The sequence below is a fragment of the Photobacterium proteolyticum genome (assembly GCF_001939735.1).
Lineage (GTDB): Bacteria > Pseudomonadota > Gammaproteobacteria > Enterobacterales > Vibrionaceae > Photobacterium > Photobacterium proteolyticum.
This window is the reverse complement of record NZ_MJIL01000047.1, coordinates 1-57,671: the sequence shown is the minus strand read 5'-3', so window position 1 is coordinate 57,671 and position 57,671 is coordinate 1. Positions and strand designations below refer to the sequence as shown.

The 57,671-nt window shown below is 51.7% G+C and carries 47 protein-coding genes and 1 tRNA gene (1 of these 48 running past the window's edge); 23 read left to right on the top strand and 25 right to left on the bottom strand.

Annotation, left to right across the window (positions count from 1 at the left end; genetic code table 11):
* The 3 genes from ftsA to lpxC form a co-directional block, all read left to right on the top strand.
* On the top strand, positions 1 to 783 hold the 3' portion of the coding sequence (ftsA, locus tag BIT28_RS04035) for a cell division protein FtsA (RefSeq protein ID WP_075762355.1). Its footprint begins 474 nt before the window's first position; only the last 783 of its 1,257 coding nucleotides appear in the window; the start codon falls outside the window, past its left edge; its stop codon occupies positions 781 to 783.
* Between the two features lie 34 nt (positions 784 to 817).
* Positions 818 to 2,014 carry a cell division protein FtsZ gene (gene ftsZ, locus BIT28_RS04030; protein ID WP_075762354.1) on the top strand — a complete coding sequence of 399 codons (1,197 nt, stop codon included), beginning with the start codon at positions 818 to 820 and terminating at the stop codon, positions 2,012 to 2,014.
* 114 nt (positions 2,015 to 2,128) lie between these two features.
* Complete coding sequence (gene lpxC, locus BIT28_RS04025) at positions 2,129 to 3,046, top strand: UDP-3-O-acyl-N-acetylglucosamine deacetylase (protein WP_075762353.1); 918 nt, start codon at positions 2,129 to 2,131, stop codon at positions 3,044 to 3,046.
* Positions 3,047 to 3,145: 99 nt separating this feature from the next.
* Here lpxC and BIT28_RS04020 read toward each other — a convergent pair whose 3' ends face one another.
* Positions 3,146 to 3,607 carry a DUF721 domain-containing protein gene (locus BIT28_RS04020; protein ID WP_075762352.1) on the bottom strand — a complete coding sequence of 154 codons (462 nt, stop codon included), beginning with the start codon at positions 3,605 to 3,607 and terminating at the stop codon, positions 3,146 to 3,148.
* A gap of 407 nt (positions 3,608 to 4,014) precedes the next feature.
* Between BIT28_RS04020 and secA the strand changes: the two genes are divergently transcribed.
* Positions 4,015 to 6,741 (top strand): preprotein translocase subunit SecA, encoded by a 2,727-nt coding sequence (gene secA, locus BIT28_RS04015; RefSeq protein WP_075762351.1) that lies wholly within the window; start codon positions 4,015 to 4,017, stop codon positions 6,739 to 6,741.
* Positions 6,742 to 6,896: 155 nt separating this feature from the next.
* Positions 6,897 to 7,295, top strand: coding sequence for an 8-oxo-dGTP diphosphatase MutT (gene mutT / locus BIT28_RS04010; RefSeq protein WP_075762440.1), 399 nt, complete (start codon positions 6,897 to 6,899; stop codon positions 7,293 to 7,295).
* Positions 7,296 to 7,393: 98 nt separating this feature from the next.
* Here mutT and yacG read toward each other — a convergent pair whose 3' ends face one another.
* From yacG to nadC, 8 genes are all read right to left on the bottom strand, one after another.
* Positions 7,394 to 7,582: a DNA gyrase inhibitor YacG gene (gene yacG / locus BIT28_RS04005; RefSeq protein WP_075762350.1), complete on the bottom strand. Its 189-nt coding sequence runs from the start codon at positions 7,580 to 7,582 to the stop codon at positions 7,394 to 7,396.
* A gap of 40 nt (positions 7,583 to 7,622) precedes the next feature.
* Positions 7,623 to 8,360, bottom strand: coding sequence for a cell division protein ZapD (gene zapD, locus BIT28_RS04000; RefSeq protein ID WP_075762349.1), 738 nt, complete (start codon positions 8,358 to 8,360; stop codon positions 7,623 to 7,625).
* A 24-nt stretch (positions 8,361 to 8,384) separates the two neighbouring features.
* The gene (gene coaE / locus BIT28_RS03995) at positions 8,385 to 8,990 is read right to left on the bottom strand and encodes a dephospho-CoA kinase (RefSeq protein ID WP_075762348.1); all 606 of its coding nucleotides are present in this window, start codon (positions 8,988 to 8,990) and stop codon (positions 8,385 to 8,387) included.
* Positions 8,991 to 8,992: 2 nt separating this feature from the next.
* Positions 8,993 to 9,862, bottom strand: a complete 870-nt coding sequence (locus BIT28_RS03990; RefSeq protein ID WP_075762439.1) for a prepilin peptidase — start codon at positions 9,860 to 9,862, stop codon at positions 8,993 to 8,995.
* Between the two features lie 78 nt (positions 9,863 to 9,940).
* Complete coding sequence (locus BIT28_RS03985; RefSeq protein WP_075762347.1) at positions 9,941 to 11,161, bottom strand: type II secretion system F family protein; 1,221 nt, start codon at positions 11,159 to 11,161, stop codon at positions 9,941 to 9,943.
* A gap of 20 nt (positions 11,162 to 11,181) precedes the next feature.
* Positions 11,182 to 12,885, bottom strand: coding sequence for a type IV-A pilus assembly ATPase PilB (gene pilB, locus BIT28_RS03980; RefSeq protein WP_075762346.1), 1,704 nt, complete (start codon positions 12,883 to 12,885; stop codon positions 11,182 to 11,184).
* Complete coding sequence (locus BIT28_RS03975) at positions 12,885 to 13,400, bottom strand: pilin (protein ID WP_075762345.1); 516 nt, start codon at positions 13,398 to 13,400, stop codon at positions 12,885 to 12,887. The genes pilB and BIT28_RS03975 overlap by 1 nt, the downstream gene beginning before the upstream one ends.
* A 373-nt stretch (positions 13,401 to 13,773) precedes the next feature.
* Positions 13,774 to 14,661 carry a carboxylating nicotinate-nucleotide diphosphorylase gene (nadC, locus tag BIT28_RS03970; protein ID WP_075762438.1) on the bottom strand — a complete coding sequence of 296 codons (888 nt, stop codon included), beginning with the start codon at positions 14,659 to 14,661 and terminating at the stop codon, positions 13,774 to 13,776.
* 265 nt (positions 14,662 to 14,926) lie between these two features.
* Between nadC and ampD the strand changes: the two genes are divergently transcribed.
* The 5 genes from ampD (at position 14,927) to lpdA (ending at position 22,860) form a co-directional block, all read left to right on the top strand.
* Positions 14,927 to 15,481 (top strand): 1,6-anhydro-N-acetylmuramyl-L-alanine amidase AmpD, encoded by a 555-nt coding sequence (ampD, locus tag BIT28_RS03965; RefSeq protein WP_075762344.1) that lies wholly within the window; start codon positions 14,927 to 14,929, stop codon positions 15,479 to 15,481.
* 291 nt (positions 15,482 to 15,772) lie between these two features.
* Positions 15,773 to 16,546, top strand: coding sequence for a pyruvate dehydrogenase complex transcriptional repressor PdhR (gene pdhR, locus BIT28_RS03960; protein WP_075762343.1), 774 nt, complete (start codon positions 15,773 to 15,775; stop codon positions 16,544 to 16,546).
* A gap of 139 nt (positions 16,547 to 16,685) precedes the next feature.
* Positions 16,686 to 19,349, top strand: a complete 2,664-nt coding sequence (gene aceE, locus BIT28_RS03955; protein ID WP_075762342.1) for a pyruvate dehydrogenase (acetyl-transferring), homodimeric type — start codon at positions 16,686 to 16,688, stop codon at positions 19,347 to 19,349.
* A gap of 14 nt (positions 19,350 to 19,363) precedes the next feature.
* A complete protein-coding gene (aceF, locus tag BIT28_RS03950; RefSeq protein WP_075762341.1) occupies positions 19,364 to 21,232 on the top strand; it encodes a pyruvate dehydrogenase complex dihydrolipoyllysine-residue acetyltransferase in 1,869 nt (622 codons plus the stop codon).
* Between the two features lie 197 nt (positions 21,233 to 21,429).
* Positions 21,430 to 22,860: a dihydrolipoyl dehydrogenase gene (gene lpdA / locus BIT28_RS03945; protein ID WP_075762437.1), complete on the top strand. Its 1,431-nt coding sequence runs from the start codon at positions 21,430 to 21,432 to the stop codon at positions 22,858 to 22,860.
* A 93-nt stretch (positions 22,861 to 22,953) separates the two neighbouring features.
* Here lpdA and aphA read toward each other — a convergent pair whose 3' ends face one another.
* Both aphA and BIT28_RS03935 read right to left on the bottom strand, forming a co-directional pair.
* Positions 22,954 to 23,667 carry an acid phosphatase AphA gene (gene aphA, locus BIT28_RS03940; RefSeq protein ID WP_075762340.1) on the bottom strand — a complete coding sequence of 238 codons (714 nt, stop codon included), beginning with the start codon at positions 23,665 to 23,667 and terminating at the stop codon, positions 22,954 to 22,956.
* Between the two features lie 204 nt (positions 23,668 to 23,871).
* On the bottom strand, positions 23,872 to 25,788 hold the full coding sequence (locus tag BIT28_RS03935; RefSeq protein WP_075762339.1) for a methyl-accepting chemotaxis protein: 1,917 nt from the start codon (positions 25,786 to 25,788) through the stop codon (positions 23,872 to 23,874).
* A gap of 61 nt (positions 25,789 to 25,849) precedes the next feature.
* On the opposite strand from BIT28_RS03935, the gene BIT28_RS03930 reads away from it, so the two are divergent.
* A complete protein-coding gene (locus BIT28_RS03930) occupies positions 25,850 to 28,156 on the top strand; it encodes a patatin-like phospholipase family protein (RefSeq protein ID WP_075762338.1) in 2,307 nt (768 codons plus the stop codon).
* Between the two features lie 231 nt (positions 28,157 to 28,387).
* A complete protein-coding gene (acnB, locus tag BIT28_RS03925) occupies positions 28,388 to 30,985 on the top strand; it encodes a bifunctional aconitate hydratase 2/2-methylisocitrate dehydratase (RefSeq protein WP_075762337.1) in 2,598 nt (865 codons plus the stop codon).
* Positions 30,986 to 31,157: 172 nt separating this feature from the next.
* Here the strand turns inward: acnB and BIT28_RS03920 are convergent, their stop codons facing one another.
* Positions 31,158 to 32,297 carry a glycerate kinase gene (locus tag BIT28_RS03920; RefSeq protein WP_075762336.1) on the bottom strand — a complete coding sequence of 380 codons (1,140 nt, stop codon included), beginning with the start codon at positions 32,295 to 32,297 and terminating at the stop codon, positions 31,158 to 31,160.
* A gap of 186 nt (positions 32,298 to 32,483) precedes the next feature.
* Positions 32,484 to 33,641 (bottom strand): sugar diacid recognition domain-containing protein, encoded by a 1,158-nt coding sequence (locus tag BIT28_RS03915; RefSeq protein ID WP_075762335.1) that lies wholly within the window; start codon positions 33,639 to 33,641, stop codon positions 32,484 to 32,486.
* A 153-nt stretch (positions 33,642 to 33,794) separates the two neighbouring features.
* Here BIT28_RS03915 and BIT28_RS03910 point away from each other — a divergent pair, with 153 nt between their 5' ends.
* The 6 genes from BIT28_RS03910 (at position 33,795) to BIT28_RS03885 (ending at position 40,051) form a co-directional block, all read left to right on the top strand.
* The gene (locus tag BIT28_RS03910; protein ID WP_075762334.1) at positions 33,795 to 34,163 is read left to right on the top strand and encodes a YacL family protein; all 369 of its coding nucleotides are present in this window, start codon (positions 33,795 to 33,797) and stop codon (positions 34,161 to 34,163) included.
* 192 nt (positions 34,164 to 34,355) lie between these two features.
* Positions 34,356 to 34,694, top strand: a complete 339-nt coding sequence (locus BIT28_RS03905; RefSeq protein ID WP_075762333.1) for a P-II family nitrogen regulator — start codon at positions 34,356 to 34,358, stop codon at positions 34,692 to 34,694.
* Positions 34,695 to 34,721: 27 nt separating this feature from the next.
* Positions 34,722 to 35,951 carry an ammonium transporter gene (locus BIT28_RS03900; protein ID WP_075762436.1) on the top strand — a complete coding sequence of 410 codons (1,230 nt, stop codon included), beginning with the start codon at positions 34,722 to 34,724 and terminating at the stop codon, positions 35,949 to 35,951.
* 238 nt (positions 35,952 to 36,189) lie between these two features.
* Positions 36,190 to 37,203 carry a Fe(3+) ABC transporter substrate-binding protein gene (locus tag BIT28_RS03895; protein ID WP_075762332.1) on the top strand — a complete coding sequence of 338 codons (1,014 nt, stop codon included), beginning with the start codon at positions 36,190 to 36,192 and terminating at the stop codon, positions 37,201 to 37,203.
* A gap of 179 nt (positions 37,204 to 37,382) precedes the next feature.
* On the top strand, positions 37,383 to 39,011 hold the full coding sequence (locus BIT28_RS03890; RefSeq protein ID WP_075762331.1) for an ABC transporter permease: 1,629 nt from the start codon (positions 37,383 to 37,385) through the stop codon (positions 39,009 to 39,011).
* Complete coding sequence (locus BIT28_RS03885; protein WP_075762330.1) at positions 39,011 to 40,051, top strand: ABC transporter ATP-binding protein; 1,041 nt, start codon at positions 39,011 to 39,013, stop codon at positions 40,049 to 40,051. Before BIT28_RS03890 ends, BIT28_RS03885 begins: the two co-directional genes overlap by 1 nt.
* A 94-nt stretch (positions 40,052 to 40,145) precedes the next feature.
* Here BIT28_RS03885 and BIT28_RS03880 read toward each other — a convergent pair whose 3' ends face one another.
* On the bottom strand, positions 40,146 to 40,751 hold the full coding sequence (locus tag BIT28_RS03880) for a TetR/AcrR family transcriptional regulator (protein ID WP_075762329.1): 606 nt from the start codon (positions 40,749 to 40,751) through the stop codon (positions 40,146 to 40,148).
* 225 nt (positions 40,752 to 40,976) lie between these two features.
* Here BIT28_RS03880 and hpt point away from each other — a divergent pair, with 225 nt between their 5' ends.
* A complete protein-coding gene (gene hpt / locus BIT28_RS03875) occupies positions 40,977 to 41,510 on the top strand; it encodes a hypoxanthine phosphoribosyltransferase (RefSeq protein WP_083651726.1) in 534 nt (177 codons plus the stop codon).
* A gap of 87 nt (positions 41,511 to 41,597) precedes the next feature.
* On the opposite strand, the gene can is transcribed toward hpt, so the two are convergent.
* Complete coding sequence (gene can, locus BIT28_RS03870) at positions 41,598 to 42,251, bottom strand: carbonate dehydratase (protein ID WP_075762328.1); 654 nt, start codon at positions 42,249 to 42,251, stop codon at positions 41,598 to 41,600.
* Between the two features lie 170 nt (positions 42,252 to 42,421).
* On the opposite strand from can, the gene BIT28_RS03865 reads away from it, so the two are divergent.
* Both BIT28_RS03865 and BIT28_RS03860 read left to right on the top strand, forming a co-directional pair.
* Positions 42,422 to 43,345 (top strand): ABC transporter ATP-binding protein, encoded by a 924-nt coding sequence (locus BIT28_RS03865; protein WP_075762327.1) that lies wholly within the window; start codon positions 42,422 to 42,424, stop codon positions 43,343 to 43,345.
* A complete protein-coding gene (locus tag BIT28_RS03860; RefSeq protein WP_075762326.1) occupies positions 43,342 to 44,112 on the top strand; it encodes an ABC transporter permease in 771 nt (256 codons plus the stop codon). The genes BIT28_RS03865 and BIT28_RS03860 overlap by 4 nt, the downstream gene beginning before the upstream one ends.
* A gap of 131 nt (positions 44,113 to 44,243) precedes the next feature.
* Here BIT28_RS03860 and panC read toward each other — a convergent pair whose 3' ends face one another.
* The 8 genes from panC to thpR all read right to left on the bottom strand — a co-directional run bounded on the left by panC (position 44,244) and on the right by thpR (position 50,726).
* The gene (gene panC / locus BIT28_RS03855) at positions 44,244 to 45,116 is read right to left on the bottom strand and encodes a pantoate--beta-alanine ligase (RefSeq protein ID WP_075762325.1); all 873 of its coding nucleotides are present in this window, start codon (positions 45,114 to 45,116) and stop codon (positions 44,244 to 44,246) included.
* 9 nt (positions 45,117 to 45,125) lie between these two features.
* Positions 45,126 to 45,920 carry a 3-methyl-2-oxobutanoate hydroxymethyltransferase gene (panB, locus tag BIT28_RS03850; RefSeq protein WP_075762324.1) on the bottom strand — a complete coding sequence of 265 codons (795 nt, stop codon included), beginning with the start codon at positions 45,918 to 45,920 and terminating at the stop codon, positions 45,126 to 45,128.
* A gap of 25 nt (positions 45,921 to 45,945) precedes the next feature.
* The gene (folK, locus tag BIT28_RS03845; RefSeq protein WP_075762323.1) at positions 45,946 to 46,431 is read right to left on the bottom strand and encodes a 2-amino-4-hydroxy-6-hydroxymethyldihydropteridine diphosphokinase; all 486 of its coding nucleotides are present in this window, start codon (positions 46,429 to 46,431) and stop codon (positions 45,946 to 45,948) included.
* The gene (gene pcnB / locus BIT28_RS03840) at positions 46,428 to 47,846 is read right to left on the bottom strand and encodes a polynucleotide adenylyltransferase PcnB (RefSeq protein ID WP_075762322.1); all 1,419 of its coding nucleotides are present in this window, start codon (positions 47,844 to 47,846) and stop codon (positions 46,428 to 46,430) included. The genes folK and pcnB overlap by 4 nt, the downstream gene beginning before the upstream one ends.
* A gap of 55 nt (positions 47,847 to 47,901) precedes the next feature.
* Positions 47,902 to 48,786, bottom strand: coding sequence for a tRNA glutamyl-Q(34) synthetase GluQRS (gene gluQRS / locus BIT28_RS03835; RefSeq protein ID WP_075762321.1), 885 nt, complete (start codon positions 48,784 to 48,786; stop codon positions 47,902 to 47,904).
* Positions 48,787 to 48,858: 72 nt separating this feature from the next.
* Entirely contained in the window at positions 48,859 to 49,308 is a 450-nt protein-coding gene (dksA, locus tag BIT28_RS03830; RefSeq protein ID WP_075762320.1) for an RNA polymerase-binding protein DksA, read from the bottom strand.
* Positions 49,309 to 49,437: 129 nt separating this feature from the next.
* Entirely contained in the window at positions 49,438 to 50,148 is a 711-nt protein-coding gene (gene sfsA / locus BIT28_RS03825; RefSeq protein ID WP_075762319.1) for a DNA/RNA nuclease SfsA, read from the bottom strand.
* The gene (thpR, locus tag BIT28_RS03820) at positions 50,145 to 50,726 is read right to left on the bottom strand and encodes an RNA 2',3'-cyclic phosphodiesterase (protein ID WP_075762318.1); all 582 of its coding nucleotides are present in this window, start codon (positions 50,724 to 50,726) and stop codon (positions 50,145 to 50,147) included. Before thpR ends, sfsA begins: the two co-directional genes overlap by 4 nt.
* A 141-nt stretch (positions 50,727 to 50,867) precedes the next feature.
* On the opposite strand from thpR, the gene hrpB reads away from it, so the two are divergent.
* Together hrpB and mrcB are read left to right on the top strand one after the other, a co-directional pair.
* Positions 50,868 to 53,336, top strand: coding sequence for an ATP-dependent helicase HrpB (hrpB, locus tag BIT28_RS03815; RefSeq protein ID WP_075762317.1), 2,469 nt, complete (start codon positions 50,868 to 50,870; stop codon positions 53,334 to 53,336).
* Between the two features lie 98 nt (positions 53,337 to 53,434).
* Positions 53,435 to 55,900 carry a penicillin-binding protein 1B gene (gene mrcB, locus BIT28_RS03810; RefSeq protein WP_083651725.1) on the top strand — a complete coding sequence of 822 codons (2,466 nt, stop codon included), beginning with the start codon at positions 53,435 to 53,437 and terminating at the stop codon, positions 55,898 to 55,900.
* A 48-nt stretch (positions 55,901 to 55,948) separates the two neighbouring features.
* On the opposite strand, the gene BIT28_RS03805 is transcribed toward mrcB, so the two are convergent.
* A complete protein-coding gene (locus BIT28_RS03805; RefSeq protein ID WP_075762316.1) occupies positions 55,949 to 57,205 on the bottom strand; it encodes a cyclic di-GMP phosphodiesterase in 1,257 nt (418 codons plus the stop codon).
* 385 nt (positions 57,206 to 57,590) lie between these two features.
* A tRNA-Asn gene (locus BIT28_RS03800) sits at positions 57,591 to 57,666 on the bottom strand.
* Between the last annotated feature and the right edge of the window lie 5 nt (positions 57,667 to 57,671).

Genomic DNA, 57,671 nt, shown 5'->3' with positions numbered 1-57,671 from the left:
CATTTGATCACCTGCCACAACGATATGGCTCGCAATATTGTAAAAGCGGTCGAGCGCTGTGGACTAAAGGTTGATCAATTGATCTTTTCTGGTTTGGCTGCCAGCCATGCGGTACTGACAGCCGATGAGCGCGAACTGGGTGTTTGTGTGGTCGATATCGGCGGCGGTACCATGGATCTAGCGGTCTGGACAGGCGGAGCATTGCGGCATGCCGAAGTGATCCCTTATGCCGGCAATGTCGTGACCAGTGATATCGCCTATGCATTCGGTACCCCTCCGGGGGATGCCGAAGAAATCAAAGTGAAATTTGGCTGTGCGTTGAGCGAGCTGGTGAGCAAAGATGCGAAGGTCGATGTACCGAGTGTCGGTGGTCGACCGTCACGCAGCCTGCAGAGCCAGACACTGGCAGAAGTGATAGAACCCCGTTACAGCGAGCTGTTGGGGCTGGTTAATCAGAAACTGCTGGAAATACAAGAACAACTGCGTAATGCAGGGGTGAAGCACCATTTAGCGGCAGGTATCGTTCTAACAGGCGGTGCCGCACAGATGGAAGGCCTGATTGAATGTGCCGAGCGAGTTTTTCGCAATCAGGTACGGATCGGGCAACCGCTTGAGCTAAGTGGGCTGACTGATTATGTTCAGGCTCCGCATTATGCAACTGCAGTAGGTCTACTGCATTACGGAAAGGACAGTCAGACATTTGATGATGGTGAACTGGAGCCGAAGCGTTCGGTATCCGGAATTTTCTCCAAAATCAGTGGCTGGCTAAGAAAAGAATTTTAAAACCTGATGCGAACAGGATAAACGGAGAGAACAAATGTTTGAACCGATGATGGAAATGTCTGATGAAGCGGTAATTAAGGTCATTGGCGTTGGCGGCGGCGGCGGTAATGCTGTCGATCACATGGTACGTGAGTCGATTGAAGGTGTTGAGTTCATCAGTGTCAATACTGATGCTCAGGCGCTTCGAAAAAGCAGTGTAAGTACAGTGATCCAGATCGGTGGTGATATCACCAAAGGTTTGGGGGCGGGTGCGAACCCTCAGGTGGGTCGTGACTCGGCACTGGAAGATCGTGAGGCGATCAAGGCCGAGCTGCAAGGCTCTGACATGATCTTCATCGCGGCAGGAATGGGCGGCGGTACCGGTACCGGTGCGGCTCCGATCATTGCTGAGGTGGCGAAAGAGCTGGGCATTCTTACTGTTGCTGTGGTGACCAAGCCATTTAGCTTTGAAGGTAAGAAGCGTATGGCATTTGCTGAGCAGGGTATCGAAGAGCTGTCAAAGCACGTCGACTCGCTGATCACCATTCCAAACGAAAAACTGCTGAAAGTGCTGGGCCGCGGTATTACCTTGCTGGATGCTTTTGCCAAGGCAAATGACGTACTCAAGAATGCGGTACAGGGCATTGCAGAGCTAATTACCCGTCCGGGTATGATTAACGTCGACTTTGCTGACGTACGTACCGTGATGTCTGAAATGGGCCATGCCATGATGGGCAGCGGTGTTGCAACTGGCGATGACCGTGCTGAAGAAGCCGCTGAAATGGCTATCTCCAGCCCGCTGCTGGAAGACATCGACCTGGCTGGTGCTCGTGGTGTGTTGGTTAACATCACAGCCGGTCTGGATATGCGTCTTGACGAGTTTGAAACTGTGGGTAACACAGTGAAAGCCTTCGCATCAGACAACGCTACGGTTGTTATCGGTACGTCTCTGGATCCTGAGATGACGGATGAGCTGCGCGTAACGGTTGTTGCAACGGGGATTGGCAAAGAGAGCAAGCCGGATATCACTCTGGTGACATCGTCTAAGCCGGTCCAGGCAGTTGCGCAGGAAAAGCCGACTGCTGCAGCACCGGCAGTCGAGGAGACTAAGCCAGCACCGCTGAGCCAGCAGGCTCCTGCGGCCGAAGCGAACGTGCAACAAGGCTCGTCTTCAGCAGCGGCAAAGTCAAAGCCTCAGGCTGACCATGACTACCTTGATATTCCAGCATTTTTACGCAAGCAGGCTGACTAGCCGGCGTAAATTGTTTGGGTTACCGCTCAATAAGTGGTAAGATGTTTGCCCATTTATCGTGCAATTGCACGGTAATGGGCCGATGTATTGGCTAATTTAAGTTGAGAAGAGCAGATGATCAGACAACGTACACTGAAAAGCATAGTGCAAACGACCGGGGTGGGACTTCACTCTGGACGTAAAGTCACGCTTATTCTGCGTCCTGCCGCCGCAAATACCGGTGTGATCTATCGTCGTACAGATTTGAACCCGCCTGTGGATTTTCCCGCAGATGCCGACTCTGTGCGCGATACCATGCTGTGTACCGCCCTTGTAAACGAGGAAGGTGTGCGCATCTCAACGGTTGAACACCTAAACGCAGCTTTGGCAGGTATGGGAATCGATAATGTGATTATCGAGGTTGATGCACCTGAAATCCCAATTATGGATGGCAGTGCAAGCCCATTTATCTACCTGTTGCAGTCTGCCGGTATTGAGACCCTGGGCGCTCCTAAGCGTTTCTTGCGTATCAAAAAAACTGTTCGCGTCGAAGATGGCGACAAATGGGCTGAGCTCCGTCCGTACAACGGGTTCCGTCTGGACTTCGCTATCGATTTTAATCACCCGGCGATTGAATCTGAGCAGCAGCGTTTAGTATTGGACTTCTCGAGCCAGTCATTTGTCAAGGACATCAGCCGTGCCCGTACTTTCGGCTTCATGCGTGATATCGAGTACCTTCAGTCGCAGAACCTGTGTCTGGGTGGCAGCTTTGATAACGCCATTGTTCTGGATGATTACCGCATCCTGAATGACGAAGGCCTGCGCTTTGATAACGAGTTGGTGACGCACAAGGTGCTGGATGCGATTGGCGACCTGTACATGTGTGGCCATAACATTATCGGTGAGATGTGTGCCTATAAATCGGGCCACGCCCTGAACAACAAGGTGCTGCGTGCAGTCCTGGCGGATCAGGAGGCCTACGAATGGTCTACCTTCGAGGATGAGCGTGAAGTGCCGGTTACCTTTGCCCAGCCGGGTATGGTGCTCGCCTAAGCACAAATGCAGAATTAAAAAACGCCGGACATTACATTGTCCGGCGTTTTTGTATCAACTGAATCATCGCTGGCGCTGTTGCGCTGTCCGTTGACATCATCACTCCCGGCGTTTATTCGCGGCTAATGCGGCCAGTCTCTCGAGCTTTTTCTTTACCTTGTCCGGCGCGTTCTTGGCCGTAGTCAGTAAATATTGGGCTGCCAGCGGTGATATTGGCTTCTGAACGATATCCGGCGCCTTGTCTTCCTGCTTTCTTTCGACCGCGGCCAGTGCCGGGTTCACCTTTACCTCGATACTTGCCAGTTGCGGCAGCAACTGCTCGCGTAATTTTCGGATCAAATTGTTCCGCTCGTAGTTGAGCCGCATCGACCAGGATGCAGAGGCCGTTTCAATGATTAACGTACCCTGGCGATAGTTGCTGACCCGGCAGTGATCCGAGCAATCCAGATGCTGTTTGACGGCTTTGTCGAGTTTGCTCAGCGCGATAGCACGTTGCTGAATGTTGCCAATCTGGCTGTCATCAAGCAGGCTGGCGGTGGTTCGGGGGCGGTGATCACGCATGAAACACGTCCTAATTAGGGCTAAGTTCTAATTTTTCGAATATGAGTCGTAAGTCGTCTGCTTTTATCATAGGCGACCTCGTTAATATGTCATATTATACCAAGTCTATAGAATGCAGGTTAATGATTGGCTGTTTTCTATAGCAATGGCAGATATGCCTGGCCGCAAGGGGTGCGGCTGTTGTTAAAACACTGTCCCCAAGCAAAACATTGGTATTGTTTTCATCTAGCCCTTGAAATTAAACCAGAGGGTCACAATATCATTTATAACCATTGTTTTTCGTGTCGGCTTCTGTTGTCACATTCTTGTGGCGGATTCAGGCGGGACAGGAATCCCGGTTATGAAACCCAGATTAAGCGATTCAGCCAGTACTGAAGCTGAAATAACAAAGAGAAAACGGCAACGCCATGTTATCAAAACTACTGACCAAAGTTATCGGTAGCCGTAACGACCGCACTCTGCGTCGTTTGCGTAAAATTGTTGATCAGATCAACAAGCTAGAACCTCAATTAGAAAGCCTGCAAGACGAAGAGCTGAAAGCGAAAACTGCTGAGTTCCGTGAGCGTCTGGAACAAGGTGAAAACCTTGACCAGTTGCTACCAGAAGCTTTTGCAACCGTGCGTGAAGCGTCGAAGCGTGTATTTGGTATGCGTCACTTCGATGTCCAGCTGATTGGCGGCATGGTGCTTAACGATTGCCAAATCGCCGAGATGCGTACTGGTGAAGGTAAAACCCTGACGGCGACACTACCGGCTTACCTGAATGCCCTGACGGGTAAAGGCGTTCACATCGTTACGGTGAATGACTACCTGGCTGCACGTGATGCGGAAACTAACCGCCCTCTATTTGAATTCCTGGGCATGACTGTCGGCGTCAACGTGCCGAACATGCCGCCGCAAGCGAAGAAAGAAGCGTATGCGGCAGATATCCTGTACGGAACCAATAACGAGTTTGGTTTTGACTACCTGCGCGATAACATGGCTTTCCGTCCGGAAGACCGCGTTCAGCGTGAGCGTTTCTTCGCGGTAGTCGATGAAGTCGACTCCATCCTTATCGATGAAGCTCGTACCCCGTTGATCATCTCTGGTCCGGCAGAAGACAGCTCTGAGCTGTACATCCAGATCAACAAGCTGATCCCTGAACTGGTGAAACAGGATCAGGAAGACAGCGAAGAATACCGTGGTGAAGGCCACTACACTGTCGACGAGAAGGCCAAACAGGCCCACCTGACCGAAAATGGTCAGGAGTTTGTCGAAGAGCTGCTCAAGCAGAAAGAAATGATGGCCGAGGACGATACCCTGTACTCGCCAGCCAATATCAGCCTGCTGCACCATGTTCATGCCGCACTGCGTGCCCATGTTCTGTTCGAGCGTGATGTTGACTACATTGTTAAAGATGATGAAGTGATCATCGTTGATGAGCACACTGGCCGTACTATGCCGGGACGCCGTTGGTCTGAAGGCCTGCACCAGGCAGTAGAAGCCAAGGAAAATGTGAAGATCCAGAACGAGAACCAGACGCTGGCCTCGATCACCTTCCAGAACTATTTCCGTTTGTACTCCAAGCTGTCGGGCATGACAGGTACTGCCGATACCGAAGCGTTCGAATTCCAGTCAATCTACGGTCTGGAAACTGTTGTGCTGCCAACCAACAAGCCGATGATCCGTGATGACATGGGTGATCTGGTTTACATGACCGAGCTGGAAAAATTTGCTGCGATTAGCGAAGACATCAAAGAGCGTGTCGGTAAAGGTCAGCCAGTGTTGGTCGGTACCGTATCGATTGAGAAATCTGAGCTTCTGTCTAACGCTCTGAAAAAGCAAGGCATCAAGCACCAGGTACTGAATGCCAAGTTCCACGAGAAGGAAGCTGACATTGTTGCCGAGGCTGGTCAGTCTGGTGCGGTAACCATAGCAACTAACATGGCAGGTCGTGGTACCGATATCGTACTGGGTGGCTCGTGGCAGAGTGACGTGGCCAAGCTTGATAACCCGACCGATGAGCAGGTTGCAGCGATTAAAGCCAAGTGGAAAGAAAGCCATGACGCTGTGCTGGCTGCCGGTGGTTTGCATATTATCGGTACTGAGCGCCATGAATCTCGTCGTATTGATAACCAGCTGCGTGGTCGTTCTGGTCGTCAGGGGGATCCGGGTTCATCTCGCTTCTACCTGTCGATGGAAGATGGCCTGATGCGTATCTTTGCCTCTGATCGTGTTTCCAACATGATGAAGAAGCTGGGTATGGAAGAAGGCGAAGCGATTGAGCACCCATGGGTGACCAAGGCGATTGAGAATGCCCAGCGCAAGGTAGAAGGTCGTAACTTCGATATCCGTAAGCAGCTGCTTGAATTCGATGATGTTGCCAATGATCAGCGTAAGGTAGTTTACGAGCTGCGTGACGAGCTGATGAATGCCGAAGACATCAGCGAGATGATCGAGCAGAACCGTGAAGATGTGATCCAGGCTGTTATCGATGGTCATATTCCGCCGCAATCTCTGGAAGAAATGTGGGATGTACCTGGGCTGGAAGAGCGTCTGAAAACAGACTTCGATATGGAGCTGCCAATTCAGGAGTGGCTGGATACCGAAGAAAAGCTTTACGAAGAAGCACTGCGTGAGCGTATCGTCGAGAAGGCTGTAGAGATTTACCGTGAGAAAGAAGAGGTTGTCGGTGCAGCGGTACTGCGTAACTTCGAGAAGACGGTCATGCTGCAAAACCTTGATACGCTTTGGAAAGAGCACTTGGCTGCGATGGATCACCTGCGTCAGGGTATTCACCTGCGCGGCTATGCCCAGAAGAACCCTAAGCAGGAATACAAGCGCGAGTCGTTTGAGCTGTTCGAGGGAATGCTGGAGAGCCTTAAGTCTGATGTCATTATGATTCTCAGCAAGGTGCGTGTTCAGCAGCAGGAAGAAGTTGAGCGTCTGGAAGCAGAGCGTCGCCGTCAGGCGGAAGAGCTAGCTCGCCGTCAACAGTTCCAGCATCAGAACGCAGAAAGCCAGATTGCCGATGAAAGCACTGAAAGTGGCGAAAGCGCACCTTTCCAGCGTGAAGATCGCAAAGTGGGTCGAAATGAGCCTTGTCCATGTGGCTCCGGCAAGAAATACAAGCAGTGCCACGGCAAGATCAGCTAATTGATTAGCCGTAAAACAGTTTGATACAGTGAAAAGGCCGCGCAAGCGGCCTTTTGTTTAGTGGAAAAAGAAGCGGGATGGGCAGGGGCGTACCTTGGAAACATGTGGTTTTCATGTGCACCGCTGGCGACTCGATATGGATAGCAGGTATCAGTTTGGAAAAGAAACAGGTGTGGATCTCGGCAGGGATCATTCTTAATGCTCAGCAAGATGAGGTTTTTATCACCCGACGTGCAGCCAAAGCCCATAAGGGAGGATTTTGGGAGTTCGCCGGTGGCAAGGTCGAGCGGGGAGAGACAGCCGAGCAGGCAGTGATCCGTGAGCTGGACGAGGAAGTCGGTATTCAGGCAACAGAGCTGGAGCACTTTATAGCGCTTGAACATGACTATCCGGAAAAGTCACTGAAGTTCGACTTCTTCCTGATCAAGGCATTTGAGGGCGAAGCCTACGGCAAGGAAGGGCAGCCTGGCGAGTGGGTCAAGTTGACGTGTTTGCGCGATTATGCGTTTCCCGAAGCCAACGAGGTGGTGCTGGATAAGCTGATGGGGATATAAACCCGGTTGGTTCTGGGTTATAGGTTATGGCCCCTGGGACCTAGGATGAGCTGGCTTGGCTCTTCCTCGCACCCAGGGCCGAATATTCTCGTACCCTGTTAATAGCCCATATCTTCTGACCAACCGTCAGAATCGGACATATCCGGCGCGCCCGGTATGGCTTTTTCCTCTTCCGCCCATTCACCCAGGTCAATTAGCTGACAGCGTTTGGAGCAAAACGGGCGAAATGGGCTTTCCTCGCTCCACTTCACTTTCGATTGGCAGGTCGGGCATTTAACAATAGTCATGTTGCTTGAAAGCGCCGTATTAGATTGTGTCACATAAACCTCAGCAGATTGCTAGTTTAAAGTCGATGGCCTCGGCAATGCCTGCGCCTTCTTCAAAAGGCGAGAAGCGAATGGCAAAGCGGCTGCGATGGCCCGATATCATAGGGTATACCCCATAGCTAGGGCAAATCTCCAACCGTAACAAGTTGGCATCGTCGGCATCATGCTGGAAAAATCCGCCGCGAGCGATTTGTGGCTGATACTGGCCCGAGTCTCGGGTCAGGCGGAGCCATAAGTTGAGCGCTTCGGTTAGCTCGGCAAGCTGCTTGAGCCAGTTGGCCATATCATTTTGCTTGTGTGCCAATGGTAAGTGTAGCCAGTGATGCAGGGCCGGGAGGTCAAAGCAGCAACTGCCGCCAGGAATAGAAAATCGTTGCTTGATACCGCTCAGAAAGCGATCTTCGCGGATCTCCTGGCCGAGCCGGCTGGCAGTGATTAGCTGGTGATGAGCCAGATCAATGTTATCGAGAATCGCGAGCAGGGCGGATTGATCGACCCCGTCGATATTGAGCCAGCTTTTGAGCTTGGTGCGTTGTTTGTCGAGATCTTTCGCCAGCTCGGACTTGAGCTGGATCTGATCGAGAATTTCCAGCAGATCAAACAGGGCCCGGAAGAAGATCTGATGCTGCCACTGATCATTAAGCTGGCTGGCATGTGTCATTTGCCGGATCAAATACTCAAGACGCAGATAAATGCGTACTTTTTCGTTTAGCGGATGTTCAAAGCGGTTTGTTAGCATACTTGTTTATCCGAGGTTAACCCGTTACTGATAGTGAAGGCTCATCGCTAAATATTGCTGATGTAGTTCAGAAACGGCATCGTCGAGCTCGTTACTGTCGCCATTGTTGTTGATCACATCGTCGGCGGCGTCCAGTCGCTCCTGGCGTGAAGCCTGGGCTGCCAGGATCTTTTGGACATGGCTGGCGTCCACTTTATCGCGTTGCCGGGTGCGTGCTATCTGCACCTCTTCATCCACATCCACGACCAGTAAGCGGTGGGTCATGGCCTGCAGGTTGTTTTCTACCATTAACGGGATCACCAGCAGGCAGTATGGCGATGTTGCTTGCGCAATATCCGCCTTCATCTGTTCCCTGATCATAGGGTGAAGAAGGGCATTTAACCAATCTTTCAAGCTGTTATCGTCAAAAATGGCCTGTCGTAGCTTACTGCGGTCCAGGGTGCCATCTGTCAGCAGAATGTCAGTTCCCAGCTTCTCGACAATGGCCTCAAGCCCGGGAGTACCGGGCTCTACGACTTCTCTGGCGACGATATCGGCATCAATAATATCAATGTTATAGCGGCCAAATCGCTCGGCAACGGTTGTTTTGCCGCTGCCGATGCCGCCGGTGAGTCCGATAACCATTGTCATGACTACAATCCCAGGTATGAAGTTAGGTACCAGTTCAGCATGGGTTCACCCCATAAGATGGCGATCCAGCCTGCCAGTGCCAGGTAGGGGCCAAAGGAAAACGGGGTCTGAGAGTCTGAACTTTGTATACGCATCAAGATGATGCCACAGATCGCCCCGACCAAGGAAGACAAGAGTACAACAAAAGGCAGCAATTGCCAGCCGAGCCAGGCGCCTAGCGCAGCCAGTAACTTGAAGTCGCCATATCCCATGCCTTCCTTGCCAGTGAGCAGCTTAAAGCACCAGTAAAGGCTCCAGAGTGACAGGTAGCCAGCCATTGCACCGATAACTGATTCGGTGAGCGATACAGGTCCCCAGCCCAGCAGGGCAACCAGAATACCGGCCCACAGCAGCGGCAGGGTGATCTGATCAGGGAGCAGCATTTTGTCGATGTCGATAAAGGTCAGGGCGATAAGAGCGAAGCTAAAGAAGATCACGGCGATTGCCCACTCGGATGCGGGCAGAACAATGGCTACGGTTGCCGTGACAATGGCGGTGAAAAGCTCGACGGCCGGATAGCGGGCACTGATTTTTGCCTGGCATGAACTGCAGCGCCCTTTGAGAAGCAGCCAGCTGATAACCGGAATGTTTTCCCACATGCTGATTTGGTGCTGGCAGTGCGGGCAGCGGGAGCGGGGCACGCTCAGGTTAAAAGCTGCAGGGTTTTCTACCGGACCGAACTCCGGAAAACATTCGGCGCAGTCGGCTTTCCACTGCCTTTCCATCATAACGGGCAGACGGTAGATCACGACGTTGAGAAAGCTACCGACCAGCAGGCCGAAAATGGCAGCAAAAACAGGAAATAGCCATGGGTAGTAAGTCAGCAGTTCCATGAAAGACATCTCATACAAATATGTCTGGGTATTGTAGGGGATCATAACAGCAGATCCTAGGTTAAGCGCGGCTGGCTTTTACCCCATCACGCTCATTAATTTAAAGATAGGCATATACATTGCGACCAACAGGCCGCCAATCATGCCGCCAAGGAAAAGAATAATCAGCGGCTCGAGGATTTTGCCGAGGTTATCGACTGTATTGTCGACATCATCTTCATACAAAGCGGCTATTTTATTGAGCATATCATCTAACGAGCCGGACTCTTCGCCTATCATTGTCATCTGTAGCATCAATTCCGGAAAGACATCGCTCTGGCGCAGGGCAATATGGAGCGGCATACCTGCAGCAGTGCTGCTGTGAGCCTCTTCGATAGCCTGTTCGATGAATTTGTTGCCGGCCGTTTTACCGGCGGACTGGAGGCCGCTTAGCAAGGGGATCCCGGCACTGAAAGTAGTGGCCAGGGTACGGGAGAACCTTGCCACCGTCGCCTTGAGCAGAACATTGCCGACGATTGGCAGCTTTAAATTGAGACGGTGAATCGCCAGCTTGAATCGGCGAGAGCGCTGATAGCGAAAAATGAAAAAAAGCAGGAATGCTAACAGGCCAATGGCCAGGTAAATGCCGTAGCCGAGCATGAAATCAGAGGCTTTGATCACCTGCTGGGTAAACCAGGGTAACTCGGCGCCGAAGTTGCTGAAGATGCTGGCAAACTGCGGGATGACAAACACCAGCATCATGATCGTGACACCGATTGACGTAAGGGTAACCATTGAAGGGTAGATCATCGCCTTGATGACTTTTTTCCGTGTTGACTCGTTTTTTTCCCGGTAGGTCGCGATGCGATCGAACACTTCAGGCAAATGGCCGGTTTGCTCGCCGGTGAGCACCAGATCGCAGTAGAAGTTATCAAACAGGGGGGAGCTGGTTTTCAACGCCCGTGACAGCGATGCCCCTGCTTCTATCTGGGTGGTTACCTGGGCCAGAATCGCTCTGCCTTCAGCCTTGTTGTGGCTGTTTGCCATCATTTTTAGCGCCTGGACAACCGGTACGCCCGAGGCAATCATTGTCGCCAGTTGGCGGGTGATGGCTGTAACATCGGCTGGCTTTAGCTGGTTTTTGAGTTTGCTTAGTGTCGATGGCTTGTGGCGTTTTATTTTTTTTACCTGGATCATCTGTTCGCCGAGCATAGTGCGAACGTCACGCTCCTGAAAACCCAAGGTAATACCCGAGACTTTTTTCCCGGCCTGATTAACGCCCCGCCAATGGAAATAGCGAATTTTACTAACTTGTGCCATCGGTCTTCCTTGTGTGAACGTTAGCTAAAATGCAGCACCCGCTGCAGCTCTTCCAGGCTGGTGATACCTGCGCGGAGTGTGTCTATGCCTGACTGTTGCAGTGTCTGCATTCCCTGGCGGCAGGCTAACTCTTCCAGCTCGAGGGTCGAGGCGCCTGCTACCAGAGCCTGGGCGATCTCACGGCTAAACGGCATGACTTCATAGATCCCGACCCGGCCGAGGTAGCCTTGGTTACAGTCGTCGCATCCTTGCTTGTTGGCCTGGTAGACAGTGGCTGCTGGCGGTATTTTCAGCTGTTCACATACTACACTGTCGAGTTGTTGCTGTTGTTTACAGCTATTGCACAGACGGCGGGCGAGGCGCTGGGCAATGATCAGGCTGAGTGATGAGGCCAGGTTGAAGTCCTGTATCCCCATGTTGGTCAGACGGGTGATGGTTTCGGCTGCCGAATTGGTGTGCAGGGTAGACAGCACCAAGTGGCCGGTTTGCGCCGCCTTGACCGCAATGGATCCGGTTTCCAGATCCCGTATCTCGCCGACCATGACCACATCGGGATCCTGGCGCAGAAAGGATCTCAGCGCCTCGGCAAAGCCCAGTCCGATCTGGCTGTTGATCTGGACCTGGTTGATCCCCGGCAGGTTGATTTCAACCGGATCCTCGGCGGTAGAGATATTTCGTTCGTCGGTGTTGAGGATCTTTAGTCCGGTATAGAGTGATACCGTTTTGCCGCTTCCTGTGGGACCAGTCATTAAAATCATCCCCTGCGGCTTTTTCAGGGCGTGCAGATAAGCTTGTTTCTGTGGTTCGTTGTAGCCGAGGATGTGAATATCCAAATTGGCGCTGGAACTGTCGAGGATCCGCAGTACCACTTTCTCCCCCCACAGTGTCGGCAGGGTCGAGACCCGAAGATCGATCGCCAGCGTCGGCGTCAGCTTAAGTTTGATCCGGCCGTCCTGTGGCTGGCGGCGCTCGGCAATATTGAGTTTCGACATCACCTTGAGGCGCGTGGACAGGCGTCGCGACAGGTGCGCCGGTGGCATGGCATGCTGGTGAAGGATGCCGTCACAGCGAAAACGGATCCGGTACGATTCCTCGTAGGGCTCGAAGTGAATATCCGAGGCTTTCTTGCGTACGGCATCCATCAATACCTGGTTGATATAGCGGGTAACCGGGGCGCTGTCCTGGCTGAGATCGGTTGCTTCATCAAGCAACTCGCCGTCACCTAAGTCAACCAGTTCGCCCAGATCGGCATCTGTCACGCTGCGCTGGTGCTGGAGCGAATGGTGATTTTCGCCGATCTCGCTGCCGTAAATCCGCCGGATCGCACTTTCCAGCTGCTTGGCTTCAAGCAGCAAAGGCTCGATATTTTTGCCGGTGGCAAAGCGAAATTCATCCAGGGCGTCGATCTGGGTCGGATCGCTGAGGCCGATAAAAAGGGTATTGTCGTTTACCTGCAGAGGGAGCACCCGGTGCTGGAGCACCAGTTCGCGCTGGTTGAGCGCTTTGCAGCAGGCGTGGTAGTCGTACTGGTGAACGTCAATCAGGGCGATGGCAAAGATGTGCTCGAGGTGGCGGGCCAGTTCCGTGCCGCTGAACAGACCGAGCTCGACCATGGCAGAAGGCACACTGGCGCCTTCTGCCCGGACAACATCGACCACTTGCTGCTCCTGCTCCGGGCCTATCAGGCTAGCCTGGTGCAGGATGGAGGCGAGGTTGGTTTGCATTAACTAGCAGGGCAAAAGTCTGTTGAAGAACCCAAGGTAGTTTCACAAGTTATTTTCCATGTTACTCCGCTAGTCGTAATTTTTGGTGTCAGTAGAACTGCAGCATCTGTAGGTAAAGACCCTTTAGCATCCTTCACTTTTGCCTTGACTGAGCCTGACTTATACTTGGCGATTTTTTTAGTATCATCATTTGGATCGGCAACTAGCTCTGCAATTACATCTGAAGTTACTGTAAATGAGTCTCCGTCACCTTTCGAAAAAGTTTGCATTCCCGGTACACTATTCTTCGTTGCTCCACAGTCGATGGTAGTATTACCACCTGATACTGACCAATTTCCATTGAGTAGACAGACGCCAACAGCTGTTTTAAATGCACTACTTGCATTTAGCATTTCACTTGCGTGTGCTCGGGCTGTGTAGTTTTGATACGCCGGAACAGCAAATGCGCTCAGAATCCCGATAATCGCCACCACTATCATGAGTTCAATTAATGTAAAACCTTTTTGTCCTTTCATTTATTTATCCTTTTTATTCAGCCTGTGAATATTGTTTCAAAGTCATTCCAGCATACTCACTTAGGCAAAGTGATGAATAATATGGCGATGATTACTCGGCCTACATTTAATTTAAATTCATTGAATTACATTGGTTGCATATGTGTAAGTGGTTGCCGACGCAAATTTTACTAATGAAATTATCAGGTTATGGGCTGTTGATGTATTGGTTATTTGGGGAAGGAGTAATACGAGAGTGGGTGGTAATAGTATAGCGGGATAGATTGAGGCGTTTGGATGTCAGAAAAAAGCAGCCGCTTGGATGTTAGGCTGCTTTTTTGATAATAGCTTGTTTAGTAGTACGCATTATTGAAAGCGCGTTACTTAAACCGCATTACTTAAAGCGCATTGACAAGTCCATGGCTTTTAGGTGCTTGGTCAGCGCGCCTACTGAAATGTAGTCGACACCGGTCAGGGCAAATTCGCGGATCGTCTCGAGCGTGACATTGCCGGAGTTCTCCAGCGCCGCGCGGCCAGCGTTGATTTTTACGGCTTCACGCATCATGTCGGTGGTGAAGTTATCGAGCATGATTATATCGGCACCGGCATCAATGGCCTGTTGCAGTTCATCCAGGCTCTCGGTCTCGATTTCTACTGGCTTGCCTGGATTCAGTTGTTTGGCTGCTGTAATAGCCTGCTTAATACCGCCACAGGCAATGATGTGGTTTTCCTTGATGAGGTAGGCATCGAACACGCCGATACGGTGGTTGAAGCCGCCGCCGCAGGTCACGGCATATTTCAGCGCGCTGCGAAGGCCAGGAATCGTTTTGCGGGTATCGAGCAGGCGACACTGGGTGCCTTCCAGTTGCTTGGCATATTCTGCAACGGTTGTCGCACAGCCTGACAGGGTCTGGATGAAGTTCATCGCATTACGCTCGCCGGTCAGCAGGATGCGGGACGGGCCGCTCAGGGTACACAGGGTCTGGTCGGGTTCGACGGCATCGCCATCCTGGACATGCCATTCGATGCTAACTTCACCGCCCAGCTGCTTGAAGACTTCCTCGGCCCACATCTGGCCGCAGAAGATGCCGTGCTCGCGGGTGATGATAGTGGCGACGCCCTGGCTATCAGCCGGGATCAGGCTGGCAGTGATATCGAGCGTCGGATCAATCGTTCCGCCCAGATCTTCGCGTAAGGTGTCGGTGACGGCACGGGTAATTTCTTGTGGGAGTTGCTGCTTTAAGTAGTTTAAGCGCGATTCGCTGTCGTGCTTCTTTTCCATCTGAGTCATGACATGTCCGTAGCAAGGTTGAGCTGCTGTTGAGCGGGAAGTGGGTAGGCGTTTCCCGAGATCTTATGGCGACGATCATACATGGAGACTCAAAAAGATGCGAGATCCCAGATGGCGGATCTTAGTTCCCAAGAAAGCGGCTCCCCGTAGTCTGAAAAGCGGGAGAAGGAGAGGCGCTTGACATTGCCCCGTAGCTGGTGAAACCTGCCAGCAGTATCCAGTACCGCTGGGCAACAAGATCAGGAAGTATCAAGAAATGTTAACAATCGACAATACCCACTGGCTCGAAGGTGTTAAGCATGTCCCGTCCCCCTTCTATGATCAGCGAGAAGACAGCCAGGATATCTCGCTGCTGGTGATCCACAATATCAGCCTGCCGCCGGGGCAGTTTGGCGGCCCGTATATCGAGCAGCTTTTTACCGGCCAGCTTAACCCGGAGGAACATCCCTATTTCGAGTTAATTTCAGGCTTTCGTGTCTCTGCTCACTGTTTAATTAGAAGGAATGGCGATATTATCCAGTTCGTTCCGTTTGATTGTCGTGCCTGGCATGCCGGCGTGTCGCAGTTTGCTGGCCGTGACAAGTGCAATGACTACTCAATCGGGATCGAGCTGGAAGGAACGGATACCCTCCCTTATACCCAGGCCCAGTACAACACATTGACTGAGCTGACCCGGGTTATTATTCAACATTACCCTGACATCAATGCTTCACGGATCACCGGGCACGAGTTTATTGCACCCGGGCGTAAAACGGATCCCGGTATCGCCTTCGATTGGCGGGCGTTTAAAACAGCGCTGCTGGAAAAATAGTGACCGTCGGGTGAAAAATTGTCATTTTCAAATTGGTCAGACCATTAAACGATTTTTCGCCCATATTTCCTTTCATGACTGTTGATGAATGATGTTCTCTATGTTTTAACAAGTTTTCATAAGTTGAAATTTTTGTTAAATCCCCCTCCATTCTATGATTTCCATCAAGTTGCTGGTGGACATCTTCAATTATTTATGTAAACTTTCCTTCCATAATTTAATTGGTAATACCAATTTACCCGTCAGCGGGTTTCCCGAAACGCTATAAGTACAAGAAGCATAACGAAAAAAATGACTTATAAACGAATTCGCCAACCAAAGCTCTCCGATGCCATCGAGCAGGAACTAGAGCACCTGATCCTGGAAGGCACCCTGTCTCCGGGTCAGCAGCTGCCGCCTGAGCGCGAGCTGGCCAAGCAATTCGACGTTTCACGCCCGTCAGTAAGGGAAGCTATCCAGCGCCTTGAAGCCAAAAACCTCCTGACTCGCCGTCAGGGCGGGGGCACGTTTGTGACGGAAAAACTATGGCAGAGTTTTTCCGAGCCGCTGCTGGATTTGCTGAGCGCCCACCCGGAAACCCAGCTAGATTTACTTGAGTCTCGTCACGCCCTAGAAGGCCTGGCTGCTTACTATGCAGCCCTGCGAGGCAACGAAGAAGATTTCACTCGTATTCGTGACTGCCATAAGCGGATACAAGATGCCCAGCAGCAAGGCGATATGAAGGCCGAAGCCAGTGCAGTCATGCAGTATCTGATCGCGGTGACCGAATCCGCACACAACGTGGTACTCCTGCACATTATCCGCAGCCTTGCACCATTGCTGGAGCAAAACGTATTACAAAACTTTGAACTCCTGAACCGTCGCCAAGATGTGGTGGGGAAGGTGAGAAAGCATCGAGCCAATATTGTCCAGGCGATTGTTTCTGGCGAGCCGGAAAAGGCCCGCGAAGCATCGCATGCACATTTGGCTTATATCGAGGAAACCTTGTTGGATTTATCGCGTGAAGATAGCAGACGTGAACGCTCTCTTCGTCGGATTCAACAACGCAAGGACGGGCTGGATTAGTACCGCTCATTATACGTCGAGCCAGGTAGTAAACAGTCGCGACAATATACCAGTCGTCATAATTATCTGTTCATTCAGCGGATATAAAACACACGATTGGTATTAAGTTTTGTAGATTATCAACGAAAGGATAGATCGCATGTCTGAAGTCATGAAAAATGACGTGGACGCACTGGAAACTCAAGAGTGGCTAGCAGCCCTTGAATCAGTCGTTCGTGAAGAAGGTGTAGAGCGCGCACAGTACCTACTAGAGCAAGTACTGGATAAAGCACGTCTTGATGGCGTAGATATGCCAACAGGTATCACTACCAACTACATCAACACCATCCCATCAGATCAAGAACCAGCTTACCCTGGCGACACAACGCTTGAGCGCCGTATCCGCGCGATCATCCGTTGGAATGCTGCAATGATCGTACTACGCGGCTCGAAGAAAGATCTTGAGCTGGGTGGCCACATGGCATCTTTCCAGTCTGCTGCGGCGTTCTATGAGACTTGTTTCAACCACTTCTTCCGTGCTCCGAACGAGAAGGACGGTGGTGACCTAGTCTACTACCAGGGCCACATCTCCCCGGGTATCTACTCTCGCGCGTTTGTTGAAGGCCGTCTGACAGAAGAGCAGCTAGATAACTTCCGTCAAGAAGTAGACGGTAAAGGTATCCCTTCATACCCGCACCCTAAACTGATGCCTGAGTTCTGGCAGTTCCCGACTGTATCTATGGGTCTGGGTCCAATCTCTGCTATCTATCAAGCTCGTTTCCTTAAGTACCTGGAAGGCCGCGGCATGAAAGATACTTCTGAGCAGCGCGTTTATGCCTTCCTGGGTGACGGTGAGATGGATGAGCCAGAATCACGTGGTGCGATTTCATTCGCTGCGCGTGAGAAGCTGGACAACCTATGTTTCCTAATCAACTGTAACCTGCAGCGTCTTGACGGCCCGGTAATGGGTAACGGCAAGATCATCCAAGAGCTGGAAGGCCTGTTCAAAGGTGCTGGCTGGAACGTAGTTAAAGTTATCTGGGGTAACAACTGGGATTCTCTACTGGCGAAAGACACCTCGGGTAAGCTGCTACAGCTTATGAACGAGACTATCGACGGTGACTACCAGACATTCAAGTCGAAAGACGGCGCTTACGTACGTGAGCACTTCTTCGGTAAGTACCCAGAAACAGCAGCACTGGTTGCTGATATGACTGACGATGAAATCTTCGCGCTTAAGCGTGGTGGTCACGAGTCATCTAAGCTGTACGCGGCATACAAGAACGCGGCAGAAACCAAAGACCGTCCAACCGTTATCCTTGCTAAGACTGTTAAAGGTTACGGCATGGGTGAAGCGGCTGAAGGTAAGAACATTGCGCACCAGGTTAAGAAGATGGACATGTCTTCTGTTATGCACCTGCGTAACCGCCTTGGCCTGCAAGACCTTGTTTCTGATGAAGACGTTAAGAACCTGCCTTACCTGAAACTGGAAGAAGGTTCGAAAGAGCACGAGTACCTGCACGCTCGTCGTAACGCACTTCACGGCTACACGCCACAGCGTCTGCCTAACTTCACTGAAGAACTAGTGATCCCAGAAGTAGAAGAGTTCAAGCCGTTGCTAGAAGAGCAAAAGCGTGACATTTCTACGACTATGGCATTCGTTCGTGCGCTAAACGTTCTGCTTAAGAACAAGAACATCGGTAAGAACATCGTTCCTATCATTGCTGACGAAGCGCGTACTTTCGGTATGGAAGGCCTGTTCCGTCAAATCGGTATCTACAACCCGCACGGCCAGCAGTACACACCGCAGGATCGTGACATCGTTTCTTACTACAAAGAAGCAACTTCGGGCCAGGTACTACAGGAAGGTATCAACGAGCTGGGTGCTATGTCTTCATGGGTTGCTGCGGCAACGTCATACAGCACCAACGATCTGCCAATGATCCCGTTCTACATCTACTACTCAATGTTCGGCTTCCAGCGTGTGGGCGACATGGCGTGGATGGCAGGTGACCAGCAGGCGCGTGGTTTCCTACTGGGTGCGACAGCAGGTCGTACTACCCTGAACGGTGAAGGTCTGCAGCACGAAGACGGTCACAGCCACATCATGGCTAACACTGTTCCTAACTGTATCTCTTACGACCCAACGTTCGCTTACGAGGTTGCTGTGATCATGCAAGACGGTATCCGTCGCATGTACGGCGAACAAGAGAACGTGTTCTACTACCTAACGGTTATGAACGAAAACTACGCGATGCCAGCAATGCCAGAAGGCGCTGAAGAAGGCATCCGTAAGGGTATCTACAAGCTAGAATCTTACGCAGGTGATAAGTCTAAAGTTCAGCTAATGAGCTCTGGTACGATCATGAACGAAGTTCGTAAAGCCGCTCAGATCCTAAGCGACGACTACGGTATCGCTTCTGACATCTACTCTGTAACGTCTTTCAATGAACTAACTCGCGAAGGTCAGGACGTTGAGCGTTTCAACATGCTTCACCCAGAAGCAGAGCAGAAAGTACCTTACATTGCACAGGTAATGGGTACTGAGCCTGCAATCGCTGCAACTGACTACATGAAGAACTACGCCGAGCAAGTTCGTGCGTTCATGCCTTCTGAGTCTTTCAAAGTACTTGGTACTGATGGTTTCGGCCGCTCTGACAGCCGCGCGAACCTACGTCGTCACTTCGAAGTTAACGCAGGCTATGTCGTAGTTGCTGCACTGACCGAGCTGGCTAAGCGTGGTGATGTTGAGAAGTCTGTAGTTGCTGAAGCAATTGCGAAGTTCGACATCGACGCTGACAAGATCAACCCGCTATACGCGTAAGAGGTAAATTAAACATGGCAATCGAAATTAATGTACCTGACATCGGTGCGGATGAGGTTGAAGTCACTGAGATTCTTGTTAGCGTTGGCGACAAGGTTGAAGAAGAGCAGTCTCTGATCACTGTAGAAGGCGACAAGGCTTCTATGGAAGTACCAGCTTCTCAGGCGGGTATCGTTAAAGAAATCAAAGTGGCTGAAGGCGACAAGGTTTCTACCGGTTCTCTAATCATGATTTTCGAAGCCGAAGGTGCTGCAGCTGCAGCTGCAGCACCTGCTCCTGTGGCTGAAGCAGCGTCTGCTGCTCCAGCGCCGGCAGCAGCGGCTGAGCTTAAAGAAGTTCACGTACCGGATATCGGCGGTGACGAAGTAGAAGTAACTGAAATCATGGTTGCAGTCGGCGACAGCATCGAAGAAGAGCAGTCTCTTCTTACTGTTGAAGGCGACAAGGCATCAATGGAAGTACCTGCACCATTTGCCGGTACCCTAAAAGAGATCAAAGTAGCGGCAGGCGATAAAGTATCGACTGGCTCTCTTATCATGATCTTCGAAACGGCAGGCTCTGCACCTGCGGCAGCTCCAGCAGCAGAAGCGGCGGCCCCGGCTGCAGCACCAGCAGCGGCAGCTGACAAAGAAGTTAACGTACCTGACATCGGTGGCGATGAAGTAGAAGTGACTGAAATCATGGTAGCTGTAGGCGACATGATTGAAGAAGAGCAGTCTCTGATTACTGTGGAAGGTGACAAGGCTTCTATGGAAGTACCTGCCCCGTTTGCTGGCAAGGTTAAAGAAATCAAGATTGCAGCAGGTGACAAAGTGTCGACTGGCTCGCTAATCATGGTCTTCGAGGTTGCAGGCGCAGCACCTGCAGCGGCACCTGCTCCTGCAGCAGCGCCAGCGGCGGCAGCTCCAGCTTCTACCGGGACGCCGGCCGCAGGCGACTTCCAGGAAAACAACGACTACGCTCACGCGTCTCCAGTTGTTCGCCGTCTTGCTCGCGAGTTCGGTGTTAACCTGTCTAAGGTTAAAGGTACTGGCCGTAAGAACCGTATTCTGAAAGAAGACGTACAGAATTTCGTTAAAGAAGCACTTAAGCGTCTTGAGTCGGGTGCTGCGGCATCTGGCAAAGGTGACGGCTCTGCTCTGGGTCTACTACCATGGCCGAAAGTTGACTTCAGCAAGTTCGGTGAGACGGAAACTAAGCCTCTATCTCGCATCAAGAAGATCTCTGGCGCTAACCTGCACCGTAACTGGGTAATGATCCCTCACGTTACACAGTGGGATAACGCAGACATCACTGCCCTGGAAGCATTCCGTAAAGAGCAGAACGCGATTGAAGCGAAGAAAGACAGCGGCATGAAGATCACTCCGCTAGTATTCATCATGAAAGCAGCGGCGAAAGCGCTTGAAGCATTCCCAGCGTTCAACTCTTCTCTATCTGAAGACGGTGAGAGCCTGATCCTGAAGAAGTACGTGAACATCGGTATTGCTGTAGATACGCCAAACGGTCTTGTTGTTCCTGTCTTCAAGGACGTAAACAAGAAAGGTATCTACGAGCTTTCTGAAGAGCTGATGGCGGTGTCTAAGAAAGCACGTGCTGGTAAGCTGACTGCGGCAGACATGCAGGGTGGTTGTTTCACCATCTCTAGTCTTGGTGGCATTGGTGGTACTGCGTTCACACCTATCGTGAATGCGCCAGAAGTCGGTATCCTGGGTGTATCTAAGTCTGAAATGAAGCCAGTGTGGAACGGTAAAGAGTTCGAACCACGCCTACAGCTTCCACTGTCACTGTCATACGATCACCGTGTGATTGACGGTGCCGAAGGTGCACGCTTCATCACTTACCTGAACGGCTGTCTATCAGATATCCGCCGTTTGGTGCTTTAAGGTTTCACATCCGCAACGCCATGCCTGCAACAGCAGGCATGGAATTGTTGTGTAGCTCACAGGCTATGGCAATATACTTTTCACTTTGTTAACAGGTCTGTAAACTTGTTGGCAATCTGAAAGAAGAATGTACAACAGCAAATAAGTACAACTTACCTGATAGCCTGTTAGGGATAAAAGACTACAACGAGGTCATGATGAGTAAAGAAATTAAAGCCCAGGTAGTGGTGTTGGGTTCAGGCCCTGCTGGTTACTCTGCGGCATTCCGTTGCGCGGACTTAGGTCTAGATACGGTTCTAATCGAAAAATACAGCACGCTTGGTGGTGTATGTCTGAACGTGGGTTGTATCCCATCAAAAGCCCTTCTTCACGTAGCTAAAGTTATTGAAGAAGCGAAGGCGATGGCTGAGCACGGTGTTGTGTTCGGTGAGCCGCAGACAGATATCAACAAGATCCGTGTCTGGAAAGAAAAAGTAATCACTCAGCTGACTGGCGGTCTTGGCGGTATGGCTAAGATGCGTAAAGTTAACGTTGTTAACGGTTACGGTAAATTCACCGGTCCTAACACTATCGTTGTTGAAGGCGAAGAAGGCCAGACAACGGTTAACTTCGACAACGCGATTGTTGCGGCAGGTTCTCGTCCTATCGAGCTGCCTTTCATCCCGCATGAAGACCCACGCATCTGGGACTCAACTGACGCTCTTGAGCTAAAAGAAGTACCTGAGAAGATGTTGGTCATGGGTGGCGGTATCATCGGCCTGGAAATGGGTACGGTTTACCACTCGCTAGGTTCTCAGATCGACGTTGTTGAAATGTTCGATCAAGTGATCCCTGCAGCTGACAAGGATATCGTTCGCGTCTTCACCAAACGCATCAAGAAGAAATTCAACCTGATGCTGGAAACTAAGGTGACGGCAGTTGAAGCGAAAGAAGACGGTATCTACGTTTCAATGGAAGGCAAGAAAGCACCAGCTGAGCCTGTACGTTACGACGCTGTACTTGTGGCAATCGGCCGTGTACCAAACGGTAAGCTGATTGATGCAGAGAAAGCGGGTATCGAGGTTGACGAGCGCGGCTTTATTAACGTTGACAAGCAGATGCGTACCAACGTACCGCACATCCACGCTATCGGTGACATCGTTGGCCAGCCAATGCTTGCTCACAAAGGTGTGCATGAAGGCCACGTTGCGGCAGAAGTTATCTCTGGCAAGAAGCACTACTTCGATCCTAAAGTTATTCCTTCAATTGCCTACACTGAGCCAGAAGTGGCATGGGTTGGTAAGACAGAGAAAGAAGCTAAAGCCGAAGGCATCAACTACGAAGTGGCGACATTCCCATGGGCAGCTTCTGGTCGTGCAATCGCTTCTGACTGTGCAGACGGTATGACGAAGATGATCTTCGACAAAGACACGCACCGTGTGATCGGTGGTGCTATCGTTGGTACTAACGGTGGTGAGCTTCTGGGTGAAATCGGTCTGGCGATCGAGATGGGTTGTGATGCAGAGGATATTGCTCTGACTATCCACGCTCACCCAACGCTACACGAATCAGTGGGTCTTGCTGCTGAAGTATTCGAAGGTTCTATCACTGACCTTCCAAACCCGAAAGCGGTTAAGCGTAAGAAATAATTCTTGCTGCTTCAAAAGATATGAAAAAAGCGCCCCAGGGCGCTTTTTTGGTTTTTGGCAAATATACCAATTTGGATAACTGTCTGATTGGTATTAGTATTGAGAGTCCTTCACGATCTTCTCTCCGTAGATTCCGTTTTGCGGCACCGGCTTGTAGCTAGAGCTGGCGTTACGCATGATACGGATCCCTTCTGCTCCGGCATTGCGTGCAGAGATGATATCGCCGTCTGAGTCACCATAGTACATCTTAATGTTGTGCGCCTTAATGTGCTTGGTTTTGGTATATTCCGTCTTGCTAGAACCAGCAAAAATCACTTTGTGCATATTGTTAATGCCGAATGAATCCTTCAGGTACTGAGTGGAAATTTCACACTCGGATCCGGTGCGGCCGGTGATGAAGTAAATATCGTCGCCACGCTTCTGGTGCATTGTAATCAGCTTCTTGCCGATCTCTTTTGGCAAGCTGAATTTTTCCCATTCACAGTTCATCTTATCCCAGAACTTCTGAGATTTAAGGTAGCTGTAGCCATTTGGCGAGAACACTTGCTGTCCGCGGTAAAAGCCTGGCGAACTGAACAGCACCGTGTCGTCGATATCAAAACCGACTGTCATTGGCTCCTTGCCCTCTAGGCTCTTTTCAATCTCCTCAACCGATACCCAGTGAAGCTGGGCAGGTTCCCCCTGCTGCATGATTTGGATTGAGCTGTACCCGGTTTCGGTACCCGGCAATTTAGGATCGGCGAATACGGAACCCGATGCGAATGCGCAAGCCAGAAGGGAAGAAATTGCAATTTTAGTGAGTTTCATTGTTGGTTTTAGTTATTGATCAAATTGAGCTGCAAAAATACGCCTATGCGACATATTAAAGTTTGGAGGAGGTCACAAAATAATGCCCGTGCGGAATAATGTTATTTTGCGTTTTTAGATGGTTGCGAATTTGATTGTGAAGGCGTAGGGGGAACCCCTCTAGCTTCCCCTTAAAAAGGGGGATCTAGAGGGGGGTTAAAGCCGTTATAGCTTAAATGTCCCTACCATGTCATCCAGACGCTTGGACAGCTCGCGCAGCTCCTGACTCGAGTGGGCAAGTTCGGTGGCGGTATCGGCTGTGCGCTGGGTCGTCTCGTTGATTTCCTCGATATTGCAGTTGATATCGTTGACGACCGTTGACTGTTCTTCGGTAGCCGTTGCAACCTGGGTGTTCATGTCTGAGATCAGGGTGATGCGATCGGCAATAGATACCAGTGCGCCGGATGCCTCGTCGGCTGCCGAGACACCGTCGGAGGTTAGCTGGCGGCTCTGGACGATAGCATTAACGGCGTTGCTGGCTTCTTCCTGCAGGCGGTTGATCATAGTCTGGATCTCGTCTGTCGAGTCGGCAGTCCGGCTTGCCAGGCTGCGTACCTCGTCGGCCACGACGGCAAAGCCACGCCCTTGTTCGCCGGCACGGGCTGCTTCGATTGCGGCATTGAGTGCCAGCAGGTTAGTCTGCTCCGAGATACCGCGGATCACGTCAAGGATGCTACCAATAGCCTGGGTATTGTTGGCAAGAGATTCGATCACCTCGCTGACGTTGGATACATCGTTGGATAGCTGGCTGATGCTGTCGCGTGCCTGTCCGACAACGGCCTGGCCGTTCTGGGTCTCGGATTCGGCATTATGAGCGGCATCGGCGGCCTGTGCGGCGTTGCCGGCAATCTCGTTAACCGTTGCGCCCATTTGGTTGATAGCGGTGACCACCTGAATCGTACGGTCACGCTGGGTGTGGCTGTTATCCAGGGTCAGCTGAGCCTGGGAAGCGACCGACTCTGCAGCACTGCGCAATGAGTTGCCAGTTTCGGCTACTTCACGCACCGAGTAGTGGATTTTGCCGATAAAGGTGTTGAAGCCTTCTGACAGCTGGGCGATCTCATCCTTGCCTTTGATATCGATACGGTGGCGAAGATCGCCTTCACCTTCGCCAAGGTCTTTGAATACAGCAGCAAGGCGTTCGATCGGGCGGGTTATGTTGCTACCGAGCCAGATTGCCATCAGGACAAATACTGCCGCGATAGCGGCTGTCCAGACCATGATTTGGTTGCGTGCCTGGTTCAGTCCGGCAAAGGCTTCTTCCTTGGGTAGTTCGGCGACCACATACCATTCCATTGACGGGATATAGCTGGTGGCAATCAGGGTATCGCTGCCGTTGATAGTCGCTTCGGCAACGTTGAAGTCATCTTTGTTTAGCAGCTGGCGAGAGACCTCGGTGCCGTACAGCTGGTTCAGATCACTGCCGCCCATCTTACTCTTGTCTTTATGCAGACGCACCATGCCGCTGGCATCGGTGAGGTAGACATAGCCAGTTTGTTCGAGCTTGAACTGGTTGATGAACCTGACCATCTCGTCCATAGACTTTGAGAGGCCCGCCATGCCGCGCCCGTTAAGTTGCTGATAGTTAACAAACAGTTTGATCTCGCCGTTCGCTTCCTGGAATACGTTGAGCATTTTGGCGTTGCCGCTGCCGGTAAAGCCGTAGAACCAGCTGTCCTGCTGCTGGTTAAGGCGGCGAAGAAAGCCATTCTGGTTCCAGTAGTTGCCTGTCGTACGATCCGCTACAGACGCGTCAAACAGGTTGTATTGAGTTCTGATATCATTGAGCTGTTTTATCAGTCGATCTTCTTGCTGCGGACGGCCGTTTTCTTTATACATATCCGTAATAAAACGGTTTGTTGCCAATTGTTGCGCCGCGGACTGTAGCAGTGACACTTCCTTGTCGATAGTATTGCGGATCTGCATCAGGTTTGCCGGTAGCTCTGATTCAAGCAAACGGCTTTCTACCACGCTGCGGGCCTGGTTTTGACCAATAGCGCCAACAAGGACTGTTGAGGCAAGTACGGCGAGGATCATCGCCATAATTAGTTTTTGTTTAATGGTGAGCTGGTTGAACTTCATAATGCTAGCTGCTTATCGATATAGTAATGAACGAACTGTTCGTTCATGGAAAAAGTTGCCAATGACCCAAATAAAGCCATCTGTTAGATATCTCTCTCTGTGCATGTATCTGCCGAGTCGTTACATTACTTTAGTGATAATTCTCACATTAATTCAGGTGCTATTCTATCAGCCTGTTTTTGCTGCAGAACGGCCAAAAATTGGTGTTGTGCTAGGTGGCGGGGGAGCCAAGGGGGCTGCCCATATCGGGGTGCTCAAGGCGCTGGAAGATATGCAGATCCCGGTGGACTATATCGTGGGTACCAGTATGGGGGCCTATGTCGGCGGCTTGTACGCGACCGGTATGAGTGCCGATGATATCGAGGCGCTGCTGACGACGGTGGACTGGGGCAAAGGCTACGAAGATCGGGTTCAGCGCAGCGATCGTCGGGTCAGGGAGAAGCAGCAGGAGGACCGCTTTCAGGTTAGTAGTGAAATCGGCTTTGATTTCTGGGAGCTGAAGGTACCCCGTGGGTTTGTCCAGGGACAGAGCATGGGCGAAATCCTGCGCACCACGTCCGGCAACCTGCCAACGATGAAAAGTTTTGATCGGCTGCCTATTCCCTATCGGGCGGTGGCGACCGATATCGAAAACCTGGAGCCGGTTATATTGGCAAGTGGTGACTTGGCCGAAGTGATGCAGGCCAGTATGTCGATTCCGGGGCTACTGCCGCCGATGGAGCTGGGTGACAAGCTATTGGTGGATGCCGGGATCACTAACAACCTGCCTGTTTCCGTCGTCAAGGCGATGGGGGCTGATATTGTGATTGCCGTTGATATCAGTAATGAGTTTAAGCGCCGTGATGATCTCAACAATTACTTTGCCGTGATGGATCAGCTGACCGATTTCATGGTGCGTGATAATGCGACTCGACAGATAAAACTATTAAGTGGCGAGGATGTGTTGATCCGCCCAGATATTCAGGGGATCACGACGGCAGATTTTGAGCAGATGCCAGTGGCATTTGAAAACGGCTATGCGGCTGCCATGGCACTGGAAGAACAGCTCAAAGGCTTGGGTGGCTCTATTTGGTATCAGAATTATATAGACAGCAAACAGCTCAAGCGTCGTACGTTGAACCATCTTGATCAGTTGAAGGTGGATGATATTCAGCTGGTTAACAACAGTCATTATTCGGATCAGGTATTACTGGATCGGCTGGAGCTCGAGCCGGGCTCGCGCATTAGCTCTGAAGAGTTGGCGGAAAGTGTACGAAACCTGTATGCCCTCGATCGTTTCGAACGGATTGACTACCGGATCCAGAGTGAGGAAGGCGAGAATGTGGTGCTGGTCGAGGTTAAGGAGAAGAGCTGGGGACCTAATTTTATTGATCTCCGGTTTGCCCTGGAAGATGACTTCGAAAACAGCACCGATTATTCCATCGGAGTGGCGTTTAATGTGACCGGGCTAAGCGAGGCCGGGGCAGAGTGGCGGACCGAGTTGGAATACGGGACCGACAAACGGATTGCGACCGGGCTGTACCTGCCGTTTATCAAAAATCAGGAATGGTTTAGCCAGATTAGTGCCGAGTATAAAAACTCCGAGAAAAACGTGCCTGCAATTGGTGAGGAGCCAAGCCTCGAAGAAATCGACAGCTTTATTCCGGCGACCTACAACGACACGATTTTGGATGCTTCGTTTGGCTGGCAGCCGGAGCTATGGCAGGAGTTTCGGATAGGTCTTCGCTATATCTATGGCGAGACTGAATTTCCGGGCATTTTTGGTGATCTTGGCAAGGAGAAGCGGGAAAGCCAGATTGGATATGTGAGTTATACCCTCGATACCCTGGACGAGTTTATGCTGCCGAAACGCGGAAATTTGTTACAGGTCGAGCTTGCCGCATCGGATGACAACAACGAGTTTTTGGGGCTGGAGCTGACCGATCTTGCTCTTCATATCGACGCCAAATGGAAAGGTGCCTATACGATCGGCGATCATACCCTCATGGGCAAGGCCGAGATAGGCAGAGTGAAGTCGGATGAAAACCTAAGCCTGGATCCCAAAGAGCTCGGCGGCTTTTTGAACCTGTCGGGGATCCCGAAAAACAGCCTGTCCGGCAACAACAAACTCTTCGGTGCCCTTGTATACCGTTACCATCTGCTGGAGCAGGATTTTGGGCTGTTTAATTCGACGGTGTATGTCGGCAGTTCTGTAGAATGGGGCGGGGTATATAACGATAGCGATATCCCGCTCAACGAAGCCCCGATGTATTGGGCCGGCAGTGTGTTCTCCGGTATTACGACGCCATTCGGGCCGCTTATCTTCGCATACGGCCAGACGGAGCAGAATAACAATGCCTATTACCTGTTCTTTGGCGCGGCGCTATAAGGCTAAAGTCGTAGGCGCTACGTCATAATTATGCTCAAAGTGTGAATGTTGTAAAAAGAGGGTGATTTTTAATTTTAAGTTAAAAATGGTATGCTGGCTGGACGGTTTTGGTCTGTTCTGCCTGTAGTGTGCGCTTAGTAAGAAGAATGACAGGGCGCACTGTGCAGAATGGATCAATCACTTCCAAGGATGTTTGGCCACTAGGCTAAACCGAAATAAGAGGAATATGTCGTGCTTGAAGCCTACCGTAAACACGTCGAAGAACGTGCTGCAGAAGGAGTTGTTGCTAAACCACTCGATGCTGAGCAGGTTGCAGCTCTGGTTGAGCTCCTGAAAAATCCACCAGCGGGTGAAGAAGCCTTCCTGCTGGATCTGTTTGAAAACCGTATTCCCCCTGGTGTTGATGAAGCGGCGTATGTGAAAGCCGGTTTCCTCGCAGCTCTAACCAAAGGTGAGGCTGCATCCCCGATTGTCAGCAACGCAAAAGCGGCTGAGCTATTGGGCACCATGCAAGGTGGTTACAACATTGAACCGCTGATTGCACTTCTTGATGATAGCGAGCTTGCTCCTATCGCCGTTAAAGCCCTTTCTCATACTTTGCTGATGTTCGATGCTTTCTACGATGTAGAAGAGAAAGCCAAGGCAGGTAACGAATTTGCCAAGCAAGTTATTCAGTCATGGGCTGATGCCGAATGGTTCCTGTCTAAGCCTGAACTGGCTGAAAAAATTACCCTGACAGTGTTTAAGGTTACCGGTGAGACTAACACCGATGATCTGTCTCCGGCCCCAGACGCCTGGTCGCGTCCGGATATCCCGTTGCATGCCTTGGCGATGCTGAAGAATGAACGTGAAGGCATAGAGCCTGAGCAGCCAGGTGCGATTGGCCCGGTTAAGCAAATTGAAGCGCTTAAGGAAAAAGGTCACCAGCTGGTTTATGTCGGTGATGTTGTCGGTACCGGTTCATCCCGTAAGTCGGCGACTAACTCAGTATTGTGGTTCATGGGTGATGATATCCCGAATGTACCGAACAAACGTGCTGGGGGTTATGTTCTGGGCGGTAAGATTGCCCCAATTTTCTTCAATACGATGGAAGATGCCGGTGCCTTGCCAATCGAAGTCGATGTCACTGCGCTTAACATGGGTGATGTGATTGATGTCTACCCGTACAAAGGCGAAGTTCGTCGCCATGATAGCGATGAGCTGGTATCGACATTTGAACTGAAGACCGATGTTCTGATTGACGAAGTGCGTGCCGGTGGCCGTATTCCGCTGATCATTGGCCGTGGCCTGACAGATCGTGCCCGTCAGTCACTTGGTCTGGTATCTTCTGATGTGTTCCGCCGTCCGGGCGCCGTAGCCGATACCGGCAAAGGTTATAGCCTGGCGCAGAAGATGGTCGGTAAGGCCTGTGGTGTCGAGGGCGTTCGCCCGGGCACCTATTGTGAGCCTAAGATGACCACTGTTGGTTCTCAGGATACGACCGGTCCAATGACCCGTGACGAGCTAAAAGATCTGGCTTGTCTGGGCTTCTCTGCCGAACTGACTATGCAGTCGTTCTGTCACACGTCGGCTTATCCGAAACCGATTGATGTTAATACCCACCATACGCTACCTGACTTCATCATGAACCGTGGTGGTGTTTCTCTGCGTCCGGGGGATGGTGTTATCCACTCCTGGCTAAACCGTATGCTACTGCCTGATACTGTTGGTACCGGCGGTGACTCTCATACCCGCTTCCCGCTGGGTATCTCGTTCCCGGCCGGTTCTGGCCTGGTAGCGTTTGCTGCAGCAACCGGTGTGATGCCGCTTGATATGCCGGAATCTATTCTGGTTCGCTTCAAGGGCGAGATGCAAGAAGGGATCACTTTGCGTGATCTGGTTCATGCCATCCCTTATTATGCGATCAAGCAGGGTCTGCTAACGGTTGAGAAAGCCGGTAAGATCAACGAATTCTCCGGTCGAGTACTGGAAATTGAAGGCGTTGAGCACCTGACTGTCGAGCAGGCATTCGAGCTGTCTGATGCCTCGGCTGAGCGTAGTGCAGCGGGTTGTACTGTTAAGCTATCTGAAGACTCGATTGCCGAGTACCTGAATTCCAACATTGTGATGCTTAAGTGGATGATCTCCGAAGGTTATGGCGATCGCCGTACCATCGAGCGCCGTATTACTGCGATGGAAGAGTGGCTGGCCACCCCTGAGCTGATGGAAGCTGATAAAGATGCTGAGTATGCGCATGTGATCGAAATCGATCTGGCTGAAATCAACGAGCCAATCCTGTGTGCGCCGAACGATCCTGATGATGCCCGCCTGCTGTCTGAAGTGCAGGGCACAGAGATCGACGAAGTCTTTATCGGATCTTGTATGACCAACATCGGTCACTTCCGTGCGGCAGGTAAACTGCTTGAGAAGTTCGGTGGTCAGTTGGATACCCGTTTGTGGGTTGCGCCACCAACCAAGATGGATAAGGATCAGCTGACGGAAGAAGGCTACTACGGCATCTTTGGTCGCGCCGGGGTGCGTATCGAAACGCCGGGATGTTCGTTGTGTATGGGTAACCAGGCCCGTGTTGCGGATAAAGCGACGGTGATGTCGACCTCGACCCGTAACTTCCCGAACCGTCTGGGTACCGGTGCCAATGTGTATCTGTCTTCAGCCGAGCTTGCAGCAGTAGGTGCTATCCTGGGTCGCATTCCGACCAAGGAAGAGTACCTGGAGTATGCGAAGCAGATTGATGCAACAGCTGCGGATACCTACCGCTACCTGAACTTCCATCGTATGGATAGTTACACCAAGAAAGCGGATGATGTGATTATTCAGGCTGCGGTTTAAAAGCCGGAAGAACGGGTTCTGGGAAATACAAGACCCAGGAAAAGCCAAATAGTCATATTTTAATATAAAAGGGGTAAGTCAGTTTCTGACTTACCCCTTTTCTCTAACCAAATTCTGTAGACCCTAGACCCTAGACCCTAGACCCTAGACCCTAGACCCTAGACCCTAGACCCTAGACCCTAGACCCTACCGTTATCATTGCCGCGATGTTGCGTGCCGTCACCTGGACATTGAATGCCGCTTCTTCCAGAGCCTCGCTCAGGGCCATCGCACGTGGTACGACGCTGAAGACGGCATCGATACCGTGGTCGTAGACCACATCACAATCATCAGACAGGCTACCGGCAATCCCGATCACCGGAATATCGTATTTTTTCGCACTGCGAGCGACGCCAATCGGGGTCTTGCCGTGAATAGTCTGGCTGTCTATTCGTCCTTCGCCGGTAATAACCAGATCAGCATCGGCGACGGTGCCGGCCAGGTTGACCGCATCCATAACGATATCGATCCCCGGACGCAGGCTGGCATCGAGCAGGCCAATCAGGGCGGCACCAAGGCCACCGGCAGCACCGGCACCGGCTATATCTTTAACGTCACGATCCAATTGATCTTTGATGATGCCTGCGTATCGGGCAAGGTTGCTGTCGAGCTGCTGAACCATCTCGGCAGTGGCCCCTTTTTGCGGGCCGAAAACGTGGGAAGCACCTTTGGGGCCGCACAGCGGATTATCGACATCACAGGCGACTTCCAGTTTTATACCGTCCAGGCGAGGATCAAGCTTACTGGTGTCGATAGTGACAAGCCGGGCGAGTTCACCGCCGCCATAACCGAGCTCTTTGCCTTCGGCGTCCAGCATTTTTATCCCGAGTGCCTGGGCCATTCCGATCCCGCCGTCGTTGGTGGCACTGCCGCCGATCCCGACAATAATATGCTCTACGCTCTTGTCGAGAGCTGCTTTGATCAGCTCCCCGGTGCCAAATGTCGTGGTCAGCAGCGGGTTACGTTGTTCAGGAGATACCAGATGCAGGCCGGAAGCGGCTGCCATTTCGATGACTGCGGTTTTTCCGTCACCCATTAACCCGTAAAAACCGTCGACCTGTTCACCGAGTGGGCCAGTTACCTGTTGTTTGATAATCGAGCCGTCAGTGGCATCAACCAGTGACTGAACGGTCCCTTCGCCGCCGTCAGCCATCGGTAGCTTGTGGTACTGGGCATCTGGCAGCACTTGCCGAAATCCTGCCTCAATGGCAGTGGCGACTTCCATCGCCGTCAGGCTTTCTTTGTATGAGTCAGGGGCAATTACAATTTTCATGGTGAGAAACCTCCAGGCCAGCGGGTGGGCAGCATTGTCGCTTGAGGAAGGCTCTGGCAGCCTTGCAAGCGATCTTAAATAGTCATTAGCGTAAACTGTACCTGTTCAGGTGAATGAATTCTTTGGCTGAAAAGACAGATAATCAGTGTTCTTATGCCTTAAATTTGTGCGTTTGCACAATATTGCCTAATGGGTGTGGCTGATGACTGCCAGATACAAACGTGTTTTTTCACTTATATCGCTGAATCTTAATGATGTTACCTGCTCAATCTTGTCCAGCCGGTAGCGCAGGGTGTTGCGGTGGATATGTAAGGATTCGCACGTTTGGGCCAAATCACAATTGTGGCCAAAATAAGCCTTGATCGTTTTGAGCAAGATACCGCGAGGATCGTTTTTTTGCAGCTCTAGCAGGGGATGGCGTAGTTGCTCGTAGCGCCAGCTATCATCTTGAAGGGAACTGAGCAATACCGGCAGGATATGATCTTGATAGAACACAACCGTATTTTTCCCGCCAGGTGAGCCGGAATGGCTTTCCATGGTCGCCTTGGCCGTCTGGTAGGATTTAGACCAGCCTTCCAAACCGGAAAAATAGTCGCCCAGCGCCATTTGAGTGGTAAAACCGTTTTCTTTGGCAAGGCTTTTTAGCAGTTTGTTGATCTGTTTTTGTGCCAGGGGCTTAGACCAGCCATCAGCATCAAGTGAGAGCGGCAGCAGAACCACAACTTCGTTCATCGAAACGGACGAGATACCGACAAGATTGTTGTGCTCTGGTTGTTCAAGCAACTGGACTAGACGCTGCAGGTGTTCGGTAGACAGGCTCTCCCCCTGGGTGGGAAAGGCTTGGACAATAGCGGCAACACGCGGTTGGGACAGATCCAGAGCCAGGCGCTCGGCGATAGCAAGCCGCTGGTTTTCGCTGAGCCCATCCCCCTGGATCAACTGCAATACCAGTTCTTCGCGGTGGCGCTTGTTCCATTGAAGTTTGGACATCAGCGCCTGGTGCTCGACAATCAGCTCGGCGGCCATTTTGACCAGTTCGCCGTAGCTGCGTACTTGTTCGGGCTCTCCCGAGATCCCGACGACGCCAATTGTCTGATCCTGAAAAACAATCGGCAGGTTGATCCCCGGTTTGACTCCCTTGAGCTGCCCGGACATTGCGGTGTCTATCTCGACAACCCGATTATCATCAAGGGCGAGAACGGCACCTTCGTGACGTTGGCTGAGGCGGTTCGGATCACTCGAGCCGATGATTCTGCCATGTTCATCCATCACATTGACGGAATAGCGAATGATTTGCTTGGCGCGTTCGACAATCTGTCGGGCAATGGTGGCATTTAGTTGCATTCTTGTTCCAGATCCTGACAATGTGCGGACTTTATTGCGATTGGCTCCGAGCTAAACTCGGCTCCGGCCTGTAAGCGGGCGAGTTGCGGCGTATTTTTATTGTACCAAGCTTATCCAGTTGCTGGGTACAGAATGATGACAGAGAGGGTAGCTATGGACTACGAATTTAAGAAAAATACCCTGGACGGTAGCTATCACGCCATTTTTTCTATGGGCCACGAGGCTCTGGGGCGCTGGTTAATCGACGAAGTGGGAAAAGACTTTTCTACGATCGATGCGATTTTGGCCCAAATTGGTGTGCTGAAAAACAGCACCCGTGAATGGCGGCTGGTGGGAGAGGATCTTACCCTGAGCCTGCAGGACAATGAAGCGCTTGTTCAAGCTAACTATCTGTTTTCTGAAGACGATACCGAGCTAGATGAAGACATGAATTTTTATGATGACGAATGTATGTCTCTGTGTGGATTTGAGGATCTCGAGCAGATGTTGCATGCCTGGCGTGCATTTGTCACCCGCTTCTGACGGCTATCGTCTGACTCTGCACAATTTGCTTCTTTTCAGTGAAAGGGCTGCACCATAAAGGTGCGGCCCTTTTTTGTTGTTTTTAACAAATTTATATAAGCTACTGAAATATAACAAAATAAAAAGTTGGCATAAAGCTTGTTTGTTAACCAACTGTAATCGGAAAGGAATTCAGAAGATTAGGAGCAGGCAATGAAATTGATAAACGCAATCATTAAACCATTTAAGTTGGATGACGTCCGAGAAGCACTGGCAGATGTCGGTGTCGAGGGGATGACTGTCTCTGAGGTCAAAGGATTTGGCCGTCAGAAAGGTCACACCGAGCTATACCGCGGCGCAGAATATCAGGTGGACTTTCTGCCTAAAGTGAAGCTGGAAATTGCGACTCAGGCAGAGAACTTGGAAGCCATTGTAGAAGCCATTTCGAAAGCGGCCCAAACCGGAAAAATTGGTGACGGTAAGATTTTTGTTTATGACCTTGATCATGCCGTACGAATCCGTACCGGTGAAACAGATCTAGAAGCCTTATAAGAATTGGACGAATAGGGGATGATGACCATGGAACTATCAACAACGGTAACAGAGCTGCGTTATGCACTCGATACTTTCTTTTTCTTGATGTCAGGTGCGCTGGTGATGTGGATGGCGGCAGGCTTTGCGATGCTGGAAGCCGGTCTGGTTCGCTCGAAGAACACCACAGAGATCCTGACCAAAAACGTCTGCCTGTATGCGATTGCTTGTACTATGTACCTGCTAGTGGGCTATAACATCATGTACGTCGATAACGGTGAAGGTGGCTGGCTGCCATCGTTCGGTGCCCTGATAGGCTCCCAGGCCGAGGGCGCGGATCACTCGCTGGAATCTGATTTCTTCTTCCAGGTGGTGTTTGTGGCAACAGCAATGTCGGTGGTATCCGGTGCCGTGGCCGAGCGTATGAAACTATGGTCGTTCCTCATTTTCTCAGTCATTTTGACGGCCTTTATCTATCCGATGGAAGGATACTGGACATGGGGCGGTGGCTTCTTGTCAGAAGCAGGCTTCAGTGACTTTGCTGGCTCGGGTATTGTTCATATGGCCGGTGCGGCCGCAGCTTTGGCAGGTGTGCTATTGCTGGGTGCCCGTAAAGGTAAATACGGCAAGAACGGTTCAATCAACCCAATTCCCGGTTCGAACATGCCGCTGGCAACTCTGGGTACCTTTATCCTGTGGTTCGGTTGGTTCGGGTTCAACGGCGGTTCGCAGCTGATGGTATCAGATTTTGAAAATGCAACGGCAGTGGGCCAGATCTTCCTTAACACTAACGCCGCAGCGGCAGCCGGTGCTATCGCAGCGCTGGCAGTGTGTAAGACAACTTGGGGCAAAGCGGATTTGACCATGGTACTGAACGGTGCCCTGGCTGGTCTGGTTGCCATCACTGCTGACCCGTTATCTCCATCACCAATGTCTGCGGTTGTTATCGGGGTGGTATCCGGTGCGCTGGTTGTGTTTAGCATCATTGGCCTGGATAAAATCAAAATTGATGACCCTGTCGGTGCTATCTCGGTCCACGGTGTGTGTGGGTTCTTCGGTCTGATGGTGGTGCCATTCAACAATGCAGATGCCACGTTCGGTGCTCAGCTACTGGGTGCAGCAGTTATCTTCGGCTGGGTATTCGCAACAAGCTTCGCGGTGTGGGCGGTACTGAAAGCCACCATGGGTATCCGTGTGACGGAAGAGGAAGAAATGGCGGGAATGGATCTGCATGACTGTGGTATTGATGCCTACCCTGAATTTGTTAGCGTAAAATAAGGCTAAATCTTAATATGCAGTCACGTGTATTAAGTGTGATACAACTTATTGATAAGTTGCTGAATAACTAAGAAACCAGTAACATACATTTAGTTCACATCTTTAAAAAATGCTGCCATTTGGCAGCATTTTTTTTGTGTTTAATTGTAACCACGCATTGTTTTAGCGTCGTGCTACAGTATAATTAGTTCGATATTGATAAACATTATCATTACATTTTGCATTAAGGGATGGATTAATGAAAAAGCTGTTGGCATCGGCGATTCTGCTTGGCTTGGCTGCTCCTCAGGTAGCAACTGCTGCTGAAGAAGTGAATGTATACTCTTATCGTCAGCCTTTCCTGGTTGAGCCTATGTTTAACGAATTCACAAAAGAAACCGGCATTAAGGTTAACGTGAAATTCGCGAAAAAAGGCTTGGCAGAGAAGCTGCAGCAAGAGGGCGAATACAGCCCTGCCGATATGATTCTGACAACTGATATCAGCCGTCTGGTTGAGCTGGCAAACAAACAATTGGTTCAGCCTGTTGATAGCAAAGTAATTGAGCAAAACGTACCGGCTCAATACCGTGATAGCGAAGATGAGTGGTTTGCGCTGACACTGCGTTCACGTAACGTGTATTCTTCTCGAGACCGTGTTGGCCGTCTGCCGGCAGACTTTGACTATGCCGATCTGGCGAAACCTGAGTGGAAAGGCAAAATTTGTACCCGCTCTGGTAAGCACCCATATAACGTTTCTCTGGTTTCTTCGATGATTGCCAATCATGGTGAAGCAGAAGCGAAAGAGTGGCTGGAAGGTGTTAAAGCCAACCTTGCCCGTAAACCTCAGGGTAATGACCGTGCGCAGGTTAAGGCTGTCAAAGAAGGTCTGTGTGATCTGGCTATCGGCAACAGCTACTACCTAGGCAAGATGGTTAACGACGAGAAGCAGAAGGCATGGGCTGAAGCGGTTTACATCAACTTCCCTGGCCAGAAAGCAGACGGTACACACGTTAACGTTAGCGGCATGGCAATGGCCAAGTACGCGCCTAACAAGGATAACGCGCAGAAGCTGATGGAATTTTTGACTGGTGATAAAGCCCAGCAGATGTACGCTGAAGTGAACTATGAGTACCCGGTTAAAGACGGTGTTAAGCGCTCTGAGCTGGTTGCATCTTGGGGTGACTTCCAGGCTGACGATCTATCGCTTGAAAAAGTGGCAGACTACCACAGCACAGCAATCAAACTGTTAGATGAAGTGAAGTTTGATCTGTAAGTTGTTACATAAAAATGGGGCGAGATGCCCCATTTTTGCTTAAGCCCTAGTATCTTTTCCAATAACTTATGGTAGCTTCACTATCCCGAAAAAAAGTAGGGACTTTTGTGTGGTTCTATTGCAGCATCGGGTTGTAGCGACGCCATAAATTTATTGCAAAGGATACTAAGTAGTAAGCAATGAAAGAAAAATATATGTTTTGGCGGACCAGCGGCTGGGGGTTATCCCTACTGCTGGTTTTGCCTATTCTGGCGATTTTCTATACCGCGATAGGTGAGTCGGACGAAGTCTTCTCCCACTTGATGGGCACCGTCATGGCGACCTACACCAGCAATACGTTCTGGCTGGTGTCAGGCACAGTGCTGCTGGCACTGCTGTTTGGCCTGCCTGCGGCCTGGATCATGGCGATGTGTCGCCTTCCCGGTGAGAAAATATTGCAGTGGGCGCTGGTCCTGCCTCTGGCTATGCCGGGCTATATCATTGGTTATATCTATACGGACTGGTTTGACTATGCCGGGCCGATCCAAATTTTCCTGCGTGATGTGTTTGGCTGGCAGAGTATCCATGACTACTGGTTCCCGGATATCCGCTCTCTCGGTGGTGCCAGCATGGTACTGGCGCTCGTTCTCTACCCCTATATCTACCTTCTGGCGCGCGCGGCCTTTATGGAGCAGAGTGTCAGCTTGCTTCAGTCTGCCCGTTTGCTGCGCTGTTCTCCCTGGGACAGCTTCCGCCGGATTTCCCTGCCGCTGGCCCGTCCGTCGATTGCCGTCGGTATGTCGCTGGTGGCGATGGAGACCCTGGGCGATTTCGGTACCGTCAGCTATTTTGCTGTGAATACCCTGACAACGGCGGTGTATGATACTTGGTTGGGCTATTCCAACCTCAATGCGGCAGCGAAAATTTCAGCTATTATGTTGATGGTCATTTTTTTGCTGATCAGTGCCGAGCGCTTTAGTCGGCGTAAGCAGAAACTGTTTCAGCAAGAATTCGAGCACGGCGATGATGTTCGCTACAGCCTGACCGGAGCGAAGAAATGGCTGGCCCTTGGCTGGTGCTGGGGACTGGTGGGTTGTGCCTTTGTGATGCCGTTGCTGCAGCTTGGCTACTATGCCTGGCATTATTTTGCCGAGAGCTGGACGACCGAGTTTCAGCAGTACAGCATCAACAGCCTTGTGGTGTCGCTGGCTGCGGCCCTGTTTGCCGTGATGCTGGCACTGATTGTGAATTTCTACCATCGCCTGGATGGTCGCAGGTCGACCCTGGTGCCGATCCGCGCATCATCGCTCGGTTATGCCGTGCCGGGGACTGTATTGGCGATTGGGGTAATGATCCCGCTGACCAGTGCCGACCACCTGCTGAATGACTTTGCTATCAGCTTTGGTCTTGGCCGTCCGGGGCTTGTGTTCTCAGGGACGATGATCGCGATTATCTTTGCCTTTGTCGTTCGCTTCGCCGCGGTGGCAATCGGCAGTATCGAGAGCAGCCTGGCCAAGGTGCCGCCGTCACTGGATATGGCGTCAAAAACCATGGGCTATGCCTCGACCCAGATGTTGCGCCGGGTTCACCTGCCGCTGATCCGCCGGGGCTGCCTGATAGCAGGGTTGTTAGTCTTTATCGAGTCGATGAAAGAGCTTAATGCCGCCTTGCTGCTGCGGCCGTTTAATTTTGAAACCCTGGCAACCTATGTATTTAACTTCGCGTCAGACGAGCAGTTAGAACTTGCTGCCCTGCCGGCGATTTTATTGGTAATTGTTGGCCTGATCCCGCTGGTCATGGTTAACCGTTCTTTGGAGCAGAAACACTGATGAGCCATGCATTATCCGTCCAAAACCTGACCTGTACCTACAACGGCCAGGCGGTATTACAGAACCTCTCTCTGCCAGTCAAAGACAATGAAATCGTCTGTCTGCTGGGAGCCAGTGGCTGCGGTAAGACGACTTTGCTCAAGGCCATTGCCGGCCTGTTGCCGCTGGAGAGTGGTGATATTTATATCAACGGCCGTACGATTGCCGATCAGCACACATGGCTGCCGCCGGAAAAGCGCAATATCGGGATGATTTTTCAGGACTATGCGTTGTTTCCCCATTTGACGGTGGCTGAAAATATCGCTTTTGGCCTGCGTGACTGGGACAAGGCTCGTATCGCTGCCAAAGTGAAGGAAATGCTTGAGCTGGTCCACCTTACCGGCCTGGATGGCCGTTATCCTCATCAGCTGTCGGGTGGACAGCAGCAGCGGGTTGCGATTGCCCGTGCTCTGGCCTGCGAGCCCGACCTGATCCTGCTTGATGAGCCATTTTCCAATATTGATACTCAGGTTCGTCACGGGCTGATCAAAGAGATCCGTCGTATCTTCAAGGCTCAGGGAGTAACGGCTATTTTCGTGACCCATAGCCGGGAAGAGGCGTTTGCCTTTGCCGATCGACTGGCTGTCATGAACCATGGTGTTATTGAACAGTTCGGTTGTGCCACGGATCTGTATTATCACCCGAGCAGCCGTTTTGTGGCTGAGTTTCTCGGCTCGGGGTCGTATCTTCCGGCCACTGTTAAGAATGACAACCAGCTGTTTACTCCGTTCGGCGAGATCGGTATGAAAACCGAACAGCCGTATGGTCAGGAGACCAGTGTGGAATGGCTACTGCGTCCCCAAAACCTGAAGGTGAGACAGGCGCAGGATGGACAGGGAGTGATCACCGAGCAGCTGTTCATGGGGGATAACTGCCGCTATACCGTTGATTTTCAGGGACACACATTAGTGGTGAATTCGCATTTGATCTTGCAGGTGGGTGATCGTGTCAAAGTGGAAGTCGAGCCCCACGAGCCGGTGGTTTTCGCGACTGCCTGCTAATAGCCGGCTTACCTGTTCGGTATAGCAAGCAAGGCCAGCGGAATGCTGGCCTTGTTGATCAAAAATCAGGATTTGCCGGTTCTTACGTTGCCATTTACTTCGCCAATAGCGCTGAAATGTAGGTGGCAGCCTGCTCGCGCATTTTGTCCTGATCCGGGTTGATGTTGGCTTGTAGGTAGAGGACATAGCAGATCCCGTGTAGTTGCCAGGCAAGCTCGTCTGGAGACTGCTGGGTATTCAGCTCTTGATGTTCAACTCCCTGGGCAAACATCTCTGCGAGGCGATCATGGCTTTGTTTGTTGTCGCCGATAAACTGCGGCCAGATTTCATCTCGAACAGAGGTGCTCCACTCGAACCATACTTTGATCCAGTCTTGCTGTTCGATGACCGCATCGATAAGGTGGTCGGTAATGCAAGTCAGCCGTGGGTAGAGCGGCTTGCTCTGGCTGCCCAGACATTCGGTGATCAGCTGACTGAAGCGGTTTTCCACCTGAGTCAGGACTTGCTCAACCAGCGCTTCCCGGGTCGGGAAATAGTTAAATACGGTCGCTACGGATACATTGGCCATTTCAGCAATGTCGGCATGGCCTGCTCGGCCGATGCCTCGCCGGGCAAAAACCTCTAAGGCAAAATCAAGCAACTGTTGTTTTCGTTTTTCTGGAGAAAGACGTGTTCTGGTCTTTTTGACGATCGTATCCATTTCGTTTATTCCCTAGCCTTGATTATTTATTTAAGTTATATATTTGTTTTACATAATAACTTTACAATAGCAGTCAGTTGCATTCAAACTGGTTTTGTTCAAGTTGTGTCATATAATTGACAGCTTCGATAAAATAACTATTGTTCGGCAGGAATGTTAGAATAGAGATCCGTTGTGATAGTTAGCCTGCAGGCGGCTTATGCAGTCGTCCTGATGGAGAAAAAGATGAAGCATACAGTTGAAGTAATGATTTCTGAGCAGGATGTTCAGGCCCGCGTCAAAGAGCTGGGACAGCAAATAACCGAGTGTTACAAGGATTCCGAGAACCTTGTGATGGTCGGCTTACTACGAGGCTCTTTCGTGTTTATGGCTGATTTGGCGCGTGCGATTGAGCTTCCTCATGAAGTCGACTTCATGACTGCATCAAGTTATGGCAATACCATGGAAAGTAATCGTGACGTCCGTATCCTGAAGGATTTGGATGACGATATCCAGGGCAAAGACGTGTTGCTGGTCGAAGATATCATCGATACCGGCAACACTCTGAATAAAGTCTGCGAGATTTTATCGCTACGTGAACCAAACTCCATCCGCATCTGTACGCTGCTTGACAAGCCCGAGCGCCGTGAAGTGAAGGTGGATGTCGAGTGGGTCGGCTTTGAGATCCCGGATGAGTTTGTTGTCGGTGTAGGCATTGACTATGCCCAGAAATACCGTCACCTGCCTTTCATTGGTAAAGTGGTTCCACAGGAAGACTAAGCTGAAGAACCGGCTTTGTCACCCTAATAGCAAAAGCGACCGTGAGGTCGCTTTTTTGTTGCAATGTATAGCGCTATACAGCTGCGCTTAGGCTTTGACTGGGAGAATGGCTTCCATTGCTGTCTGATAGGCTTCTTCCAGGCCTTCGCGGCTGGTGGCTGCAACGCCCAGATCGCGAAGCACACCGTCGCCGATACCATAGACCCAGCCATGGATTTTTATTTTCTGGCCCCGCTCCCATGCCTGCTGCATGATAGTAGAGTTGCCGAGGTTATAAACCTGGGTCGCGACATTGATTTCACAAAGCTTGTCGCTCCACTCTTCGCGAGGCAGGACACCAAGCTCCGGACGGTACTTCAGGTAAAGGTCGCGGATATGCAGCAGCCAGTTGTTGATGAGGCCCAGTTGCGGGTTATCAATCGCCGCTGTAACGCCGCCACAGCCGTAGTGGCCACAGACGATGATATGCCTTACCTTGAGCACGTCAACAGCGTACTGGACGACTGAGAGGCAATTTAAGTCGGTATGGATAACCTGGTTGGCAACGTTTCGGTGTACGAACAACTCTCCCGAGTCCAGGCCGGTCAGACGTTCGGCGGGTACACGGCTGTCAGCACAGCCTATCCATAGGTATTCAGGTTTCTGAGCTTTTGCAAGATGGGAAAAGAACTCGGGCTTTTCTTCCTTAATATTCTCTGACCAAGAGAGATTATTTGCGAATAGCTGTTTAATATCTGCCATGATGATGCCTTTGTTTGATACATTCGTTATACCAATTCACATAAGTGTCAGTCCTGTTTGCGCAGAGGCTGAAAGTTATGTAAACCGGCCCCACTATACACAAGCTGGTCAATTAGCAAATCGGATTAGTTATCCGTTGATGAAAATTTCTAACATAAAGATTGCATTTTATGAACGCATTGGAAATAAAAAATGTAAGTAAAAATTACAAGGGTGGCGTTAAGGCTTTGAAAAATATGAGCCTTTCTGTTGAGGAAGGGGACTTCTTTGCTTTGCTCGGTCCGAATGGAGCCGGCAAGTCTACCACCATTGGAATCATTAGTTCGTTAGTTAACAAGACCTCTGGCTCGGTGAATGTCTTTGGCTATGATTTGGACACCCAGCTGGTAGAAGCCAAAAACCAGCTTGGACTGGTCCCGCAGGAATTTAATTTTAACCAGTTTGAAACTGTTGAGCAGATCGTGGTGAACCAGGCCGGTTACTATGGGGTCGAGAAAGGGGGGGCCAGAGAGCGGGCGAAGAAGTACCTGACCCAGCTGGATTTATGGGAAAAGCGCAATGAGGTGTCCCGTAACCTGTCGGGCGGGATGAAGCGCCGCCTGATGATTGCCAGGGCGTTGATGCATGAGCCCCGGTTGCTGATCCTCGATGAGCCAACGGCTGGGGTCGATATCGAACTGAGACGCTCGATGTGGGACTTTCTGCGTGAGATCAACCGTCAGGGTGTCACGATTATCCTGACGACTCACTACCTCGAGGAGGCCGAAATGCTTTGTCGTAATATCGGTATCATCAATCGAGGTATGCTGATTGAGAATACCAGTATGAAAGAGCTGCTGGGCAAGCTGGAAGTGGAGACCTTTATTCTTGATATCAAGCTGAACGGGAAGCGGCCGGTGCTTGACGATGTGATGTGGAAGATGCCGGACAATCATACCCTGGAAATCGACATTCCCAAGGGGACAGGGCTTAATACTGTGTTTAATCAGCTGACCAGCCAGGGGGTCGAGGTGCTCTCGATGCGAAACAAAGCCAACCGCCTAGAGGAGCTGTTTGTCAATTTGGTCGCCGCCGAAAAAAGGGAGCAGGCATGAGACATCAATTTTGGATTGCTTTCAAAAGCTTGATCAACAAAGAAATTAACCGCTTCGCCCGGATCTGGGTACAGACCCTGGTGCCGCCGGCAATTACCATGACCCTGTATTTCATTATCTTTGGCAGCCTGATCGGTAGCCGGATTGGCGAGATGGGCGGTTTTACCTATATGGAATACATCGTGCCGGGTTTGATCATGATGTCGGTGATCACCAACTCGTATTCCAATGTGGCGTCGTCGTTTTTCAGTGCCAAGCTGCAGCATAATATCGAGGAGTTGCTCGTGGCACCGGTGCCGAGCTATATCATCATTGCCGGTTATGTTGGTGGTGGTGTGCTACGCGGACTGGCTGTCGGCTTTATCGTTTCGGTCGTCTCGCTGTTATTTGTGGATTTGAATATTGCCCACTTTGGCGTGATTGTGGCGACGGTCGTGATGACCTCGATTGTGTTTGCGCTGGGTGGGCTGATCAATGCCGTGTATGCCAAGACGTTTGATGACATCAGTATTATTCCGACCTTCGTACTGACGCCGCTGACTTACCTTGGCGGGGTCTTCTATTCGCTGAGCCTGCTGCCTGAGTTCTGGCAGGGGGTCTCCAAGCTCAATCCGATCGTGTATATGGTGAATGCGTTCCGGTATGGTTTCCTCGGGGTGTCGGATGTCGGTATCGGAACATCCTTTGCAGTACTCGGGGTGTTCATTGCCGCGCTGTACGGGTTCGTCTATTACCTGATCTCGCGCGGGATTGGCTTGCGTTCGTAGTCATATCGGCGTGTCTTTACGCTAAATTGTCTGCAAAGCCCAGTTTGTTGCTGGGCTTTTTTTGTGTGTTTGCTCTAACAAAAAGGCCCGGCATCATTGATGCCGGGCCTTGTACATATCTGCTCTGGGGATTATTCAGAAGTCTGTTGCGGTGCAGCCAGATCAACCACCTGGTTGTCGATCAGGCGTGCCTTGCCCAGGATAGCCGACATCAGGATCACTGCCTGCTGGGTCTCTTCGCCGATCAGCTGGAGGCTGACAGCATCGCGGATATAGATTTCGTCCGGCTGCAGGCCGGCAGCACGCAGCTGGTCGCTGGCGTCGACAACGATTTCGGCATAGTCGGTACGTCCGCCACGCATCTGGCTGTTGATCCAGCGCATGGTGCGTGCCAGTACAGGTGCGCGCTGGCGTTCGTCGACAGTGAGGTAACCGTTGCGCGAGCTCATAGCCAGACCGTCCATTTCGCGGACTGTCGGAACACCGATGATTTCGATATCCATGGCCATGTCGATAACCATCTGGCGGATAAGCGCCAGCTGCTGGTAGTCTTTCTCGCCAAAGCATGCGACGTCCGGCTGGACAATGTTAAACAGCTTGGTAACCACGGTAGAAACGCCACGGAAGTGGTTAGGGCGCAATGCTCCCTCAAGCATTGTCGATAGCTCAGGTACATCGACAAACGTCTGGCGATCCAGACCTTTCGGGTACATGACATCCGGCGTCGGCGTAAAGACCATATCGACGGCTTCGCCATTTAGTTTGGCGAGATCATCTTCCAGCGTGCGCGGGTAGTTGGCCAGATCATCGGCTTTGTCGAACTGCATCGGATTGACAAAGATGCTGACAACAACCACATCAGCGTGCTCACGGGCTTTGCGAACCAGCGTAAGGTGACCTTCATGAAGATTGCCCATGGTTGGAACAAAAGCGATACGGCGGCCTTCTCGGCGCCATACTCGAACTTGTTCGCGAATCGGGGCGATCTCAGCGAATGTTTGCATTTTTATTCCTTACTCAAAGGTATGTTCTGGGCCCGGGAAAACACCGGCCTCGACATCTTCTAGGTATTTGGTGACTGCCGTGCGCATCTCGCCGGTTTCAGCCAGATAGTTCTTTGAGAAACGTGGCATGTAGTTAGCTGAGATCCCGAACATATCGTGCATGACCAGGATCTGGCCGTCGGTGACATTACCGGCACCGATACCAATAACAGGTACCTCGACGGCCTTGGTTATGCGCTCGGCCAGGCTGGCTGGTACGCACTCGAGTAAAATGATCTGGGCACCAGCGTTTTTCAACAGGATAGCATCTTTCACCATCTGCTCAGCGTGGTCAGAGTCACGTCCCTGAACTTTATAGCCACCAAAAATATTGACTGACTGAGGGGTTAGCCCCAGATGAGCACAAACCGGCACGGCACGCTCGGTTAGCTTGGAGACGGTTTCGGCCAGCCAGGCTCCGCCTTCCAGCTTGACCATATTGGCACCGGCTCGCATCAGCTCGGCAGCGCTTTCACAGGCCTGCTCTGGGGTGCCGTAGCTCATAAATGGCATATCGGCCATCAGCAGCGCATTCGGGCTGCCAGCGCGGACACAGCGCGTGTGGTAGGCAATATCCTGGACACTGACCGGCAGGGTATCGGGTTTGCCTTGAAGGACCATCCCCAGCGAGTCGCCAACCAGCATGACCGGGACTTCCTGTTGCTCAAACAGCTGAGCAAAGCTTGCGTCATAGGCTGTGACAGACGCAAATTTACGACCTTCCTGCTTCCATTTCATCAGGTCGTTGATAGTAATTTTCTTCATAATTTTATCTCCCTAAAACAATGCCTTAAGCATGCCAGATGGCGAGGCCATTGCGTTCTACCTGACGAAGCAGCGTCTGGAGGGCTGTCTGATCAGGCAGGATTAAATCAGGGGCAATTTCTGCCAGCGGATAAAGTACAAACTCACGTACCTTCATCCCGTAGTGCGGAACGGTCAGCCGTTCACAGTTATGTACCAGATCGCCGTACAGGATAATGTCGAGATCCAGTGTTCTCGGTCCCCAGCGCTCGGCCTTGCGAACCCGGCCATGCTCAAGCTCAATAGCCTGAGTGCGATCCAGCAGGTCAAGCGGGGGAAGGGTGGTATCAATCGCCACCACCGCATTGATGTAGTCGGGCTGATCCTGGGGTCCCATCGGGGTACTGCTGTATAGCGATGATTCTGCAACCACCTGGATTTCAGGAACCTCTTTCAGGGCGGCAATGGCTTTTTTAGCCTGGGTGACGGGATCACCCAGGTTACTGCCGATTGCTATATAGGCTCGGATCATGACGATGACTTCACTTGCGGCTTTTTACGACGCTGAGGGCGGCGGCGGCGAGGACGGCGCTGGCCACCCTCGTCGTTGATTTTTTGTACCATCTTACTGCGTCGGTTGCGGTCGGCGGACTGGAATTCGTTCCACCAGCTGGCCAGCTCGGCAATGTCGGCGCTCTCGAAGTTGCCGCGCATTTCCAGAAAATCGTATGCAGCCCTGAATTTAGGATGTTCCAGCATCTTGAAGGCACGCTTGCCGCTGCGACGGCTAAAGCGCATCTGTTGCTGCCAGATATCGCGAACTGTGGTGGTAAAGCGGCGCGGGATTGCAATCGACTTCACTTGTTCGTCGAGGACATCGTTTGAGGCAACCATAAAGGCATCATAGTACGACAGGCCGCTGGTAATCGAAATTTCCTCGGCCCGGGTCACCATCGGGTACCACAGCATCGCTGCATACATAAAGGCCGGATTGACACGCTTCTCATCGAGGATACGTTTATCGGTCGCAGCAAGAATGTGCTCAATCATTAATTCGGTCTGGCTGCTGTGATCCTCGGTAAAGTGCTCAGACAGCAGCGGGAACAGCTGCTGGAACAGGTTGTACTCGCGGAGCAGCTTATAGGTTGCCAGTCCGTTGCCTGACTGGAGTAGCTTCAGGCTTTCTTCAAACAGACGGGCTGGCGGAATGTCCTGCAATAAGGTGGCAAGTCCGTAAATGGGTTCGGCTGTCTTGCTTTCGATCGTCATATCGAGCTTGGCAGCAAAACGGACTGCACGCAGCATGCGTACCGGATCTTCGCGGTAGCGGGTTTCCGGATCGCCGATCAGGCGAATAATACGGTTCTCCAGATCGTGGACACCGTTGGCATAGTCGCTGACGGAAAAGTCCTTGATGCTGTAGTAAAGGGCATTGATCGTGAAGTCGCGGCGTTCGGCGTCTTCATCGATAGTGCCGTAGACATTGTCGCGCAGCAGCATGCCTTCCTGATTTTGCGAGGCAATTTGCTGTTTGTTCTGGACGCTTGGCTTTGCATCGGCATGGTGGCCACGGAAAGTTGCCACTTCGATAACATCGCGGCCAAACAGAATATGTGCCAGGCGGAAGCGACGGCCGATTAGCCGACAGTTGCGAAAGAGCTTCTTGATCTCTTCCGGTGTGGCGTTGGTTGCGATATCAAAATCTTTCGGCTGTTTGTTTAGTAACAGATCGCGTACGCCGCCACCGACAAGGTAGGCGTCAAAACCGGCCTTATTGAGACGATAAAGTACCTTCAGCGCATTTTCGCTGATATCTTTACGTGAAATACCGTGCTCTTGGCGTTGAAAAATTTGCAAGGTTAGGTCCTCGGTAACGAGAGTACTACTGTCGCGATTCAATACCTTACGGCAAAAGCTGGCTACTCGATTAAAGATAATACACCTCATAAACGTGGATCGGGTTCAACAAACAGCCGCATATCATATATCACGGCGGGCCATTTTAGAATCCTAGTGTGATAGCTGTGGTTTGCGGCAGCCTGTCAACCTGCCAGTGCATGCAGCCCCAGCGGAGTATATCTTCCAGGCTGGAGGCGGCTAAATCAGCAGGCGGCTGCATGCCGAGAAACATCATTGCCCTAATTAAAGCAGGCTTCGGATTGGCCTTGTCGATTGCCGGGGCATGGTTCTGCTTCGATAGCTTATTGCCGTTGTCGGTGACAGCCAGCGGTAGGTGCAGATAGCTGACTTCCGGCAGTCCTAACTGACGATACAGGCCAATTTGTCTGCCCGTCGGCTCAATCAGATCTGCGCCGCGAACGACTTCGGTGACGCCTTGTTCGATGTCATCCAGAACGACGGCGAGGTTGTAGGCATACAGTCCGTCACGGCGGTGGATAATGAAATCCTCCCGGGCCAGGGACTGCGGGATCTCAATGTGGCCGTGCAGCACATCATTAAAAAAGGTAACAGGTGTATTAACTTTAAGTCGAACGGCGCTGTTATTGGCGCTGCAGTTCAGTTCGCGGCAGGTTCCGGGATAAAATCCACCGGCAAGTTTGATTTGTTTACGGGTACATTGGCAATAGTAGGCTTCTCGGCTGTGGAGCCAGGCATCAATCTGGGCCTGGTAGGCGTCATGGCGCTGGCTCTGATACATGATGCTGCCGTCCCAGGTCAGCCCATAGGCTTCCAGCGTATGTAAGATATCGTCCGCGGCACCGGGCATTTCCCTGGGCGGATCGAGATCTTCCATGCGAACTAGCCAGGTGCCCTGCCGGGATCTGGCCTGCAGGTAGCTGCCGAGGGCAGCGACAAGGGAGCCAAAGTGCAAGGGGCCTGACGGAGAGGGCGCAAAGCGGCCGATATAATGGCTTTTTGTACTCATAAACAAATCATAAAAAATGAAAGAGGGAGCTGCTGCTCCCCCTTAAAACAGTTGATGTATAATACCGAAGTATTAGCCTGCCATCTGCTTTTCTTTGATTTCTGCAAGCGTTTTACAGTCGATACATAGTTCGGCTGTCGGGCGGGCTTCAAGGCGGCGGATGCCGATCTCGATACCGCAAGAGTCACAGAAGCCAAAGTCATCGTCTTCGATGCGCTGAAGCGTTTTTTCGATCTTCTTGATCAGTTTACGTTCGCGGTCACGGTTACGAAGCTCCAGGCTGAATTCTTCTTCCTGTGCAGCACGATCAACAGGATCAGGGAAGTTTGCCGCTTCATCCTGCATGTGGTTAACGGTGCGATCAACTTCTTCACGAAGCTGGTTACGCCAAGCATCAAGAATTTTACGGAAGTGCTCTAGCTGAGCTTCACCCATGTATTCTTCGCCGGCTTTTTCCTGATATGGCTCTACCCCAGCAATAGCCAGGATGCCTAGCGATTTTTTAACGTTGCTCTCTGGCATATAGCATCTCCTAATATACCTAATAACCGTCACTGGTTAATTTTGGGCGGTATCTATAGCAGAAAGGGGTATGTGTGGCAATTGCTGCATATATTCAATTTTATACCAATGTGAAGAAAGCATCATTTTTCACAATTGTTGATGAAATTTTATACAGTTGTTTAAATGGAGTTCATCCTGGTTCAATACCGCTTTGTAACAGATGATCTCAACGCCTGCCCGTTCTGCCTGTTGAATTAATTTATGATAGTCCGGGTCTATATGGTGTGCCGCGGATACATTTTCAATCCCTGAATGTAAAATAGCGAAAAAAAGTACGGCTCTGTCTCCGTTCTTAGCTACCTCCATCAGCTCCCGCAGGTGTTTTTGGCCCCGAGAGGTGACTGCGTCGGGGAAAAAGCCTTGTCCATCCTCCAGCAGGGTAACGCTCTTTACTTCAATATAGCACGGTGGTTTGTCACCGGCAGTCAGCAATATATCTATCCTGCTGTTTTCACAACCATACTTTACTTCAGTGCGGAGTGATGAATAGCCTTGTAATTCTGTGATGACATTCTTGTTTATTGCTTCTTCGGCCAGGCGGTTGGCCCGTGCCGTATTGACGCAAATCCAGTCTCCGTCAAGGGTGTGAGTAAGCTCCCAGCTGTTGGGGTATTTACGCTTCGGGTTATCTGATGTGGAGTACCACACCGTACTTCCTGGCTCGGCACAGCCGGTCATCGCACCGGTATTGGCACAGTGAATGGTGCGTACTTCGCCGTCTGGGAATTCAATATCAGCGAGGAAGCGTTTATAGCGTCTGATTAATTTAGCAGCCTGTAGCGGTGGGTCAAATTTCATTCAAGATCCTGGTTGTCCGGTTGGGTTGGGGTCAGCGGCCACTGGCGAAGACACCTATATCGGACGCCGGAGCCACGGGCTGTGTTGACCTGCTCTGAAATATACAGCCCGAAGTGCTGAAAATAAAAGCTGAAATCCACATTTTCCGGCATCGGGTCAGGTCGCTGTCGGACCTGTTTTTTGAGAGTGATGTGCGGTTTATAGCTGCGTTCTTCCTGTTCTAGCCCGGTTTGTATAGCCGCTTCTTTCAAATCGGAGGCCAGCTGCGCCAGCGGGGCCGGGATGATATTGCCCCCTAGCCATATCATTCGGTTTCGCTTGCGGTACTTCAGCACGGAGGCATGGAAGGTAAACGAAGGAACAGTGATTGCGCTGGTTAAATCCATGAGGTGTGCTTTCTGTTGTTCGTCGACAAGCCCGAGAAAGGCCAGGGTCAGGTGGAGGTTGCTGTCCGGCACCCGACGGCCTTCGCCGGGCAAGGCTTGGGCCAGTTGGCAAAGCTGATGAAAGGCGGGTTGATTGCCCGGAGAGTCCAGTGCCAGGGCAAAGAAAAGGCGCTCTTGCTTATGATCGTTCATCGATAGTGGCCCCATAGATACCTATTTTCACCCTAGTGAGCTCGCAGGAGAAGGAGATGGCGGATAATTGTTCAGTTTGCCAAATGACTTTCTTGTACAATAGCTTTCAGCATAGTTTGAATATGACACAAGGTTTTCACATTGTCACAGCTGCCTATCGATACCGTTTTATCTCCGTTGCTTGATCAGCTCACGTCTTGCTCTCAGCTTATTTTGAAGGCACCGCCCGGGGCGGGTAAGTCGACCCGGCTACCCTTGGTGATTTTGCAGCAGGGCGGGATTGAGGGGCGGATCGTTATGCTGGAGCCGCGTCGTTTGGCGGCGCGCAATATTGCCGGTTATCTGGCTTCGCAGCTGGGGGAAAGTGTCGGACAGACCGTTGGCCTGAGAGTGCGGGGCGAGACTCGGGTCAGTGCGGCTACCCGGCTGGAGATTGTGACTGAAGGTGTGATGACCCGAATGCTACAACAGGATCCCGAGCTTGAGGGGATCGGGCTGCTGATTTTTGATGAATTCCACGAGCGAAGTATCCATGCCGATACGTCACTGGCACTGGCACTGGAGGTGCAGGAGGCCTTACGTGACGATCTCAAGTTGCTGGTGATGTCAGCGACGCTTGATGCCGAGGCGCTTACCTCCTTGCTACCCGATGCTGCATATATAGAATCCGAAGGGCGCTGCTTTCCGGTGGAGCACAGATACAAAACGGTCGCAGATAGCCAGCAGGTTGTCGACAGCGCCGCGCGGGAAGTGGTTCAGCTGCTCAATGGCGAGCAGGGCTCTATTTTGGTCTTTTTGCCGGGTGCTGGCGAGATCAAGCGCCTGGCAACATTGCTTGAAGAGAAAGTGGGGAGTGAGGTCGAGGTTTGTCCGCTCTACGGACAGCTGACGACAGCCCAGCAACAGCAGGCGATCACCCCGGCCCCGAAAGGCAAGCGCAAGGTGGTGCTGGCGACCAATATCGCCGAGACCAGTTTGACTATCGAAGGGATCCGTATCGTTGTTGACAGCGGGCTGGAACGGATCGCGCAGTGGGATCCCAGGACCGGGATCAGCCGGCTGGAGCTAGTCCGTATTGCCCGCTCGTCTGCCGAGCAGCGCGCCGGTCGTGCCGGACGTCTTGAACCGGGGATCTGCCTGCGCCTTTATAGTGAAGAGCTGCTGGTTAGGCAACCTGCTACGCCGCAGCCCGAGATCCTGCGGGCCGACCTGACCACGTTGGCGATGGAGCTGGCCCTGTGGGGCTGTATGGAGGCCGGGGAACTGCATTGGTTGGATATACCTCCTGATCAGGCGCTTCGTCAGTCTCGAGGCCTGTTACAAAGCCTGGGGGCGCTGGATGCCGATAACAAGCTCACTGCCAGGGGCAAGCAAATTCAGCAGTTGGGCGCCGATCCCCGTCATGCCGCGATATTGATGATGGCCAAGAGTCAGAGTATGTCGGCGATGACGACTGCCGCGATGCTGGTGGCGCTGCTGGAAGAGCCGCCACGGGGTATGAATAACCCGGATCTGCATTTTCAGCTCAACTTGCTGGAAGGCGGCAAGCTCCCGCGAAGCAGGCAGTATATGCAGCGTGCGAGGCATCATCTGAGTAAATTAACGACCACGGCAGCGGCAAGTTTACAGGTGGATGCCGAATGGGTTGCTCCCTTGATGGCGGCGGGGTTCCCAGACCGTATAGCGCTGTCGCGCGGCAAGGACGGACGCTATCAGCTAGCCAATGGTCAGGGAGCGATGTTGTTGCCTGACGAGCCGATGGCGGATGAAGCCATGCTGGTGGTGGCTGATGTCGTCAAGACTCGACAGGGTGACAGCCGTATCTTCTCGGCGATTGCGGCAGATGCCGACCAGCTGCAACAGTTACTTCCACAGTTGTTCGATGAGCGTGAATGGTTGGATTGGGATGACAAAAAAGGACGTTTGAGTGCCGAGAAGCATTTGTGCTGCGGCCAGCTGATCCTGAAGCGCAGCCCGATGGCCGAGCCGGATCCGGCCAAGGCCAGCGAAGCCCTGCTCAATGCGATTATACGCAAGGGGGTGGGGGTACTGCCGTGGAATAAACGCGCGGAGAGTTTGCTCAACCGTGCTCGCTGTGCGGCCGAGTGGCTGCCTGAGCTGAATCTGCCAGCTATGGATGAGGAGAGCTTGCTTGCCGATGCCGAGCAGTGGCTGCTGCCGTTCATGAATGGTATAAAAACGCTTAAAGCGATTGATAGAATTGACCTGGTGGCGGCATTGGAAGCCCGTCTTGGCTGGGAGCAGGCGAAAGCATTGGACTCGATACTGCCCACGCATTACCAGGTGCCGACAGGATCGCGTTATCCGATCCGTTATCAGTTGGGTCATAAACCGGTACTGGCGGTACGAATGCAGGAAATGTTCGGAGAAAAATCCTCACCACTGATTGCCAACGGGAAGGTTGCTGTGGTGTTGGAGCTGCTTTCCCCGGCGCAGCGACCATTGCAGATCACCCAGGATTTGTCCGCTTTCTGGCAAGGTTCCTACCGGGATGTACAGAAAGAGATGAAAGGGCGTTATCCCAAGCATGTGTGGCCGGATGATCCGGCAAACCATGCACCAACGAAGAAAACCAAGAAGTATATGTAATTGTATTGTCAGCTGCCGCGAACTGCGTGATGGCTGACAGAAGCCTTTTGATCCCTGTGCTCAGACAATAGCCATACAGGGATTGGATTTCGGGAATGATGAACCGCATGAAGATCAAGTTGCCAGTTCGCCTTGCAGCGCCAGCCCCAAAGAAGCCGGGAGGCAAAAAGCCTGTGGCGAAGAAGCCTGCAGAGAAGAAAACCGGTACCCGGCGCAAGACAGCGGCCAAAGCCCCCGCTAAAAAAAGCCCGGCCAAACCTCGCCGTAGCCGGAAAAAGACCACCAAGAAGCAATCCCGGTTACCGCGTTGGCTGAAATGGCTGATAGGGTTCGGGGTCAAAGTTGCTATTGCGGTGGTGGCTGTGCTGCTGGTGGTCGGGATTTACCTGGATAATGTGGTACGGGATAAGTTTGATGGCCAGTTGTGGAACCTGCCGGCTGTTGTCTACGGGCGGGTTCTGACGTTGCAGCCAGAGCAGGCAATGACCCTGCAGGAAGTTCGCAGGGAGCTAGATCTGTTGCAGTACCACAAAGTCAAAACGCCGCAGCGGATCGGTGAGTATTCGTCATCGTCTACCCGTATTGAGCTTATCCGTCGGCCTTTTGAGTTCGAGGATGGCCACGAGGGCAAGCGGCATGTGATGCTGACTTTTGCCGACGGAACGTTGAGCAGGATCCACGAAGTTGGCAGCAAGCGTCAGCTGGGCTATCTGCGTATCGAGCCGAAAATGCTGGGAATGCTGGGGGCAAATGAAGGCGAGCAGCGAATCTTCCTGCCACGTGAGCGCTTCCCGGAAGTGCTGGTCGATGCGTTGCTGGTGACCGAAGATCGTGATTTTTATCATCACGACGGTGTTTCTCCGCTGGCGATTGTACGTGCGCTATTGGTGAACCTGAAAGCCGGCAGGACAGTACAGGGGGGAAGTACCCTGACACAGCAGCTGGCAAAAAATATTTTCCTTTCCCGCGAGCGTACCTTGCTGCGGAAACTGAGTGAGGCCTACATCGCCCTGATCATCGACTATCGTTACAGCAAAGATCGGGTTCTCGAAGCCTACCTCAATGAAATCTACCTTGGTCAGAACGGAGGCAAAGAGGTACACGGTTTTGCCCTGGGGGCACGACTGTACTTTGGCCGACCGCTGCAGGAGCTGCGTATCGATCAGCAGGCGTTGCTGGTCGGGCTGGCAAAGGGCCCGTCCTATTACAACCCGTGGCGCAATCCTGAGCGTGCCCGCCAGCGCCGGGATTTGATCCTGAGGCTGATGATGGACAACGGCATTTTGGACGGTGACCAATACGAGCAGGCCGCATCCCGTCCGCTGGATGTGCAGAGCCGTCCGATGATTGCCAGTCGCCAGCCAGCGTATTTCCAGCAGTTGCAGCGAGAGCTGAAGCAGAAAGTCGGTGATAACTTTACCCCGGGTGTGGGCCTGAGAGTGTTCAGTACCCTAGATCCGCTATCGCAGCAAGAAGCCGAAAAAGCGGTGATGGCGATGGTGCCGAAATTAAACAAGAAGGCTGGAGTAAAAGTCGAGACGGCCATCGTTGCCGTTGACCGCCGAAGCGGAGAGGTCCGTGCGATGGTCGGGGGCAGTCGTCCGGGCTATGCCGGATTCAACAGGGCGCTGGACGGAAGCCGTCAGATAGGCTCTCTGGTGAAACCTGCCGTGTATCTGGCAGCCCTGCGCAAGCCGGGGCAGTACTCGTTGGCGACGACGATTGATGACAAGCCCATCATGCTGAAGGGAAGCCGGGGAACCGCCTGGAAGCCGAGGAACTATGATCGCAAGTTCCGGGGCGAGGTACCGCTATATTATGCACTGGCGAAATCGCTGAATGTGCCGACCGTGAACCTGGGGCTGCAAGTCGGCCTCGACCCGGTGATCGATACCATGGTGCAGCTCGGTGTCGACCGCAATGAGATCCCTAAATTGCCGTCGATTTTGCTCGGAGCCTTTACCCTGACGCCGTTTGAGGTCACCCAGATGTACCAGACGGTGACAAGCGGTGGACGCAAGGCGGAGCTAACCGCACTGCGAGCCGTCGTTGACCAGCAGGGCAGCATGCTTTACCAGAATTACCCTAAAGCAGCTCAGGCGGTACCGGAACAGGCGGCGTGGCTGACGACCTACGGGATGAAGAATGTGGTTAGCCAGGGGACTGCGCGCTTTCTGCAGCCGACCTTCGGCTGGGCGGCACTGGCAGGGAAAACCGGTACAACCGACAAGACCCGGGATAGCTGGTATGTCGGGGCCGATGGCCGTGAGGTGGTAACTGTCTGGGTCGGGAGGGATGATAACAAGCCCGTCAACCTGACCGGTTCGGCCGGGGCCCTGCGCCTGTATAATGACTATCTCAAGCGTCGTCAGCCGGAGCCTTTGCGCCTGACCTGGCCCAAGAAGCTGACCACGATGAAATATAACCGCTTGTCCAATGGTACCCTGAGCCAGGACTGTAGCGGTCAGCAGTCCCTGCCTGTGTGGGACCGGGATGGTTCGCTGAAGGCACAATGCAGCGGCAATCAGCCTGCGGCCTGGATTAAAGATATGTTTAGCCTGTAAAGGCCCTGTGGCAGTAGACTTATGCACAGTTGCTCGTCAGAGCAACTGTTAGTCGTTGGGATCGAAGTAGTAAGAGATCCTGATACGCGGATTGAGATAGGTATAGACTTTCTCCGGCAGCTTGCTCGGAGGGATGGCCTGCTCAATGCGCAGATCGCTTTCTTCGAGATCGAGGATAGGTGCTTCGTTGGAAGGCACCGAAGGATCATAGAGCAAGACATTCGGAAACAGCAGGCTTTCCGAGTTGACCGAGATCACCAGTCCCAGCTGCTGATTGGAGAGCTGTACAACGCTACCTGGAGGGTAGACACCCATCAAGCGGATCAGCAGCGCCATAAAGTCGCTGTTGTATTGCTCTTTTTTATTCTTAAACAGGTAGGAGAGGGCGCTGTACGGAATACGCGCCTTGCTCGGATCCTGCGGATGGCACAGGTTGTCATAGGCATTGACTACCGAGACAAGCTGGGCCTTCAAATCAATTTTCTTGGCTGTGAGCTGTTGCGGGTAGCCGCTGCCGTCCAAAAGCTCGTGATGCTGGCTCAAAATGGGCTTGGCGGCCGGAGGGAAGTCCTCTGCAATGTTTGCCAGCTCAAGGCTGTATTTGGTATGCAGCTTAAGGTAATTCTCTTCAGGGGCCGTCAGGGGCGTAGTCTTACGGGTGATAGCCGTCGGCACCTTCAGTTTGCCCATGTCGTGAAACAAAGCCCCCAAGGCTATGGTTTTGATGTCACTGGCCGGCATACCGCTGGACTTGGCCAGCATCATTGACATGATGGCCACATTCAGGGAGTGGAAATAGATATCCTCAGACTCTTTGGCATCGTTCATCAGATGGAGGGCAACGTTGTCGCTTTCCATTAACGCATCAACCATTTCTTCGACCAGACTTTCTGCTTCTCTGATTGCGGTGACAGGGCGGCTTTTAATTTTGCCGACAATCGAGCGTAGCTGAGACATGGAGCGATCAAAGTTCTTCTCGCAGCGTTGCAGCTTTCTTTTGTAGTTTTTTAGTTTTGTGATACGACACTGCTTTTCCTGCCACAGCTTTTCAGCCTGCTTATCCAGAAACTGGCTTTCATCGTCGCTCATTTCTTCGACAGGTGTTTCCGGGTCGAGTGGTTTGTTGTCACTTTTCTCCGGGATCAGGTAGACAAACTTCACCCCGAGATTCTTAATCAGGCGAATTTGCTGGTGATCTTTGATTTTGAAATGGTTCAGTAGAAAAGGATGATCAGTCCATTGCAATGGTAGCTTAATATATAAACCTTCGGTTAAGCGCTCTACTGAGAGTTTTATACTTGCCATTATATTTAGCGCAACCTGTTACTTTTTATGATTTTTTATACCTATGGGGCCGTTCCTTTCAAGCCAGTTAGTGGATATCAGCTGACGGCTGGAAAAATGATTTATAAGAATAATAATGTCAGACAATCAATGAGACTGATAGCACACTGTTTAATTATTAATATTGTAAACTATAACTGCCGAGTGACCCAATATGATACGGAATGTTTATGGCGGGGATTCAGACGAAAAAAAACCTCATCAGAAGATGAGGTTTCAAAAAGTGGTGCCGACTACCGGAGTCGAACTGGTGACCTACTGAGCTAAGTCGGCACATGTGCAGTTATCTCGATAAAGATGAACTACTTATTTTTATTCTTTTCAAGCCGAAGCTTAAATCGAAGTTTGGCTCCCCCTGCGGGACTCGAACCTGCGACATACGGATTAACAGTCCGCCGTTCTACCAACTGAACTAAGGGGGAATTGT

Excerpts from the sequence above, each read along its gene's own strand:
- ftsZ (WP_075762354.1), top strand. The coding sequence starts at position 818 with ATGTTTGAACCGATGATGGAAATGTCTGATGAAGCGGTAATTAAGGTC.
- lpxC (WP_075762353.1), top strand. The coding sequence starts at position 2,129 with ATGATCAGACAACGTACACTGAAAAGCATAGTGCAAACGACCGGGGTG.
- BIT28_RS04020 (WP_075762352.1), bottom strand. The coding sequence starts at position 3,607 with ATGCGTGATCACCGCCCCCGAACCACCGCCAGCCTGCTTGATGACAGC.
- secA (WP_075762351.1), top strand. The coding sequence starts at position 4,015 with ATGTTATCAAAACTACTGACCAAAGTTATCGGTAGCCGTAACGACCGC.
- yacG (WP_075762350.1), bottom strand. The coding sequence starts at position 7,582 with ATGACTATTGTTAAATGCCCGACCTGCCAATCGAAAGTGAAGTGGAGC.
- zapD (WP_075762349.1), bottom strand. The coding sequence starts at position 8,360 with ATGCTAACAAACCGCTTTGAACATCCGCTAAACGAAAAAGTACGCATT.
- coaE (WP_075762348.1), bottom strand. The coding sequence starts at position 8,990 with ATGACAATGGTTATCGGACTCACCGGCGGCATCGGCAGCGGCAAAACA.
- BIT28_RS03990 (WP_075762439.1), bottom strand. The coding sequence starts at position 9,862 with ATGGAACTGCTGACTTACTACCCATGGCTATTTCCTGTTTTTGCTGCC.
- BIT28_RS03985 (WP_075762347.1), bottom strand. The coding sequence starts at position 11,161 with ATGGCACAAGTTAGTAAAATTCGCTATTTCCATTGGCGGGGCGTTAAT.
- pilB (WP_075762346.1), bottom strand. The coding sequence starts at position 12,885 with ATGCAAACCAACCTCGCCTCCATCCTGCACCAGGCTAGCCTGATAGGC.
- BIT28_RS03975 (WP_075762345.1), bottom strand. The coding sequence starts at position 13,400 with ATGAAAGGACAAAAAGGTTTTACATTAATTGAACTCATGATAGTGGTG.
- nadC (WP_075762438.1), bottom strand. The coding sequence starts at position 14,661 with ATGGAAAAGAAGCACGACAGCGAATCGCGCTTAAACTACTTAAAGCAG.
- ampD (WP_075762344.1), top strand. The coding sequence starts at position 14,927 with ATGTTAACAATCGACAATACCCACTGGCTCGAAGGTGTTAAGCATGTC.
- pdhR (WP_075762343.1), top strand. The coding sequence starts at position 15,773 with ATGACTTATAAACGAATTCGCCAACCAAAGCTCTCCGATGCCATCGAG.
- aceE (WP_075762342.1), top strand. The coding sequence starts at position 16,686 with ATGTCTGAAGTCATGAAAAATGACGTGGACGCACTGGAAACTCAAGAG.
- aceF (WP_075762341.1), top strand. The coding sequence starts at position 19,364 with ATGGCAATCGAAATTAATGTACCTGACATCGGTGCGGATGAGGTTGAA.
- lpdA (WP_075762437.1), top strand. The coding sequence starts at position 21,430 with ATGAGTAAAGAAATTAAAGCCCAGGTAGTGGTGTTGGGTTCAGGCCCT.
- aphA (WP_075762340.1), bottom strand. The coding sequence starts at position 23,667 with ATGAAACTCACTAAAATTGCAATTTCTTCCCTTCTGGCTTGCGCATTC.
- BIT28_RS03935 (WP_075762339.1), bottom strand. The coding sequence starts at position 25,788 with ATGAAGTTCAACCAGCTCACCATTAAACAAAAACTAATTATGGCGATG.
- BIT28_RS03930 (WP_075762338.1), top strand. The coding sequence starts at position 25,850 with ATGACCCAAATAAAGCCATCTGTTAGATATCTCTCTCTGTGCATGTAT.
- BIT28_RS03920 (WP_075762336.1), bottom strand. The coding sequence starts at position 32,297 with ATGAAAATTGTAATTGCCCCTGACTCATACAAAGAAAGCCTGACGGCG.
- BIT28_RS03915 (WP_075762335.1), bottom strand. The coding sequence starts at position 33,641 with ATGCAACTAAATGCCACCATTGCCCGACAGATTGTCGAACGCGCCAAG.
- BIT28_RS03910 (WP_075762334.1), top strand. The coding sequence starts at position 33,795 with ATGGACTACGAATTTAAGAAAAATACCCTGGACGGTAGCTATCACGCC.
- BIT28_RS03905 (WP_075762333.1), top strand. The coding sequence starts at position 34,356 with ATGAAATTGATAAACGCAATCATTAAACCATTTAAGTTGGATGACGTC.
- BIT28_RS03900 (WP_075762436.1), top strand. The coding sequence starts at position 34,722 with ATGGAACTATCAACAACGGTAACAGAGCTGCGTTATGCACTCGATACT.
- BIT28_RS03895 (WP_075762332.1), top strand. The coding sequence starts at position 36,190 with ATGAAAAAGCTGTTGGCATCGGCGATTCTGCTTGGCTTGGCTGCTCCT.
- BIT28_RS03890 (WP_075762331.1), top strand. The coding sequence starts at position 37,383 with ATGAAAGAAAAATATATGTTTTGGCGGACCAGCGGCTGGGGGTTATCC.
- BIT28_RS03885 (WP_075762330.1), top strand. The coding sequence starts at position 39,011 with ATGAGCCATGCATTATCCGTCCAAAACCTGACCTGTACCTACAACGGC.
- BIT28_RS03880 (WP_075762329.1), bottom strand. The coding sequence starts at position 40,751 with ATGGATACGATCGTCAAAAAGACCAGAACACGTCTTTCTCCAGAAAAA.
- hpt (WP_083651726.1), top strand. The coding sequence starts at position 40,977 with ATGAAGCATACAGTTGAAGTAATGATTTCTGAGCAGGATGTTCAGGCC.
- can (WP_075762328.1), bottom strand. The coding sequence starts at position 42,251 with ATGGCAGATATTAAACAGCTATTCGCAAATAATCTCTCTTGGTCAGAG.
- BIT28_RS03865 (WP_075762327.1), top strand. The coding sequence starts at position 42,422 with ATGAACGCATTGGAAATAAAAAATGTAAGTAAAAATTACAAGGGTGGC.
- BIT28_RS03860 (WP_075762326.1), top strand. The coding sequence starts at position 43,342 with ATGAGACATCAATTTTGGATTGCTTTCAAAAGCTTGATCAACAAAGAA.
- panC (WP_075762325.1), bottom strand. The coding sequence starts at position 45,116 with ATGCAAACATTCGCTGAGATCGCCCCGATTCGCGAACAAGTTCGAGTA.
- panB (WP_075762324.1), bottom strand. The coding sequence starts at position 45,920 with ATGAAGAAAATTACTATCAACGACCTGATGAAATGGAAGCAGGAAGGT.
- folK (WP_075762323.1), bottom strand. The coding sequence starts at position 46,431 with ATGATCCGAGCCTATATAGCAATCGGCAGTAACCTGGGTGATCCCGTC.
- pcnB (WP_075762322.1), bottom strand. The coding sequence starts at position 47,846 with ATGAGGTGTATTATCTTTAATCGAGTAGCCAGCTTTTGCCGTAAGGTA.
- gluQRS (WP_075762321.1), bottom strand. The coding sequence starts at position 48,786 with ATGAGTACAAAAAGCCATTATATCGGCCGCTTTGCGCCCTCTCCGTCA.
- dksA (WP_075762320.1), bottom strand. The coding sequence starts at position 49,308 with ATGCCAGAGAGCAACGTTAAAAAATCGCTAGGCATCCTGGCTATTGCT.
- sfsA (WP_075762319.1), bottom strand. The coding sequence starts at position 50,148 with ATGAAATTTGACCCACCGCTACAGGCTGCTAAATTAATCAGACGCTAT.
- thpR (WP_075762318.1), bottom strand. The coding sequence starts at position 50,726 with ATGAACGATCATAAGCAAGAGCGCCTTTTCTTTGCCCTGGCACTGGAC.
- mrcB (WP_083651725.1), top strand. The coding sequence starts at position 53,435 with ATGAACCGCATGAAGATCAAGTTGCCAGTTCGCCTTGCAGCGCCAGCC.
- BIT28_RS03805 (WP_075762316.1), bottom strand. The coding sequence starts at position 57,205 with ATGGCAAGTATAAAACTCTCAGTAGAGCGCTTAACCGAAGGTTTATAT.